Here is a 42,576-nt window from a genome sequence, read left to right as displayed (position 1 = left end):
TGAGACAATAAAAAACGCGGCCTCAGCCACGTAAGAAAATATCAACCCCAGCTGTCAACTAAACCTTCAGCAGTCCCGATCGAATGTGGCATGGTCGGCTACAACATCGGCGTTATCTCCAATGCAGTGGCACCTTTCGGCGGCGTCAAGCAATCCGGCCTCGGCCGCGAAGGCGGCACTGAAGGAATCGCCGAAACACCAGCACGATGTCGGTGAGGAAACTGAAGGCACCCCTACCAGTCCGGCCCTCAGCGATCAATGTCGAGACGCGGTCCAACCACCCGCCGGCGACCGTCAACGGGCCCGGAGGCTCGTACAGGGCAAGACGGCCGAAAGCAGCCGAGTGGGCAGCGCCCAAGGTGAAGGTTGCGCCGATACTATGCGCAAAGACATCGATGACGACACCGTGCTCCTGGCTCAGGGCAGCGGCCACGTTGGCAATGTCCTCGCATTCCTTGGCGCCCAGATACGGTTCGCTGTCCTCGCTGGTCCCCCGCCCGCGGCGGTCCATCGCCGTCACACCAACGCGACGCCAAGGATTCCCACATAGGCACCCACCGCTCAACGCTTCCCATCCCGCCATGAACAAGAAGCAACGGCGGACCCGCGCCACAGGTCAGAAGGCCGATGTCCACACCGTCGGCCCCCCGAACCCAACCCGGTTTGCCTTTCACTCAACTCCCCTTCTGCCCGCCATCACGCCCCAACCCCCGGGCAACCACCTCCAACCAAGGCGCACCGGCTTCCAGCAGCATGGAACCCAATGGTTCCATCATGAGGGTCCATTAACCTCCTGTCAGCAGACCCTCTCCCAGTTGTTCTCCCCGGGGCGCCTACAGGACCGCAGCATCCTCATCATGGCTGTTTTCGCATGCTCCGAACCTCGGCGCCTGGAAAGCGGCGAAACACGATGCCTGGAACAGCGGACGCACCTCTTGTCCGCTCCCTCACTGTCGCGGTCCCTGAACGGCAGCGTCGTTGGTGGTAGGGCACTGCTGATGGGTACGGGCACCCTGGTCTTTCCGGGACAACGGATGGCCCTTTCACGGCGTCCACGAAATATACTCAGTAGACTGATGATTTCGTGAGTGAACGGTTCGCTGTAAGCCCCCTACCCGGTGGAGCTGCACCGGGAACAGTCCGGTTGGAAACGGAGGACGGAATGGAGTCTTTTCCGCTCGTGTTGCTGGTGGTGATCTTCGCCGGGGCCGCGGCGGTGGTCTGGGTCGCCGGGATCCAGCTATCGAAATAAACCGATGTTCTTGATGATCGCCTGCATCTCGGATCCGCCTCGGGCTGATACTGCTGGCCATCGCCACGAATCTGCCTGAAATTGCCATCACCGTCACCGCGGCGGCCGCGTCAGGGAACGTGAACGTGGGCGTAGCGGTCGGGAACATCCTGGGCGGCATCGCCATCCAAACGGTCGTCCTCGTCGTCCTGGACATCTTTGGGACCAAAGGCAAAAAACCGCTCAGCACCAGGCCGGGTCCCTGACCTTGGTCATCGAAGCCATCATGGCCGTAGGTGTCCTCGGGGTAGTGATCGCCGGGAGCCAGATGCCCTCAGGAAGGCCACCGGCACGGGCAGGTCGTGCTGATCTTCCTTGTCGCTGCGGCCGCTACCCTGGGCGCAGGGGTCGTCCTTGAACGCAGCGGCGAAGCCATCGCCGGTCAGATCGGGCTCTCCGGTGTCCTCTTCGGGGCCACGTTCCTTGCGTTGGCGACCTCTTTACCGGAAATTTCCACTGGCCTGACCTCGGTGAAACACGGCGATTCCAAGCTGGCCTTCAGCGACATCTTCGGTGGCAACGCGTTCCTCCCTGTCCTCTTCCTCGCCGCCGTCCTCATCTCCGGCAAACCCGTGCTGCCCCTGGCGCAATCGACCGACATTTACCTCACCGCCCTCGCGATACTGCTAACCCTGATCTACATGCCGGGCCTGATCTTCCGCCCCTCGAACAAAATTCTTGGCATGGGCCTGGACTCACTCATCGTCTTGATCCTGTAGCTAACCGGGGTGGCAGGACTCTTCGCCGTCGCCTCAACGGGCTAGTCGGTGACCAGGGACCGAGCTACGTCAGCCCGAGCGCGGCGCGGACCGACCCCGGTTGTCCCTCCGCGAGGAGCGACGCCGTGGTCACGGCGAGGCAAAAAACCACTACGATCTGGCCTGAACGGAACACTATGGGTACCGCTCAGCCCGGGTGAATTCTAACCCCGTCCTACTGGGACCCGATCAAGTTGACACAATCAACAGCCAGGACCGGGACCGGAACGGCCGGCAGCAGCGGAAACGTTAGGAGCATCGTCCATAGGGTTGAGAATCCGATCTGTGCACCTGCTCGGGAGTACGAGGCGATGCCGGACGGATCATCGTCGGCCGCACCTGTCACCAGACCCGGACCAAGGACCCTTAACAGCCAGCCCAAACGCTGCGCGCTCGGTGCACCAGTGCCGGCACTGATCTCCGGGTCAGGGCTGTAGGCAGCCGGCCGTCACAGATTGCTCAGATCGGCTGCCGGTACCCGAAGAATTCGTGGTCGTTGTTGTAGCCGCCGAGGCCGTCACCGATGTCTGAGAAGTCTTCGACGAACTCGATCCCTTTGATCCATTTCACCATTTTGAAGCCGAGCTCCGTCTCGTTCCGCAGACGCAGGGGTGCCCCATGGCCGAACGACAAGGGTTCATCATTCATGTCGTAAGCGAGCATCGTGAGGCGGTAACTCATTTGCTCGATGGGCTGCGCCTCACAATACACGCCGCCCTCGGGGCCGAAGGCGAAGGAGTAAAAGATCACCCATTTCGCCGCAGGTTTCGGCCTGACAGTGTCGATGATTGTCTGCATGGGCACACCGCCCCATTTCGCGCCTCCGGACCAGCCCTGGATGCAGAAGTGCTGGGTGGTTTGATCATGATGCGCCAGGCCCCTGAGCTGACCAAGGCTGAGCTCCTTACGATTTTTTCGCGAGGTACCACCGGGCGCGAGCGACCAGCTGGGCCGTCAATGGCGAGGCGTCGTTCCGGAGCCAGACCAGTACGGTCGGCATGAGGAGAGACACGCCAACAAACGGGCGCCAGACGACGCCGGGAGGATCACCTGGCACCACCTGATGCGGCGTTTTGAACGACACGCCCAAGCCAGCGGCCACCAGGCTCATGGTGGTGGCTATGCTCGGCGACCAGCGGTGCGGGCCCGGAATCATCCCTTCATCCACCAGCAAACCCAGTACCCGCTCGCGAACGTCAGGGTCGCCGTCGCGCTGTAACCAGATCAACGCCTGCCCATTCAGATCCGTGGGGCTGATTGCTGGCAGCTGTGCCAGGCGGCTGCTGGATGGAAGAGCAACGCCCATCGGCTCCGATTCCAGGGTCAGCACACCGAGCCGTTCGTCGCGTGGGGGCACGGCATGAATGAAAACAGCGTCAAACTCGCCCTCAAGAAGCTTCAGAACCCCCTCCCTCGCGGCGGCAGGTTCCACGTCTACTTCCGGGGCGGCCTCGTCTAAGCCCAGCCCGCTGAGCAGCTCCGCCAGCAACGGGTACGCCACGCCCACGGCCACACCCAGTTTGAGTGTGCCTCGCGGAGGGCTGCGCAGTTCTTCCATGGCTGCCGCTGCGGCGTCGTGGGCCTGAATGACGTGCACAGCTTCCTCCCGGAGCCGGCGGCCCGCGTCAGTAAGTGCAACGTGATTGTGCGTCCGGTCCAGGAGGCGCAGGCCCAAGGCTCTTTCCAATGCTTTGAGCTCCTGGCTCAGTGCAGGCTGGGCGATGCGCAGCCGGGCGGCGGCTTTGCCAAAGTGCAGTTCCTCAGCCAGGACAAGGAATCGCCGGAGTTGGCGGATCTCCATTGGTTCATTATAAGAATTTGTGATCGCCCGAGTCCATACCGGTCTTGGACGGCGGGTCCCGCCCGGGCGTCCAATGAAGGGGAAGGTAAACCGCATTCGGAAAGGTGAAGGCAATGAGCGCAATCGACGGGGCCGCTCTAGTGGCAGCCAACGGCACCACGTTTCACGTTGAAGTGACAGGTCATGGGACGCCGGTGCTTCTGGTCCCCGGCGCCGGAGGCGACGCCCGGCAATACGTTGATCTGGCCCGGCTGTTGACCCAGAACCACACGGTCATCGCCTATGACCGTAGGAACAACGGACGAAGTTCGCAGCAACCGGACTGGGCGGAAACGTCAGTGGACCAGCATGCCAGCGACGTTGTTGCCCTCCTGGAACAGCTCGGGACCGTGCCATGTGTCGTGTTCGGCAACAGCACCGGGGCGTTGATAGCGCTGGCCGCCGTCCTGAAAGCTCCCGAGCGTTTTACCGGAGCCGTGCTGCACGAGCCGGCGCTGCTGGGCGTTCTGTCCAATCCCGACGACGCCATGGCCACCGTGCAGCCGGTGATTGCGGCAGGCGTGGAGGCCGGCGGACTTGCAGGCGGTGCCGAGGCCTTCGTCCAATTCGCGGCAGGAGATGCCGCCGCGTTGTTGCCGCCGGACTTTCTCGACGGACTCCGGACAAACGCCCGGGTCCTACTGGAAGCGGAGTTCGGAGCCTTTGCCTCCTGGCGGCCCAAGCTCGTGGCATTGGCAGGAATGAGCGTGCCGCTGGCCGTACTCAGTGCCGAGCAGACAGCGCCATTCTTCGTGGAGGCGGCCGAGTGGGTAGCTTCCCATGCGGGAGTCAGCCGCCGGACGGTAACGGGCGGCCACATGGGCTTCCTCGACCACGCCAGGGAACTGGCTACGGAAATCGACGCGATGTTGAGGCAGTCCGCAAATGCGGCCGGTTAAAGGGGGCCGGCGTACCGGCCTGAATCGGACTGCCATACTCCACAGAATCAGGATTTGACGTCTATAGGAGCATCGTCTAGACAAACAGGTGATGACGGGCAGGAGCTCTGCGACAGGTCGGCAACACCCAACGCCCGGCCACGGAGCGAAGCGGAGAGGAGCCCCGATAACTGGTTGGAGCGAAGCCGAGGCGAGGTTCCCTGAGAATTGTCAGAATGGGTCGGTAGCGTGCGGATGTCCCGCCTGGTTTCCCCTAATCCCAGGCGGGACACTAGTTTGAGAAGGAGAGGTAGGCAGTGGGATTACGGAACTTCCTGACCAGTCGCCGAACACCAGCTGAAGGTACGAGTCCGTATAAGACGATTTGGCCGCACCCGCCGTGCGTGAACCTCTGACGGCGGATCACACGAACGACCTGGACGCCGCCTGTCAACCGTTTAAGGGCAGGCGCATCGTAGGTATTCTCGGGGTGCTTGCAATCGGGCTATTCGCATACGCATTCATCGGTGTCCTGACTACGCCAAGGTAGTAGCAGCAGCAGCGACCTCAGTAGTGTTCTGCGGGCCTTTCCTCCCTCTAGAGGAATTAGCCCGCGTCCGGCAGCAAGCGCCCCCGGACTCGATCGCATGGTGGCGCGCCCGGCGATTCGTACCCCTTCGGTAGATCGTCGCACTTCCTTGGAACCGGGACACTGTCTCTGCGCCGCGCAGGCGATCTCTTGAACTGGATGCCGGGCCGGCGTCCACACTCCGGGAGGCTGGTCGTAGACTGTCCAGAAGGTGGCAGGGAAAACCATGAGTTCACGCCGTATTCGTCTCGTTATCGAGGATGACCTGGGCATCGGTGGTCTCCTCGAGGCAATCCTCCCCGGCATGGGCTTCCAGGGGGCATGGTGAATAGACCGGAACGGACGGCCTGCTCACCGCCGCTGGCTTGGAGCTGGCCCTGATCACTCCCGACGTGGGACTGCCAGGCAGGAACGGCCTCGAAACCGCGCCCAGACTGCCCGATCTCACGAACGCGCCAATACTGATGATCACCGCGTTCGCTCAACCAAGCGACGAACTGGAGGGCACTGCCGCCGGCGCCAGCGCCTACCAAACCGAACCCTTCAGGCTGGCCCAACTCAGAGCCATAGGGCTTGACCTATGCCCACTGGTCCGAACACCAGCCCTTCGCCTGGGCCCTGCCTGAGGTGATACGCCCGAAGCAGGATTAGGGGTGGGCTGTTCTTCGGTCGCGCAAACGGTCGGCGAGCAGGGCTTCAGCAGCTTCACGGCGCTTGCCCACCATCAGCATCTGCTCCGTGACGGGGTTGGCAACCAGTAGATGACTGGTCAACTCTCAAAAATCAAATTGTAGAAATCCACATTGGGGGAATGCTAACTGACCGGGGGCAGGTGGATGACGTCATGGATGACGGGTCCGTCCTTTGGCTTAAGCAGGAGGGATCAACAGAGCGGCGAATCATCGAAAACCAGCTGGGGACCTGGGTTCGGCTCAGCCTAACGTGACTAGTCGGCATCACAGTGTCGTCGAGACCCTCGATCATTTCTGCGCCGGGAAAGTAATTCCTCGTGACAGAACCTGTAAAGCCTAAACATCTGGACCTAAACTCCTACCAACCTGACGCCTGCGTCCTTGCCTGGTCTTCAGAGCAAAGAGCGGCTCCACGTGGGCTGCAGGCCCCATTGATGTCACCTGGGAGGCCGCTGGTGTGTTCCGGGTCCGACAGTCCCTGTCGACCGAACTACACCCCAACCTGACGTGGGGGCGCCTGACGTGGGAAGACTCGCTCGTCGGTAGAGCTCAAGTCTGGTTCTCAGACACCAGACGAACCGGAGGAGGTGATATCCCCACCCCTTCCCAAAGCGGCGTTCATTAAGACCCCATTCGTCGGAGTATTTTGAAAATTCTCGGGCTACCGCAGCCCGGTTTACTGCCCTCCAACTGTCAGGTTGGATCTTAGAACATCATGAGAGCCACCGTCAGCAATGCCGGACTTCGCGCTTTCTGACGCCAGATCGGCGCGCAAGTTCCCGCGCTCCCCCGCCGCCCTGTCAAGCGCTGCTCTAGGGCGAGGCGACCTCCGAGAAACCTTAAGGGCAAGGCGTGCGGGGAACCCTCACGTGGCTCCTGCTTCCTGGCATGACCCGATAACTACTTGACCGAATCTCCATTATCGGCGCGCCCTACAGGCAGGAGAGAGGCTCGAGAAGGGGCTCGGTCCTTGTATTCCCGCCGGGGCACCCAGGCTTCACGCAGGTGGGGACTTCCCGAAGCGTCACCTTCGGCCCCGGTCATGACTGCATCAGCGGGCTTCAGCTTCAGATCGAGCATCTCGGCCAGGACGTCCAGGGGCTGGGTGATATCGCCCAGCACATGGGCCTCGTCCGCCTCCAAGTCTTCCAGCGCGGTGAACTGGGAGTCCAGCAGTGCGCGCGGCGTGAATTCGTGGGAACGGGCGTCCATCCGTGCGCCGATTGTTGCCGCAGTGCCGGCGAGGTGGACGAAGACAACATCCGGTGCATAGCTGCGAAGGAGGTCCCGGTACCGGCGTTTCAGCGCGGAGCAGGCAACAATCGGCGGGACTCCCGCGCCGCCGTCGTCCTTCCCTGCAAGCAACTGCCCTAGCCGGGCTAGCCACGGCTCCCGGTCCGTGTCCGTCAGCGGATCCCCGGCGGCCATCTTTTGCTTGTTGGCTGCAGGGTGGAAATCATCCCCGTCAAAGAACAGCATGCCCAGCCGCTGCCCCAGGAGGGCGCCGACGGTGGACTTTCCGCAGCCGGACACACCCATCACTACCAAAGGAGGCAGATGCCCGCTCACTGGGCATGCCCCGGTTTGCCGAAGCTGAGGAGGACTTTGCTTGAGGTGGTGGAGTCTTTGGCGGTCTCGAAGGCGTGCAGGGCGTCGGATAGGGGGTACTCGTGGGTGATGACGGGCTCGATGTGCAGGGAGCCGTCTGCGAGGGCGGCGATCACCTGGTCTATTTCGTCGTTGAAGCGGAAGGAGCCTTTGAGGTCCAGTTCGCGGGTGATGGCCAGTGAGATGGGCACCGGCTGCATGCCGGTGGGCAGCAGGCCCACCATCACCACTGTTCCGCCGCGTACCGCGCCGTTGATGGCCGAAGCGAGGCCGTGGTGGTTTCCGGAGGACTCGATCACGACGTCGGCCTCGACGGCGGCGATCGCTGCAGTGTCGGCGGCGTTGATCACCTCATCCGCGCCGACGGCTGTGGCGATCTCCAGCGGCTTCGGGTGCAGGTCGACGGCGGTGATCCGGGCGGCGCCTGCGCGCTTGAGGACGGCGACGGTCAGGGCACCGATGGGTCCGGACCCGATCACCAGCGCAGTCTTCCCGCGGACGTCACCGGCCCGGGACACGGCATGCCAGGCCACGGACGTGGGTTCGATCAGAGCCGCCGTGCGCAGGTCAATGCTGTCGGGAAGGGGCCGCAGCATCCGCGCCGGGAGGGTGACGTACCGGCTGAACGCGCCGTCCGTGTGCGGGTAGCGGGCAGCGCTGCCAAGGTAGGTGCAGCCCGGGGAGAGGTTGGGCCGGTCCGCGGGATACTTGGCCGCGCCTGGGCCGGGTGTGGCGGGGTGGACTGCGATGGCGGTCCCGGCCTGCGGGCCGGTCCCGTCGGCAGCGGCACGCACCACTGTGCCGGAAATTTCGTGGCCCAGCACCAGTGGGGCCTTCAGGATGGACTCCCCGGCAGCACCGTGCAGCCAATAGTGCAGGTCAGAGCCACAGATCCCGCCGTACCGGACCTCCACCACCGCTTCATGGGCTGCCGGTTGGGGCAGCGGGACCTCCTCGATCCGCAGGTCGCCAGCGCCGTGAGCCACCAGCGCCGGGCGGGTGGCGGGCAGTTCTTCCAGCTCTACCGTCAGGTCAGCATTCAGGGCCATCAGACCACCACAGTCATTCCGCCATCGATGAAGATGGTCTGTCCGTTCACGAAGTTGGAGCCATCCGAGGCCAGCCACACCACCGGTCCGGCCAGGTCCTCCACGGTGCCCCAGCGGTGGGCAGGGGTCCTGCCGAGGATCCAGGAATTGAACTCCTCATCATCGACCAGGTTCTGCGTCATTTCGGTGTGGATGTAGCCCGGCGCGATCGCGTTGATCTGCAGCCCGGAGGCCGCCCATTCGGCGGTCATGGCGCGGGTGAGGTTCCGCAGCCCTCCCTTCGCCGCGATGTAGGGGGCGATGGTGGGTCGCGCCAGGTCGGTCTGGACAGAGCAGATGTTAATGATCTTGCCCCGGCCCCGTTCGATCATGTGCCGGGCGGCCTCCCGGCCCACCAGGAAGGCGCTGGTCAGGTCCGTGCTGAGGACGCGCTCCCAGTCAGCCACGTCCAGGTCCAGCATCGGGACGCGGTGCTGGATTCCGGCGTTGTTGACCAGGATCTCCAGCGGGCCGACGTTGTCCTCGATCCACGCGATGCTGCGGGCGGCAGCGCCGTCGTCGGTCACGTCGAAGGCAATGCTGTGGATCCGGCCAGGCGGGAAATCCGCTGCCATGGCAGCGGCTGCGTCCTTGAGACGTTCCTCGTTGATGCCGTTGAGCACTACCGTTGCTCCGGCGTCGGCCAGTGCCTTGGCAAGGGCCGAACCGATGCCCCTGCTCGAACCGGTGACCAGGGCTACGCGCCCCGTGAGATCAAAAAGCCCTGTCATGTCCTGGTTACTTCCTCTTCTTGTCGTTTCGTGTGGCGGCCTCCATCAGGTACCGGCCGCCCTTAGAACGGGCCCTGCTGGACAAGGTTGGCCGGGGTTTGGCTGGTGGCCAGCGCCTCGAGCTGCTGCTTCAGGAGTTTCAGGATCCGGGGCTCAAAGGCCGAGGCGTTGCCACCCACGTGCGGGGTGATGAGGGCGTTCTCCGCGGACCACAGCGGGTGGCCGGCGGGCAGCGGCTCGGGATCGACCACGTCGATGGCGCATTGCAGGCGGCCGGACACCACTTCCCGGGTCAATGCGTCCGTGTCCACCACGGCGCCGCGGCCCACGTTTACCACCAAGGCTCCGTCGGGCAGGGCGGCCAGGACTTCCCGGCCCACCAGGTGGTGGGTGTTGTCGTTCAGGGGCAGGACGGAGACCAGGATGTCGTGGTCCGCGGCCAGGGCTACCAGATCCTCTGGGCCGTGGACCTGTCCGTCCGCGTCCGTGCGGGCCGTGCTTCCCACCCGGGTGATGGTGACTTCGAAGGGTTCCAGCCGCCGGGCGAGTTCCTTGCCGATCCCGCCGATGCCCAGCAGCAGGACCTTGCGATCGGCCAGGGACTGGCGGCGCTGCGGCTTCCAGCTTTCAATCTGCTGGTCCTTGACGGCCTGGTCGATGCCCCGCAGCCTGGCAAGGATGAGGCCCACGGCCAGCTCCGCGGTGGCAGCTGCGTGGACGCCCGAGGCGTTTGCCACTGCGGCGCCCGGGCCGGCGGCCTCGCGGACGCCGTCGTACCCTGTTGACTGTGTTTGCACGAATTTAAGGTCCGGGACCTTGCCCAGCGAACCCAGCACTGCCCCTGCATCGATGTACGGGAGGATGACGCCGTCGATGCCACCCAACTCCTCCCCCGGCTCGTCCTTCATGTCCCACACGACGCCCCGTAGTCCTTCGGGAAGCGGGGAGAGATCGGCCAGGAGCCGGGAGTCCGGGAAACTGACGGTTCGTACTAATTGCATCGTGAGGGCCTATCGGTTGGCGGTGGGAAGGTAGTTCCCCGGGTTTGGGTGTCGGGGGCGGTTTTAGTCGGAGTTCCCCCGGCGGTCGAAGGTCAGGCCGCCAGGCACCTGGAACGTGGGCATGAGTTCAAGCATGCCGACATTGACGTGCCGCGGGGTCTCGATGGCGTAGTCCAAGGCGTTGACGATGTCGTCGGTGGTCAGCGACTCGTAGCCTTCGTAGTACGTTTGCCAGGCTTCTTCCATGGCTTCGGGGCTGCCGCCCATATTCCGGCCGAAGATCTCGGTTTCCACCCTGCCGGGGCAGATTTCGGTGACGCGGATGCGCTTGCCCACGGTGTCGTTCCGGAGCTGCCGGGAGATTTGGTGCACCGCGGCCTTGGTGGCGTGGTAGGCCGTGTGGCCGTAGAAGTTGTAGGTCCCGGCGATGGAGCTGATGTTCACCACGTGGCCGAGGTCCCGTTCCACCATGCCTGGCAGCACCAGCCGGGTGAGCTGCAGCAGGCCGCGCAGGTTCACGTCCACCAGTTCGTCGATGTCCTGCGCCGAGGAATCCAGGATGTTGCCCGGCCGGGAGACTCCCGCGCAGTTGATCAGGACATCCACTTTCAGGTCACGGACGACGGCGGCCAGCGCGGTGGTGTCGGTCAGGTCCACCACGTGCGGGACTGCTCCTGTCCGGTCGGCAAGCTCGGTGAGGCGTTCCTCGTTGCGGGCCACCGCGTGGACCGTGAGGCCGCGCTTGGCCAGTCGTTCGGCGATGGCAGCACCCATGCCGGTAGAAGCTCCGGTGACGAGGGCGGTGGTGTAGTCGGAAAAGGGCATTGGTACTCCAAAAGTGGTGGAAGTCGGGAGGGCTCGTGCGTCCGGCTATGGGGCTGGACGTAGTAGCGGGGGGTTGGCAGGGGTAGGGATCGCGTGGTGGTTCGTGTGGGCGCGGAGCTTGGCGGTGGGAGAAGCATTCATGTGGTTCAGGCTCCGGACGCTGGGCTGAGTTCGTACCAGCGCTGGCCAGCGCCGATGCCAAGGAGGCCGAAGACTGTGTTGATGGTGTTCCGGAGCCTGTCCAGTTCCAGGCAGGCTGTCCGGTGGGTAGCCGTTGCTTCCGCCACGGTTGTCTTTCTGAAGCTGACGGTGTGTCCTGGCCTGGCTTGGGCCAGGAGGTCCAGGGAGCGGCTCGTGACCACCGCCAGGACGGGGTAGCCCGCCGTTACGCCGCGTCCCCGATGCAGCACCAGCAGCTCCTCCCGGGACGGGACCTCGATGGCCCCAACAGGAACGCCGCGGGATAGGACTTCGGATGTGAGCTGGCGTTCGGGAAGGGCACCACCGAGCCGGAGACCGATGTGGTTGCTGCGGGGGCTCACGGTGTACTGGGTTGTGAACAGCAGGTCTGCCGTTTCTCCGAATTCCGCCACGTCCGGACCGTCGGTGACGTCGATGACCGGGTTGGTGGTGAAGGCGGGTTTGGTGAGGTCGAGCCGGAACAGCGGCAGGCCAAAGTGCGGTTGGGTGATGGGAGCTGTGGTCTTCCGTGTTTCGAGGGGGAAGCCTTCTGCGAGCTTCAGTCCGAAGCCCACTACGGTGTCAGGGGCGCAGCTGCCGAGCAGGCTGGGGACCGTGAAGGATCCATGGACGGCGATGTAGGCGCGGAGCCCGGTCCGGATTCCCCGTACGGCCACGACTTCGCCGGCCCGGACGGACACCGGTTCCCATTGCGGGCACTCGCGTCCACCCACCGTGAGGTCAAGGGGTGCACCGGTGACGGCGATCAGCACGTCCGTGGTGGCGCGCATCCGGAAGTCCAGCGCCGTGAGCTCGAGTAGGGCGTCGTTGTCGTCGTTGCCGGCGAGGATGTTCGCGGCCTTGGCGGAGTACTGGTCCAAGGCGCCGTTGACAGGGAGTCCGTAGGCGGGGCCCCTCGTCCGGCCCAGGTCCGTGACCACGGAATGCCCCGGCTGCAGGATGATCAGGGAACCGGTCATGGCTGCGCCTCCAAGAACTGCCCGGCGAAGCTTCCGAAGTCATCTGCCGGGATCCGGTAGAAGCGCAGTTCGTCGCCGGGGACGTAAGGCACCAGAGGTTCGCGTGCTGCGTCCAGCACTGTTAGAGGCGTCTGCCCGATGACGCACCAGCCGCCCGGTGCCACGGCCGGGGCGATCACGGCCTGGCGGCCTGCCACGGATACGGCACCGGCGGGAACCGACAACCGCGGGTCCTTGAGCCTGGGCACCGGGACCGGGAAGTCCGGTCCGTCCATCATGGGAGATCCTGCCGGCGCCCCGAGGCAGCGAATGACGTAGGTCTTGGCGGTGTGCCGGGCGATGACGTCCTCAACGCCCAGGCCCTGGTGTTCTGCAACGCGCTCCAGGTCGGGCCCATAGTCGCCGCCGTAAACCACGGGCACGTCGAAGCGGCGCGGCTCGCGCAGGGTGGTGCCGACAAAGTCCAATTGGCGCATTGCCAGGAGGACGAACGCCCGGACCTGACGCGCGGAGGTGAGGTAGGGGTCAAATTCGACCAGGACCGAGTCGTAGGTGGGAACGGCGCCACGTAGGCCATCGATGCCGGCGGTGGCCAGCCAGTCCGCCAACGAGTGGACGGTGGTCCAGTTGGTTTCTGCGTCACTGGACTGTGCCACCACGCGCAGGGCGGCGTCACCGGACTCATAGATGTCTAGTCTTGTCCGGCTGGTCGTCGTTGGGGTGGCCATGGTCAGGAAATCTTTTGCTTTGCGGCGAGGACCTGCGCCAGCGGTGCGATGGTGACGCCCGCGGCGATCAGTTCGCTGCGGATCAGGCGGGCGAGATCGACGGCGCCCGGGTTGTCGCCATGCAACAGCACCGTGTCTGCCTGGATGGCGATGTCGTTGCCGGAGACTGTTTCGATCAGTCCGTCACAGACCATCCGCACGGTGCGCTGGATGATGACGGAGGGGTTGTGGATCACAGCGCCGGGCCGGCTGCGCGGCACCAGTGTGCCGTCATCCTGGTAGGCCCGGTCCGCGATGCCGACGATGGCCACCCGCAGGCTGCGCTCTTTCGCGGCGGTGGCGAGTTCACCGTCCTGCGCGAGGATGATCAGGGCGGGATCCACCCGCACGGCAGCGTCCGCTACTGCCTCGGCGTAGTCAGTCCTGGTCGCCACCAGGTTTCCGAGACAGCCATGCGGGGCCAAGTGGGAGACGGAACCGCCGTGGTAGGTGGCAAACCCTGAGAGGGCTCCCAGCTGGTAGATGACGTCGTTGCGGACTTCATCAGCGGTGAGGTCCATGGCCCGGCGGCCGAAGCCGCGGAGATCCGGGAAGCTTGGATGGGCGCCTATGCTGACTCCCTTACTGACGCATTCAGCCACAGTGGAGTCCATGATGTCGGGGTCCCCTGCGTGGAAGCCGCACGCGATGTTGGCGCTGGACACGATCTCCAGCAGGGCTTTGTCGTCACCGATCGAGTAGGCACCAAAACCTTCACCAAGATCCGCTACGAGATCGACTGTGCGCATTAGGGGCCTTTCTATAGCGGGTACTGCGGGTCTAAATGAGCGTGGCATCGGAATTTGAACCACACAAAAACGAATGTTATATCCCCTATAGGGAACAGTTATGACGGTGACAAACGTTATTGGCACCGATCCCGAAAGATGTTTTCGGTTTTCGGTTTGTAACTGCGAAAAATCGTGCTGAACAATAAACCCTTCCCTCACTTATGCAAAAAACATATGTCGCCATCAAAATCGGCGATGGCTAGGCGGGGATAGAATGTCTTGGTCATTGGAAAGTCATCTGCAACTAACCTATGCCCGGGACTCGGATCACACAAAGACGTAATGCCTGTCCCGCCATAGCGCCAACGTATGACCCCGCATGCTGTGCCATCCCCGCTGGAAAAGAGGAGCGCTATGGACACCCGTAAGCTGGCGTACTTCGTCAAGATTGTCGACTCAGGAAGCATCACCAAAGCGGCCGCCGCCCTCCACGTGGCCCAACCCGCGCTAAGCCAGCAGGTGTCAGCCCTGGAAACGGAGCTGAAACAGCGGCTCCTGATCCGGAGCAAGCAGGGCGTGGAGCCTACGGCCGCCGGCCACACGCTGTACCGGCACGCGCAGACCATCCTGCGACTCGTGGAGCAAGCCAGGATGGATGTGGCAGCGTCAGGAGCTGCGCCTTCGGGCCGCGTCTCCATAGCGATCGCCCCGTACAGCATGGCCTCAAGCCTCACTCCCCGGATCATCAGTGAAGTGGGCCGCCGATACCCGGACATCGTGCTGCACCTGACGGAGATATATGGCGGCGTGCTCAGCGAGGCCATCAAGAACGGCCGGTTGGACATGGCACTCATCTATGAGCCTGGCCCCGTCCGAGGGGTGCAGTTCACCACCCTCATCGTCGAGGACCTGTACCTGATTGTTAACTCCCGCCGGGAGCTGCCCGTTACCGCCGACGCGGACACCATCACCCTGGACGAGGTGGCTGCCGTGGGCCTCTTCCTGCCGGAACAGATCCATACCCTTCGCCAGGTGGTCCAGGCGGGCATCGACAGCAAGGGCCTGAAACTGAAGCTGGTGGGCGAGGTGGAATCGGTCCCCTCCCTCACCCGGCTGCTGCGCACGGACCTCGGAGCGACCATCCTGCCCAAGTCAGCGGCGGATGCCCTGTTTCATGAGGAGGACTTCCGGGTCCTGAGGATCGTCGAGCCTGCACTGCAGTGCAGGATTGCCTTATGCACGCCCGACCATGAGCCCCTATCCGAAGCCGCGTCCGCCGTCCTGCTGGTCCTCAAGGAAATGCTGCAGGAGATACTCCGGAGTAAATATTCTCCGCTCCCCACCGCACCGTTCGAGGCATCATAAGCAGGGCTTATCAGGTCACTCCGCTTTAGTCTTATTCAGGGAATTGCGTAAGTTCTAGGATAAAGACCATAAAGGTTTCGCCAATGCGAAACCCCGGCAACAAAATTCCCTGGAGCCCCGCCATGAAAAAGATCACCAGCACGCAGTACCGGAAGGCAACTGAAGGAAGAATCCAGCTGAAAGCCAGCACCGGTTCGCATTGCCCAGCCAACGGATTCTGGCGTCCCGAAGACGGGCCCGCCACCGAGCACGTCTTCGTGTTCGAGGGAAGCATGATGCCCCCGGGCAGGCGCGGCTCCACCATGTGGTACCTCGACGACGCCCAAGCGGGACCGACGGCGCACCTGCTGCCCGGCATGAACTGATCGGCTCACCGACTTGAAAACGGCAAGAGGCAAGGCCCGGAGTTCCGAAAGGAACGCCGGGCCTCTTGGCGTAACCGCGTCAAATGCCGGGTACCTGCCGTTACAAGGAAGGGGTCAAAACGACCAGTACCGGCAATCGATGCGAGGGGTGACTACAGGGATGGCTCCAGTTCGGCGTCCTCCACCAGCAGGCCCTTGGCCTTCAGCACGTCCGTCAGTTTGCACAACTCGATGGTCGTGCCCCCATCCTTGTAGCGGCGAATGAGGTCGTCTTCCGCGTCCACGCGTGCCTGCGACAGCTTGATAACTTCCTCGATCTCGTCCTTGCGGACCACCACCACACCGTCGGCGTCCCCCAGGAGGACATCGCCCGGGTAGACAATCTCGCCGCCGAACACCAGGGGGTGGTTGACGGGGCCGATCGTTTCCTTCACGGTGCCCTTGATACAGACACTGCCTGAGAACACGGGCAATCCAAGTTCGATCAGGTCCTTGGTGTCACGGACACCGGAGTCCGTGACCATACCGGCCAGGCCTTTCGCCTTCATGGCGTTACCCAGAACGTCGCCGAACGTCCCGGCCTCCTCGTACTCGCCGGCTGCTACCAGGACAACGTCACCCTTCTGCGCATAGTGGATGGCCACTTGCAGCATCAGGTTGTCCCGCGGCGCACAGACCACGGTGACGGCGGGCCCGCAAAAGGTCATGCCGCGGTCGATGGGCTTGATCTTCGAGCTCAGGGCACCTTTGCGGCCCTGTGCTTCGTGCACTGTGGCGGAGGAGAATTTGGCCAGACGCTGGATGGCGTCCTCTGAGGGCCGGTCGAATTTCGTTTTGACGTGGATCATGGGTGCTCCTGTTGTTCAAAGGGGAAGGGAAATCAGGACAGTGCCTGGACGGCCTTTTCGATGGCGGCAATGGATTCCTCGATCACCGGCAACCCGGTGGCGTAGGAAATCCGGAAGTAGGGGCTCAGTCCATAGGCCGAACCTTGGATGACGGCAACAGACGCTGCTTCCAGAAGATAGAGGGTGAAGTCCTCGTCGTTGGTGATCTGCCGGCCCCCGGGAGTCGTTTTGCCGATGACCCCGGCGCAGTTGACGTAGGCGTAAAAGGCGCCCTCCGGCGTCGTGCATTGCAGGCCCTTGACGGCGTTGAGTCCCGCCACTGCACTATCGCGGCGTTCACGGTACACGTCCACGCTTTCACGGACGAATGCCTGATCCCCGGTCAGTGCCGCGGCGGCAGCGGCCTGGCTGATGGAGGACGGGCAGGACGACATCTGGGACTGCAGTTTGTTGATGGCCGCAACCAGCGGTGCAGGTCCCCCGGCATAGCCCAGCCGCCAGCCCGTCATGGCATAGGCCTTGGAAACGCCATTCGTGACCAGCACACGGTCCTTGAGCTCAGGGGCAACGGTCACCAGACTGGTGATGTGCTCTTCGCCGAAGTGGATCTCATCGTAGATCTCATCAGTGAGGACGTGGACAGCGGGGTGCTCCCTGAGGACGGCGGCCAGGCCGGCCAGTTCTTCCCCGGAGTACACCGCTCCCGTGGGGTTGGAGGGCGTGTTGAGGATGACCCACTTGGTGCGGTCCGTTAGTGCCCCGGCCAGTGCCTCAGGGGTGAGTTTGAAGTCAGTGTCCTCGCCGCAGGGAACAATGACTGGGGTGCCTTCGTTGGCGAGCACCATGTCCGGGTAGGAGACCCAGTACGGTGCCGGGATGACGACCTCGTCGCCCTGGCCCAGGGTGGCCATGAATGCGGTGAAAATAACCTGCTTCCCACCGCCTCCGATAGTGATCTCGGCCGGCGTGTACTGCTGGCCGGTCTTGCGCTTCAGGGTCTGCAGAATCGCCTTTTGCAGTTCGGGCGTGCCGGTAACCGATGTGTACTTGGTTTCACCGCGGCCGATGGCAGCGATGGCAGCGTCCTTGACGTGCTGCGGTGTATCAAAATCCGGCTCTCCGACGGTCAGGTCCAGGATCCGACGGCCCTCGGCCTTGAGCTCCCGAACACGTGCCGCCGCGGCAACGCTGGGTGAGGACTTGATACGGGTTACGCGTAATGCGGGCACGAATTCAGGCATGGTCTCTTCCAAGGTTCCGGAGCTATGAGGGTGGTTCATCCGAGCCTAGGGAAGGAGCGCCCCTCTTGGATAAGACCTAAAGTGCGTGGACAGATAAGCAGCTCTTATGACCGAGCAGCCAGAACTTTCGCGTATCGCCCCACGCACTTTCGGTATTGCCGTCCCGGCTCGCCATAGGCGTAACCTGCGGGATGGACAACGGACCCAAGAAGGCACGGACCCCCCGCGACGTTCCTCCCACGCCATCGGGGCGCACCGCGGAAAGATGCCCCCACTGTCCGGAAGCGCGCTGACACTGAAGCACCAACGAAAGGCAAGGAGCAGGGGTGCCCGGCAGAGAGACTCAGGAACGGATACTTCCGCGGACACCGGAGACCGGGACGGGCAGGACCGGTAGGGCCGCCTACCGGTACCGGGGCGCTCCGAAGCCAGATCCCGCCACTGTCCGCGCCCAACAAGCCCTGGCCACGCTGGCCCAGCTGCGGACGACCCTCGCCCTCCGCTCCAGCCGGGTCCGTGCCCTCAACGCCGAGCTCGGTGACTACGTTGCCCAGGCACTGTGCGACGGCGTGAAGGTCGCCGCCCTCGCGCAGGCCGCCGGCCTGCCTGCCGCCAGTATCCGGTCGGCCGCGGCGGCCCGAGGGGAGCTGTATCCGTCGGGCCAAAGCCGGAGCGGCCATCTTCACCTCATTGCAGGACTGGCTTCGGAGCGGGCAGCGGCAGAAGGCGCCCGGACGGCCGTAGAAGAGGAACGGAGGCAGGTACTGGCCCTGGCCAGGAAATCCGGGCTGCTGGACGACTACCAACTTGCCGGGGCAAGCGGCCTCAAGCCCGACGAAATCCGCAAAATGACAAGGGGCGTAAGATTGCGCGTGGCCTAGCCAGGATGATCCGTCCCGGCTGGTCCGCTGCCAGTCGTCTTCGCCCCTTGGGTAGAGGACTTATGCCGCGAACAACCGGAGCCCGCGGGTTGTGTATCAACTGGGTACACGCTCTTTTGCCAGTCCCGTAGACAGCGCAAGTCACAGATGCTGGTGGCGCACACCGTAGACCGGCTTACCGCAACCCGGATGAGCTGCGTGCCTGGCCACGCTGCCCTGCTGCCGCAGCCGGGTGAAGGCCACTTACTTACCCGGGTTGGAGGGACAGCTCCGCGGAGTCCCCGCTCCGCGTTGAACTTCCGGTGTGCAACGCCTCCCTACTCAACGAGATCCTCCATAGGAAATCGCTATGTAGGGACAAAAAAGCTGTCTTTGTGTGACCCGCGCCATAAACGTTAACGTGATGTCTGAGGCCAGCGCGCTAAGCCGTAGAAACACACGATGTCCCACCGGGGAGGCCGCAGCAGAACCAATAAGGCGCTCTCAATCGAGATCTTTTTCCAGCCCACGTGTAGGCGCAGGCCGCCGTTCACCCACCGCCACCGGAGACGAAATGACAGAAACCACACTTCCCAGGAAGACCCCGGTCAGGGCCGCAGTCGCGGCCTGGATCGGCACCACGCTGGAGTACTACGACTTCGCGGTGTATGGCACCTCGTCCGCGTTGATTCTGAACGTCCTCTTCTTCTCGCCCAAGCTTCCCCAAGGCATCAGCGTGCTGCTTGCCATGATCACCTTCGCGGTCGGCTACGCGGTACGCCCCCTCGGCTCTCTCATCCTCGGACCAATGGGTGACCGCCGTGGCCGCAAATTCGTCATGATGATCACACTATTCGGCATCGGCGGCTGCACCTTCCTTATCGGGTGCCTCCCCACGTACGCCCAAATCGGTCCTCTGGCTCCGATCCTGCTCGTACTGATCCGGGTCATCCAAGGACTGTGCCTTTCCGGCGAGCAGCCCAGTGCCATCACCATGAGCCTGGAGCATGCTTCCGAGGGCCGACGCGGTTTCCTCGCAAGCTTCACCACCTTAGGCTCCTCCTCGGGCACGCTGCTCACCCTGCTGGTCTTCATCCCTGTCGCGGCCATGCCCTCGGAGCAGTTGCTGAGCTGGGGTTGGCGGCTTCCGTTCTGGGCCTCCGCCGTCGTAGTCGTCGCTGCATACCTGATCCGCCGCCACATCCAAGAGCCGCCCGAGTTCGTAAAGGTCCAGGCCGCCAAGGTGAACGTCGCCCCCCTCAGGCACCTTCTGCGCTTCCACTGGCGCGCGGTGCTGCGGATCGTATTCTGTGCGCTCATCGCGGGCACAAGCTACATGATGCAAACCTTCTCGGTAGCATTCGGGACCGCCGGATACAAGCTCGATAAGCCGACCATGCTCCTGACGACCACAGTCTCGGCAGTGATCGCCCTCGGAATCACGCCCCTGGCAGGATTCCTTGTGGACAAGATCGGCCGCAAAACGATGTTCCTCATCGCAACGGGCGGCGCGGGCATCACAATGGTGCCCTACCTATGGTCAATCACGACCGGCAACTGGTCGCTGATCTTCCTGTTTGGCATCATCAACTACTCCCTCTTCTACTCAATGGTGAACGCGTCCTGGCCCTCGTTCTTCGCAGAGATGTTCCCCGGCCGGCTGCGCGTCTCCGGACTCGCCCTTGGCACCCAGATCGGCTTCGCCATCTCGGGCGTCATCGGCCCCGTTCTCTCGACAGCACTCGCTGGCCCCGATCTGAAAGATTGGGTTGGGCCGTCCATGGTCGCACTCGGGTTCATGGTCCTGGCAGGAATCTCAGCCCTCACCGCCAAGGAGACCAAAAATTACACACTCAAGGAACTCGACGAGGTCCAGCAGGGCGAGCAGGAGACCGCCGTCCTAACGGCCGTGTCCCCGAGCACAGCCACGCCCGGCCTCTCTGGTTAGCCTGAAATGCAGAAGTGACGGGTAATCGCCCCTGAACTGATGGCAAACTAGCTGTACGAGTCAGGACGTTCGTTACATCGTGAATACGTGAAGACCTCTTAGTTTGGTGGTTACCACACGCAGCCAACGACCAAGAGGTCTTCATGTCGCGCGTAATGCCCCGCCTAGCCGGTGGAGAACTCTACGTCACCAACTCGGCTCACTCTGCAGCCGCGAGTCCCTGGCGCATCCGTTCTCCAGCCCCAATGTTCTTTCTTGGCAGACTTGACGGGTGCAGCGCGACGCAGAAACGTTGCACACCGCTCTCTTCAAAAGAGGGCCAATTCCCCTGGAGTCGCTCTTTGTCCGTCGCCGACCGTACCCGACCAATCAGGCAACCCGTCACCGTCCTTACGGCCTTGCACTCCCCGCGGCAACTCAGCCGCGAGGTCCTGGCCGGAATGGTCACCACCCTCGCACTCGTACCGGAAGTCATCTCCTTCTCGATCGTCGCCGGGGTGGACCCCATGGTGAGCCTCGTCGCCTCCATCGTGCTGGCCCTGGCGATGTCCATCCTGGGCGGAAGGCCGGGCGTCGTTACTGCGGCAGCCGGTTCCGTGGCCCTGGTGATCGCCCCGCTGGTGCATGGGCACGGTGTCCGATATGTCCTACCGGCCGTGGTCCTCGCGGGCGTGATCCAGGTAGCTTTTGGCCTTGCCGGCCTGGCCCGCCTGATGAGGTTCATTCCGCGGTCGGTGATGATCGGGTTCGTCAACGCCCTGGGTGTGCTGATCTTCATGGCGCAGGTGCCCCACGTCTTCAATGTCCCGGGGCTCGCCTACGTCCTGTTCGCCCTGACCTTTGCGATCATTTTCATCCTGCCGCGCCTCACCAAGGTGCTCCCGTCGCCGCTGGTGGCCATCGTCGTCGTCACCGCAATCGTCATTCTCGCCGGACTCACCGTTCCGAATGTCGCGGACGAGGGCCCGCTCACGGGCAAGCTGCCCGGGCTCACCCATTTCCTTGTTCCGCTTGACCTTGCCACCTTCCAGCTGATTTTTCCCACCGCGCTGAGCGTGGCGTTCGTCGGCCTCATGGAAACCCTGCTCACGGCGAAACTCGTTGACGACATCACCGGCACCCCCTCGCACAAGGGCCGCGAATCCTGGGCCCTGGGTGTCTCAAACATCTTCGCCAGTTTCTACGGCGGCATTGCGGGTTGCGCCATGATCGGCCAGACGGTGCTCAACGTGAAGACCAGCCAGGCCCGCACCCGTATCTCGACCTTCGTGGCCGGGCTGTTCCTGCTGGCCCTGGTGACGGGGCTCAGCTCGATGATGGGACAGATCCCCATGGTGGCCCTCGCCGCGGTCATGATGGTGGTCGCCGTTACCACCGTGGACTGGCACAGCGTCAAACCATCCACCCTGAAGAGGATGCCCATCCCGGAGACGACGGTCATGGGTGTCACCGTCGCCGTCGTGGTCTTTACGGGAAACCTGGCCTACGGCGTCCTGATGGGCGTCATCCTGGCGATGGTGCTGTTCGCCCGCCGGGTGGCCCACGTCATCAGCGTTGAGCGGACCGTGGCCGGCGACGGCGAAAGCGTCCGCTATGCGGTGGTGGGACCACTGTTCTTCGGGAGCAGCAATGACCTGGTGGAGCACTTCGCCTATGCCGACGACCCCGCCTCGGTGACCATCGATCTCAGCAGCGCCCAGATCTGGGACGCCTCAACCGTCGCCGCCATTGACTCCATCGAAACCAAGTACGCCGACCACGGCGCCACGGTGGCAATCGAAGGCCTCGATGAACGCAGCACCGGCTTCCACCGCCGTCTCACCGGACACTTGGGTGCCTGACTTTCCAGCACACGCAAAGAAGCGGGACAACAATGCTGCGGCAGCGAGGCTCCGGACATCACGGAAGAGTCACCCCGCAATGATTTAGCAGGTTTCGATCGCCACACGCCGCGGACGCTCGCCGATAACGGATCGATTCCGCGTCGGCGCGCTGGCCTCCCCTGGTCCTCACCGAATTCGCGGTCGCATCTGTTTTCGCAGCCTGCGGCTGTACGTCGCTCTAAAGAGAGCAAAGGCATTCCGATGTCTCCATCCTCTGTAGTAGCGAACATCCGCAACAGTCCGCCATGAGGGCTTGAAGCTCATCGTCAGGCTCCCCGCATCCCAATCTGACAGGTTGCCGTGCTCGCCTTGACTTCTTTCTGAGACAGGCCTAGAACTCAACCTGACGGGCTCAAGTTGGAGGCGAACAGTGGCCGGACAGCGGATCGGGTACGTGCGTGTAAGCACGGTGGACCAGAACGAGAAACGCCAGCGAGATGGCCAGGTTCTGGACCGGGTCTTCATGGACAAGGCCTCAGGCAGGGATACTTCCAGGCCAGAACTGACCGAGCTGTTGCGTTTCGCCCGCGATGGCGACACCGTTGTGGTGCACAGCATGGACCGGCTCGCGCGCAACCTCGATGATTTGCGCGCCCTCGTCCAAGGCCTCACCCGCAAGGGCGTAAGGGTGGAGTTCGTCAAAGAGAGCCTGGTCTTCACCGGCGAGGACTCCCCCATGGCCAACCTCATGCTCTCCGTGATGGGTGCCTTCGCCGAATTCGAACGCTCCCTCATCAGGGAACGCCAAAAGGAAGGCATCGCCCTGGCAAAGCAGCGCGGCGCCTACAAAGGCCGCAAAAAGACCCTCACACCGGAACGGGCCGCTGAGCTGGTCCAGCGCGCGGGCAGTGGTGTCCCGAAAGCCTTACTTGCGCGCGACTACGGAATCAGCAGGGAAACCGTCTACCAGTACCTGCGTCAAACCAAACTGGAGTAAACCGCTCCCCCCACCGGCTCCGACGTGACCTGCGCAGGCTTCTGTTACCCGTCGACCCGTTGTGGGACAGCCTGGGCTTCTTTCACTGCGCCGACATAGGCCACCAGCTTCGTGCCAAGCATGTCCGGTAGGTCGCGAACCCAGTTCAGGCTCAGGAAGCCTAGTGGAATCTTGCTGGGCTGCTGATCACCTTGTCACGTCCGGCGAGCACCCCCGTCGCGGCAAGGACCGCCATAACGCCCGCCGTGAGGAGCAGCGGAAGTTCCCAGTCTCCGCTTAGGTCGCGAAGGCCACCGAAGATGACTGGGCCCGCTGCACCTAGTCCGTAACCCACGGATTGCGCCATGCCCGATAGCGACGCTGCCTGCGGGTAATTCACGGTTCGCAGGCTGAAGAGAGACAGGGCGATGACAATGAGGCTCCCGCACCCGATTGCCCCCAGTAGGACCCACAGCAATATGAGGTCCGGCGCGAGTGCGAGCCCGAGAAACGTTACGAACGTGAGCGCGGCACTGGTGAAGGATACGAGCCCCTGGTCCGAACCCCGGTGAAGGATTCCCCCTGTGGCAAGGCTGGCAAAGACGCTGATGAGCAGAAAAACGGAAAGGTGGATGCCAGCGGTGGCAGCGGGGACACCGCGGCTTTGTTCGATGGTCGGGAGCCATGCCATCAGGACGTAAAAGGCGACCGATTGCAGTCCCATGAAGATCGTCACCTGCCAGCCCAAGGCGGAGGCCCAGGGCGACCGGTAGGAGGCGGGGTCCCTCGCGGTGCCACGCGTGGTGCTTATCCCATGCCGGCGCAGCCACGGCATGAGCACGGCCAAGGCGATGAGGGCCAGACCCACCCAAACCCCGAGGGCAAGCCGCCACCCTTCCGGCGACGTCTGTGCAACCGGAACGACGACGGCGGCCCCCACAGCGGCAAAGGCGGCTTGCGTGGCCGTATAAAATCCAGTGACCCGGCTGACCCTCGTCGGAAAATCACGCTTCACCAGTGAGGGGACCAAGACATTGAGAAACGCGATAGCCAGGCCGATCAGTGCCGTGCCCGCCCAAATGAAGCCGGGCACTGGTAAGGAGCGGAGCACGATGCCCAAGGCGAGGATCAACAGTGACTTCCACAGCGCACGGTCCAGACCCAAGCGGGAAGCGAAACGGGGCGCCACGGGCGAGAAGACCGCGAAAGCAATGAGCGGAAGACCCGTGAGGAATCCCGCTGCCGCGCTGGACAGGCCCAGGTCACTACTGATATTCGCGAGGATCGGTCCCACGCTGACAAAAGACACCCGAAGGTTAACGGCAATGAGCAGAACCCCGATGAAGGCAAAACCGATCCCGGCGGTGCGGCGCGCCGGCGCGTTCCGAGTAGCAGCGGGCATCGTAGGTTCTTCCCTCCTTCGGGAGCTAAGGAGCCTTCGCCGCCCGCTCTTCTCCAATTGCGAACCAGAGCAGGCTCTGACTAAGCGTTTCACTTCGTCGACAACTTACTCTACGGACATGCCGCGTGAGAGCTAAGTAACTGAGCAAGTTTATGGCCCCACTTAATGGCCCCACGAGGGCCACTGGTGCAAGGCCCGGTCCATTCAACACTCGGGCACGCTTCGCAAATCCCGTCCCTTCCCAAGACAGACAGATCCAGGCGTTCCTGGCCCGGCGTGAGCGGCCGGGTGCTGGCCCCCCGGGAGGACTTACAGCTTCTAGCGCCGGAACGACCGACCGAGCTAGCTCAATGCGCCGGCAGCGGTGTACCGAAAGCCTTCCTTGCCCACGATCACAGGATCAGCAAAGAGGCGGTCCACCAGTACCTGCGCTACGCCAAGCTGGGGTTAGCCCAACCCCCTCCCCCATCAGCGCGGCCGTCAGACCCTGGCCGAAGCGGCCGTAACCTCACGGAAGGGTGCTTATCGGCTTTTCAAGCCGTGGCAGAGGCGGCCTTCAAGAAGAGTTTCACCGCACGTAGGGTGGACGAAGGCGCCGTTGAAGGGTTCAAACCAGTCTTGAACTTTCTCGGGCGCCAGGCCCTGTTGCATGTTCAGCTCGACGTCGCCTTCGAATGTGTTGTTCCGGCAGGTGCCGTCCATCCCGATCGTGATGGCAGGTGTTAAATAAGAGATCGTCGAAGCATTGTTGAGCATTGGTTGATCTATGTCGCGTGCGCCGTCCATGCCCGGCGGGCGGCTCGGGGTGAGGCGGAGCCATCGACGAATGCCCCTTGAGATAGGGCGCGCCCTGCCCGACCGACATGTCCTGTTTACGGTTTTGAGTGGGTGGTGAGGAGGTGCTTCCAGAACCAGGCTGTTTTGTGACGGGGTGGGGTGGTGTTCATCTGACAGGATGGCTGAATGTGCGTAACCCGAGTACCGGTATTGAGCCCTGGTGACATGAGATGTGTTGGGTCGTCCCGGCCGGTGCGCCAGTGGTGAGGGTAGGTGAGCTGGCCAGGGACGCGGTGCTGTCCCGGAAGGGTTTGCCTATTCCCGGGCCAGGGCTCCGGATCGCCGTTCCGGTGCCCTCGGAGCGCCTGCAGAACCTGGTGGAGTTGGCCCGCACGGTGAGCGGCCAGCCCGTGACAGCGATTAACATCATCACCGAAGATTTGCAGTATCAGGTGGCAAGTGCCGGGATGGAACCGTACGTGTGCAGCCGCGAGGATTCCATGTGCGCGGTCGGTTTCCTGAACGGAACCTCCACGGTCCTGGAGGATGCATCGCTTGACCCCCGGTACAGCTCCAACCCGTTCGTCGACGGCCGCCGCGGTGCGGTCAGGTTCTACGCTTCTGTGCCGCTGGTCAGTGATGATGGGTTTGTCCTTGGCACGCTTTGCGCCGGGGCACGGGAAACCGGCAGGCTCAGCGACCGGCAACGTCAGGGCTTGGAGATCCTGGCAGCAGAAGTCGTTGAAGCCCTTACTCTGCAGCACCGGGCGGGGGAACTGGCCAGCGCGCTGACCGAAGCGCAGCGCAGCAACACCTTGCTTGCCGAGTTTGCCGGCCGTATCAGCCACGACCTCCGCAATCCCCTGACATCGATCCTCGGCTACGTCGAGCTTAGTCAGGCGGAGGCCCAGAACACTCCTGATGCGAAGATAGCCCAGTACCTGGACGTGGTGGCCGGTTCCGGGCAAAGGATGCTCGACATGGTCGAAGACGTCCTTGCTTATGCCACCGTCGGCGGAGATGTCCGGCCGGTCCCGCTTTCCCTTACGGCCCTGGTCGGTGAGGTGATTCAGGATCTGGACGCGAGCCTTGAGGCGAGCAGCGCTGTGGTGGAAGTTGATGATTTGAGCTTCAGTGCCGATCCCGTTCAGATGAGGGTCTTGCTGCAGAACCTGATTCATAACTCCGTCGCCTACTGCCGGCCCGGCGTTCCCCCGGTCATCCGGGTCACAGGCGAACGCAGAGACGGGGGTGTGGTCGTGCGGGTGATCGACAACGGGAAGGGAATCAGCGAAGCCGACCGCGAGCGGGTCCTGGACCCGCTGGTCCGTTTGCACAGGGAAGACGACCCGCCAGGAACCGGTCTGGGCTTGGCAACCTGTGCACGGATAGCGGCGGCCGCCGGCGGCCGCCTGGGTATCGGTCCGGCGTCCGGGCCCGGGACCGTAGTAACCATTCACCTGGGCAGCGACAGCTGATCACCGAACCGTGGGCAGGAAGCGGCGGAACAGTGAGGTAGGCGGTCCGCCCTCCGCTGCACCTGCGGCATCGAATGTCGGACATGCAGATGGGTACCATCAGCGCACTAGGTGTACTAACCCGGTTGGTTGGTGACACGGCTGGCAGGGGAGGCGCCTTTGAGCGCGGTGTGGGGCCTGCGTTGATTATAGTGTTCGATGAAGTCCGGGTAGCAGCCCTGGCGTTCGGTTTCTGAGGTGTAGGCCTGGGCGGAGACCCATTCCTCCAGAAGGATGCGGTTGAATCGTTCTACTTTCCATTGGTCTGGGGCCGGTAGGGTCTGGTGCGTTTGTGTCGGATACCTGCCTCCGTCAGCGTCTGGGCAAAGAGGCGAGACCGGTAGCAGGAGCCGTTATCGGTCAGTACCCGCTGTATCTTCACACCGTGCGCGGCGAACGCGGAGATCGCGTTACACATGAAGGCTGCGGCGGTTTCCTTGGTCTCATCGGCGAGGATCTCTGAGCAGACGTAGCGGGAGTGGTCATCGACGGCATGGTGGATGAACGTAAAACCACGGAGCAGACCCCTGTTCTTACGGGCGCCTTCAGCCAGGTTTCGGGCACGCGCGTTGGCCTCTCCCGCCACGCGGCCCAGGCTCCGGTGGCCCCCGCCCTGGGGATCCTGCCGAGCTTCTTCACATCAACGTGGATCATCTCCCCGGGCCTGGCGTACTCATAGCGACGGGCGCGCTCCTGGCGGATTCTGATCCCGGCGGAACGGTCCGTATAGCGCAGCGACGGGCAGTGGTAGCGGCGCAGGATCCGATGAATCCGAGGAGATGTTCAAGTGCAGGTGGTAGGCGATCCTGGCCGGCCCCCAACGCTTGGACGTCCGAAGGCCCACGACTCGATGCTCTATACGCACTGAACTGCGGTGGCGACAGCTCAGAGGTCGGCTGGGACGATCCAACATGCCGGCTTCCCCGAGTTCGACGTAACGTCTCGCCCAGCGGGCAGCTGTCGGCACGGAGACATTGAAGCGTTCCGCGGCGCGGCGCAACGGCAAGTGACCATCCGCCACGCACCGGGCCAGTTTCAGGCGACCGGCAAGGGCAAGGATCGCGTTAGAGTGGGACACAAGGACCTCCTGGATTGCGTGTTTGCTCTCGACAAGCACCACACAACACCCGGAGGTCCTCTTTATTGCGTCAATTCCAGTCCCGTGTCACCAACCAGCCGGGACATTACAACTAGGGAGCCCCAATCCGGGAGGCGCCGCAAGGTTTCCGGGTCGCTTAGTCGTTCTCCCATTGGAGGCCCAGGAGGCCGAAGGCGGTGAGCAGTGCCGGGCTATCGTGCCGCAGATCCTCGACCTCCACGTCCTGAATGTTGGGGGTGACAGCGGGGTCTTCCGGGCGTTCGAACACGGCCCAGAGCTGCAGGTCATCTCCGTGCCGGGACATGAACGTCACGCCATCGAAGTTCGTCGTCTCATAGAGCCACGAGGCAACCGCCTGGGTCAGGCGCCGCGGCCGTGCGTCCTTCAGCGCCGCAGCGTCAAAATCATCGAGTCCCAGGCTCAGTGCCAGGCCAATGAAGCGCGGGTGCAGGGCAGCGATAGTGCTGGAGGCTGTCACCGCGCAATACTGCCCGGAGAGTTCCGCCGAAGCTGTCGTGCGTTCATCAAGCCATTCCTTAGGAACGGTGCGCGGTGCGATGGTGGGATGCAGGACATTGTCCTCAGCGTCCTCGACGATGTCATCAAGTTCCAGGTTGAGCCTGGCGTCCTTGCGGAAATGCGCCAAAACTTCCAGCAGGCAGGCCAGCAGACTCGAGCCGGCGTAGATGGTGCGGAAGTTTCCGTGGAGATCGTCCCAGCGGCCTGGGAACCGGCCGTCGGTGGCCCATTCCCAGCCGCTCCATGCCCATGGTTCCGGGCGGAACCCGACACGCCAAACCCGTCCCACGGCTACGGCCGCGGCTAATTCATCAGCAACCACCCGGTCAGCCCGCCGCGGCAAAGGCACGGGCGGCGGCGAGGACCAGCGGGCCTGCGTCCTCGAGTTGGCCTTCACGGAGCAACCGCGCCGGAGGGGTGTCGTCCAGCTGCGGGTTCATCCCCTGGAACCAGGCCTGAACGACAGCCCGTGAATCGCGCTCCGCGAGCAGGGCAGCCACATGGTAGGCCGTCCGAAGCCGCTGCATGACCTCCGCGGAGGGCTTCCGTTCCCCATCCGCCCACTGCCGGACCGCGCGCGTTTCCTTCACGGAACCGATATAGGCGACGAGCTTCGCCCCCAACAGATCCCGCAAATCGCGCACCAGCTCCGGCTCGGGTAGCCGGATCGAGTCCTGATGGGCCTTTAGCCCGCCCCGGGCTCCTGTCACTGCAGTCATACTTCATTCTCACGCGCGCAACACCAAATATCAATGCCGCAAACACGAGCGAGATCACATGCTGGATCACAAGGCCGTGGGCTTAGTTGTTTTCCACCTTGCCTGCCGTGGCGGAGGACAATGTTTCCCAGCGCTTCTGGGCCCCTTGTCGGCTAATGCCAAACGCGCGCCCGATTTTGTCCCAGGAGACGCCCGCCGCCCTCGCGGCTGCGACGGCGTCGTCGAGTTGGGCTTCGAGGTCCTTCAGGCTCCGACTCAGGGTCCCGATGGTGTGCAGCGCCAGATCCGGGGCGATATGCCGGCGCCACACGTCCAGGAACAGCGGCTCCAGGTCCTCCCTGTCGCCTATATCGGCGGCGTCGGCGCTGGCCGGCGGACCGGCGTAGATGCGTCCTGCGGCGACGTCCTCCTCGGCCGGATCCCAGACCCGCGTCCACAACGGGTCCAGGATGACATGTTGCCGGAACGGGACACAGCTGCAGGCGACCCTCCAGCCAACCACCTGCGACGGTGGCCGCCACGCGTCGGTGCTTGGATCAGTCTCGTGCCCGACCGGCCGGCCGTCGGGCGTCATCAGGTTGATCTCCATCCATCTACCACCGGACCCGTACATGCCATCGGCGAAGACGCAGACGACATAGCCTTCATGCTCGCTGCCCTCGGTAAACCAGCCCATCGCGCTTCCGTTCATCAGCCATCAATTGCTACAGTGACAGTATGAGCGATGACAACTGTTGTTGACAAGCAGATTGGCTATAGCAACTTTACTTGTCATAATCGCGGTTATCGGCTCTTAACCCACGGGAGTAGAAGTAGCTGCGAATACTCCCGTGCATAGACAAACCTGACGTTGCCGCGGGTCAGAGGCACTTTGTCTGGCTTGGAGTCTTCGCCGGTTACATCCGGATCTGCTGCGCCGAACCTTGGTGCCATGGGTTTCCTGCATCTAATGCATATTTCTACGGGTTGCTGTTACTGCCATCGAGCTTGGCGGGCGGATGCTCCAAAACTTTGTCAGCGACAAACTTTTGTCGGCGCTAAAAGGCCGCTCGTGAACGGTCCTCATAAACGGTGCAACCGCAAGCAACATCCGCGGCAGTTTCGACAGTGAATTCTCCTGGTCCGACTCGGGTCACTCTGATGCCATGGTTCAGCGCAAGGGCATCGGGGATCGTTCTGCCGACAGCCGAGTTTAGAAGATCGTCACTCCGGGAGGCGTCCGTTGTTGCGACGCGGTGGATCGTTCTAGGGGACTGAATCATTTTGCTCATTCTCATTTTTTGCCGAAGGTTGAGTGCCGTCATGCGGCAAGCCCAGGGTGCTATTCCCGGCTCCTGAACACCCGTTCATGCCAGTTCAGGTTAGTAATAAGGGGACCGGCGCAAAGAGGCTAATGAGCAAGAGTCGGGCTTGTTTAGCCTCTTGTGGACTTCGCCAATCCGGCTGCGCGAGCAGCAACTCCTGCATCATTGCAATAGCCAAGTCCGATTCGCTTACGGCAGAGCAGGCCCAGAAGCTTCCCCTCATCATCCACTACTGCAAGTCGGCGGCGGCCTGTTGACTGCAGAGCTGCGCTGGCAGCATCAAGAGATCGTTGCGGCTCTACTGTTCTGCCAAGGATCGTCCCAAAAAAACTTGCCTTTGCGCTACCCGCGGCCTCCGCAGGAATATCGGAACGCTCCAAAGTTGTTAGGAGCCGCCCGTTGAGATCCACGATGAGCGCCAAATGAACGTGGTCATCAGCGAAGAACCTACGGACTTCTTCGACGCTGCTGTCCTCCGATAGGGTCTTCGGGCAGGTAATCATGGCGTCTTTGACACAGCGCGGATCGAGGGTTTCAAGCATGTGGGCGTCCAACTAGTCGAATAGGTGCTTGGCCTGTCCCAGGCTGAAGGAACCGACTCATGAGCATGTTGCCCAAGGAATTGAGCTTCACTCGGGCCAAGTCCAGGAACTCGCAACGCCTTCGTCGTGTGAGCGGAGGAGCTCCGAGTACATCACCGGATCTACGACGGACTGGTCAGCCATGACCTCGAAGCCGTTGCCCTCAAAGAAGTCCACCTCGAAGGTGAGGCAGAAAACACGGGCAACACCGAACCCGCGGGCCTCGTCCAACAGACTCTCCATCAGCGCGTGCCCCACGCCCTGTCCGCGCCAGTCGTTGGAAGCAGCCAAGGTGCGGACCTCTGCCAGATCCTCCCACATGACATGCAGGGCTCCACAGCCGACTACCTCGTCCTGACTGGACTCCGCGATTGGGAAGTCCCGCAGGCTTTCATAGTAAGCCACCGTCTCCTTCGCCATCGAAATCCGTTGCTCCGCCAGTGGGGCAACTAACTTTTTGATGGCGGGCACGTCGCTGGTGCGGGCAGGCCGGAGGCGGAAGGACTCTGTCACAGGCCAATCCTATGGGCACCACCCTACTAGTTTCGGCGATCTGTACAGCCAGAAGCACCCCTTTTGACGAACTGTACGGTGACACGTCTAAGACGTCTCCCTAATATCGGAGCACAACTGTGCGTCTATTCTGCATGAGCTAATTCGCGCTGTTTAAGGCGTCCGCAGCGTCGGCGCGTACAGGTTCCTAGCCTTCTCGCTCTCTCCTTGAGAGACTTCTGGCCCGTTTACCGCAGGCGGACGCTACGTATCAAAAGCAATACCGGCCAGGGGTGTTGCGCATAGAAAGGTAGACAGTGAAGTTCGGTAAGCAGCCCGCCCCCGTCGCAGATATCAACGAAGACGACCTCGAAGTTCACAAGCCGAAAACCGAGGCGGCCGGGGTAAAGGCCGTGATGGTGGCGCTGGAACGCGCTGTGGCGCAGGCCGGCGTGGCCAGGACCGCGCAGTCGTTGCTGCGGTTGAACCAGCGGGGCGGCTTTGACTGCCCGGGCTGTGCGTGGCCGGAGTCGGACAAGAAACGCAAGGCGGCCGAGTTCTGCGAGAACGGCGCCAAGGCCGTGGCCGAGGAAAGCACCCTCCGCACGGTCGGTGCCGAGTTCTGGGCCAAGCACTCCATTACCGAACTGTCCACCAAGACCGAGTACTGGCTGGGGAACCAGGGCAGGCTCAGCGAACCCGTGGTGATCCGCGCAGGGGAAACCCACTACTCACCGATTTCCTGGTCCGACGCGTTCGAACTGATCGGCGAACACGTCCGGGCCACCACGGCTGACCGGTGCGTTTTCTACACCTCAGGGCGAACTGCGAACGAGACAGCCTTTATGTACCAGCTGTACGCCCGGGCACTGGGCACCAACAACCTGCCGGACTGCTCCAACATGTGCCACGAGTCCTCCGGCTCGGCGCTGAACCCAACCATCGGCATCGGCAAAGGCACCGTCTCCCTGGATGACATCCACGACGCCGAACTGATTTTTGTGGTGGGCCAGAACCCCGGCACCAACCACCCCCGCATGCTGTCCGCGCTGAAGGAATGCAAGGACAAGGGAGGCAAAGTTGTGGCCGTCAACCCGCTGCCTGAGGCCGGGCTGTTCAATTTCAAGGACCCGCAGACCGTCTCCGGCGTCGTCGGCGGCGGCACCCCCCTGGCCGATGAATACCTGCAGATCAAGGTCGGCGGGGACCTCGCCCTGTTCCAGGCCCTGGGCCACCTGCTCCTGGTCGAGGAGGAACGGAACCCGGGGACCGTCGTAGACCGTTCCTTCATCACCACCCAGACCGATGGGTTCGACGCCTACCGCCAAGCCCGCGCCACGCTGGACTGGGCCGAAACCGAGAAAGCCACCGGCCTGACCCGGGCCCAGATCGAAACAGTCGCCGGCATGCTCATAAGGTCCAAGGCATCCATCTTCTGCTGGGCCCTCGGCGTGACGCAGCAGCCGCACTCGGTGGACACCATCAAGGAAATGGTCAACGTCCTGCTCCTGCAGGGCAACTTCGGCAAGCCCGGCGCGGGCGCCTGCCCGGTCCGCGGGCACTCCAACGTCCAAGGCGACCGGACGATGGGCATCTGGGAAAAACCCAACGAATGGCTCCTGGAGGCCCTCGACACCGAGTTCGGGATCACCTCCCCGCGGCACCACGGCCACGACGCCGTCGAAGCCATGGAAGCGTTCGACAGCGACGAGGTGGACGTGTTCGTCTCAATGGGCGGCAACTTCTCACTGGCCTGCTCCGACACCGCAACCCTCGAAGCCGGGATGCAGCGGATCGGCTTGACCGTGCACATCAGCACCAAACCGAACCGCTCCCACATCGTCCACGGCCGCACGTCGCTGATCCTGCCCACCCTGGGCCGGACGGACAAGGACGACAAGCACCCCAAGGGCGCCCAGTTCCTCTCCGTGGAGGACTCCATGTCCGTGGTCCACTCAACCCAGGGCCGGCTCACCCCCGTGTCTGAGCACCTGCTAGCCGAGCCCGTCATCGTGGCTCGCATGGCCGAGGCCACCTTCGGCCCCGACCACCCGGTGGATTGGAAAGCCATGGCAGAGGACTACGACGTGATCCGGGACCACATCGAACGCGTCCTGCCAGGATTCGAGGACTTTAACACGCGGGTCCGGACCAAGAACGGGTTCGTACTGCCCAACCCGCCGCGCGACACCCGCTCCTTCAAGACGGACATTGGCCGCGGCCGTTTCACTGTCAGCCCGTTGGAATACCTCACGCCGCCCGACGGTCACCTGGTGCTCCAGACCATCCGCAGCCACGACCAGTACAACACCACCTACTACGGGCTGGATGACCGCTACCGTGGCATCTCCGGCGGTCGGCGTGTGATCCTCATCCACCCCGAAGATCTGGCCGAGCTCGGCTTCAAGGACCGCGACCTCGTGGACGTGGTCAGCACCTTCCGAGGGCACGACCGGACAGCGGACAAGTTCCGCCTGGTGGCCTACCCCACCGCGAAGGGCTGCGCCGCCGCATATTTCCCCGAAGCCAACGCTCTGGTCCACAAAGAAAACGTGGCCCGGGAGTCCAACACCCCCGGCTTCAAAGCCATGTTCGTCCGCTTCATCCCCCACAACGACGAATCCGCAGAGGCGACGGAACCGGCGCTCTCGGGTAGTTACATCTGACTCTTCCGAGGACAGAAAGTCGGGGAGCTCTGGCCGTGGTCGCCGTGTAACTGTCGCTGCGAGGGTGGTCTCTCTAGTTCGGGGCAAGGGGAGGTGGGCAAGGATCGCAAATCCGGTGCTGCGACAGTAGCTTTCCTTCCCTTAATTGGTGCTGCAGCTAGTGCGGTCCTGGATGTCCGCGGGCGGCACCGGACGCGTTTTTGGCCGCGGAAGCCTGGGGGTATACGCCGATTTGATGAAGTGTTCTCTTTCAGCGGGGGTTGTAGCCGCTCCAGCGATGGTCCACGCCAGTGCAGTAGCTGCCTCAAACATCACCCGGTATGCCTCAGGTGAATCGGCAAATGCTACGAACCCGTGTGAGTGGATGGGTACGTTCGCACCGGGAATGCTCAGCCAGGGGTGCAGGACGGGGATTACTTGGGAGACATTGCCCATATCAGTTGAGCCTCCGCTCATGCCGGCCGAGCTGGTTGTGTCTTTACCGAACGTGTGCATGGCGTCCGTCCAGTGCGCTGCCAGGGCGTTGTCTTGGAGTAACGGCTCGTATGCCGGTTCGGTCGGCTCAACAGCCAGCGTTGTTCCAGTTGCCAGGGCGGCGCCCTCGAAACAGGCGAGGACGCGCTCAAGCAGGGCTTCATATTCCCGGAGGGTGAACGCCCGGCACTCAAACTCAACTACCGCCCGTTCCGGGATGATATTCGTGGCGTGTCCGGCCTCGGCTACGTACAGAGCTATGCGGTGGTCGCCCGGGATTTGCTGGCGCAATAACCCCACTGCGACTTGGCTCAGTACAGCCGCATCTGCCGCATTCACGCCTAGATGGGGGGCTGCTGCTGCATGGGCGGCCTTCCCAATGAACGTCGCCCTGTACCTGCCCATCGCTTGGGCGCTGGTACCGGCCGGGTTGTAGGTCACTCCGTCTTGGACAGGGTGGACCATCAGGGCAAGGCAGATACCGTCAAACACTCCCCGTTCCAGCAGAAGCGCCTTGCCGCCACCGCTTTCCTCAGCAGGGGTTCCAATGGCTTTCAGCGTGATGCCCAGCTCATCTACATGCGGTTGCAAGGCAAGGGCGGCGGCGACCGAGGCACCAGCAATCAGGTTGTGCCCACATGCGTGTCCGATGTTTGGTAGCGCGTCGTATTCCACGCAGAGTGCCACCTTCAGCTCGCCGCTCCCAGCGGTGGCTGTAAAAGCTGTAGGAAGGCCACCAGTGCCTCGCTCAACCTCGAAACCGCCTTCAGCCAGGAGCGCCGCAGCGGCCTCTGAGGAACGGACCTCCTCGAACGCCACTTCGGGGTTGGAATGGATTTCGTGGGCCATGGCCTGGACAGGTAGCTTCCACTCCTTGACTCCCTCTGCAAGGGTGGTGTGCAGACTTGCCATAACGGTGCTTTGCCTTCCTGTTTTCCGTGAGTATCGTCCGCCTAGCAAGACATTTGAAGAGTTGGGCCGACCGCCTTTGAACGGTCCTAATCATCCGACCACTCATTAGATACCCTGAAGTGGCGGCCACCGTGGCGTATGCCCATAAGAGCAGTGCGGCGGTTCATGCGTTAGTGATGGAAGAGCTCCTTACGCAAAGCAAAGTCGCTGCTCCGTCGTTCAACTATCCCTCGGGGAAACCCGGACCTCTAGGAGGATCATCGGTAGCCGCCGCGCAAGAAGGGTCATTTCCGATCTGGCAGGAAGAAACCTTGAGGCTAATCAAGCCACCCCTCGGTTGCAGGCGTCAGGGAAAATTCAGTTAGGTGGTGCGGACCAGTGAGCGGCTCAATTCGGAGCCGAGAAAGTTTTAAGAATGAGATCCGCCATCCCTCGGCCGTCCGGACGTACTCCTCTTCATAGTGGCCGTAGCCCCTGATCCCCCACATACCCGGCACATGAAAGCCCTGCTCTTCGCGCGACTCGGGCTCCCAAGTCAGCTGGTCAAACATGCTCCAAATCCCCCGAATCGAGTTATTGGATCGAGCCTCAAGTTGGGGCATGAAACCCTGATGTATGGATACCACGCCCGACATGTAGGCGGTTACGGCATTGACGAAGGCGTCAGGGCCGGCTGGAGAGAAACTGAAGCCCAAAATTTCAGCCCTGTCGGAGAAAAGCGTCCGGAGGTCTGACCAACGCTTAAGGTCGATATAGCGAAAATACCGAGCCTTTAATCTGCGCACGTCCTCGTAGTCGTCAAAGGATATTTCGGGCCATCTAGTCGGTGCCATGAAGGGACTCTACCCGTGGCATGGAGAGCGAAAATCGACTGTTTCGGCGATCAGTACAGAAAAATGCAGAAGTCTTGACGAACCGTACGGTGCCTCGTGCTTATGACCTCCTTAAGATCATGGGACAGCCTGATTCTCCCCAGAAGAATTCGACGTTCAGGCAGTCACAGTCAGGGCCACGCTGAAAGAAGGGGCAATCATGCAGCTCCAGATCAACCGTTCAAACCGCTTGACCATCATTGCAAAGACTGGGCATCACGCCCCTTCCAGCGGTTGGTGGCGGTCTGAGAATGACCCCATGCCAATCCGTTACCTTCAGCAGGGAGAAATCATGCCGGCGCTCCGGGGTTCACAGACGGTATGGACGCTCCTCCGGGAATTGGCCCCATCCCTAAAAAATGCTTCCCGGAACACAGACTCCTGACGCGATAACGCACTTCCCATTTTGGACTATTCTATTTAGAGAAAAGAAAAGATCATGAAAAGCAGGACTCTTGTAAAGAGCAAGAACACCCCCCGGCGCCGCGGATCAACCGAAGAAGCACCCGGTACTTCCGCTTTGGTTGGCGGTGTGCAGCAGTCCGGGTGGGCAAGCTCCCCCGGGAAGCAAGAGCACGATCGGCGGAGTGAAACGACACACCGCGCTGCCGCACACGGCAGCCAGAGCCGCTAGCAGAGCTTCCTCGGGTTCTTCCGAGGCCTCACTTTGCGCCGTCGCTCCCGCGTCCGGCAAAGGACCTTGGGGGCCTGCCAACTCAGTTCCGTCGCCGTCGTCGTCGTCATCTACAGCGCTGACGGTGCGCCGCGCTCGTGCGGGCCCCACAGGACCAAGGCTCCCTGGTGAGTCCCACCATCGGTGCCGGGCTTAGTTAGGTACGACCCCCTGCTGGGCCTCAGCCAGGCGACTGCTGCTGGGGCCACTCTAAAGCGTGCGTGCAGGCAGGCTTTCATGACCGTCATGTCCGGAGAACGCGGACAATAATTCTACGATTGCACCAATCAGACGATCAGTTCATAGGGGTCCCGGAGGCGAGCTGGCTACCAGATGTATCACCGGTGCGCATGACCTCATGGCACCACCGTATTGGCACACTGGTCCGGTGCTGAACGGGAAGAAGGTACCGTTCATCACCACCGCGGGAAGTCGCCTCTTTATGCGCCGCGCTGCGAGGTATGGGGGCAGAAAGACCGCGGCTATGATAAATCGAAGGAACGATTCCACAAGCCTGCGGATCGCGCGGTAAGTCCGCGAGCCATATCTGCTGTGGCAGGTGGTGCCGCTGATGCCACAGCGAGAGCCAAAAGAAAGCCCGATGGGACGGCCGTGCTGGCCCGACGCATAGGCCCGCAAGGCGAGTCTTCCAAAGACGGGCCCCTCGGCCGGACGTTCTGCCTGTCCGCGACGAGCGACCCGAATCCAGCCAAGAGACTTTCGACGCCCAGGAGCCACCAGGAATGAGGAGCCAGCAACCGGGAACCCGGCCCTATCATCACGCCGGTGACAAGCATGCCGGCTGCGGGCAGCTGGTGTGAACAACTCGAAACCGTGAAGTGTTCGAATGTGATTTTTCACGTGAACCCTGCACCATTTCACCGGGAACGCTGTCCCTCGGCCAACTGCTGTTGGATCCCTCCGCCCTAGACCCAAAGTTCGTAGCCATCATCTTTATGGAAATACTCCCTGCGATCAGTGGCGTCTGCGCCCAACCACAGGCCTGAACCGTCCGGCATTTCTTCTTCCACTATCCCCCGGCGGACAACGCGGGTGTTGTCGCGGATTTCTACGATATCCCCTACATGGCTCTGCCAAACTACGGTCCGCCGGAGGTGTGTGTCGGTGTTCCATTGCTCGAACATCAGCGTTCCAGGAGCAGGGCGTCGCCTTGGCCCCCGCCTCCACATAGTGCAACCGCGGCCCTGCCCGTCTCCCGGCGGATGAGTTCGTGCACTGCCGTGACTACCAACCTGGCACCTGAAGCACCAATTGGGTGCCCAATGGCAATGGCGCCACCATGTATGTTGATCCGGTCATCGGGCAGACCAAGTAGTTCAGCGGAATGGGCTGCAACTGAAGCGAAGGCCTCGTTGATCTCAACTATGTCGAGTTCTTCGGCTGTCCAGCCTTCGCGCTCCAAGGCCGTTCGGATGGCTCTAGCGGGCTTATCGGGAAGGGACGTGTCAGGACCGGCGATTTGGCCGTGGGCCCGCAGCCCTGCGATGACGTCCCACCCATGCCTCTGAGCAGTGTCCCGGGTGGTCAGCACGACTGCCGCGGCGCCATCGGTCAAGGGGGAAGCGTTGCCCGCTGTGACCGTCCCATCCGGGGAGAAGGCGGGGCGCAGCCGGGCCAGGGACTCTTGTGAAGCGTCGGGACGGATGCCTTCGTCCAGGCTTACTTCGCGGACGCCCTTTCGGGTGGGAACCTTCACAGGGATGATTTCCTGGGCCCACACTCCTGATTCCTGCGCCGCCGCTGCCCGTAGATGGGAGTTAACGGCTACCGCGTCCTGTGATGCCCGTGAAATCCTCAGTGCCGAGTTCGCACGGTCAGTAGCCAAGCCCATGGCCTCGTGGTCGAACGCGTCGGCCAAGCCGTCGTGGGCGGCTGCATCCACCAGGGTGAGCGCCCCGTAGGCATTCCCCGTCCGGGTTCCTGCGACGAGGCGGGGGGCTTGGCTCATCGACTCTTGGCCGCCGGCGACGACTACGGTTGCGTCACCGAGGCGCAGCATTCGGGCGGCCTCGATGATGGCCGACAGTCCCGAGAGGCACACTTTGTTCACTGTGACCGCCGGTGCACTCAGAGGAATTCCCGCAGCGACTGCGCTTTGCCGGGCGGGATTTTGACCGGCCCCTGCCTGGAGTACTTGTCCCATGATGACGACATCGACAATGTCTGCCGGGACATCGGCCTGTGCAAGGGCACCAGCGATAGCTGCCCCGCCCAGTTCAACTGCGGAAAGTGGTGCCAGTTGGCCCAGCAGGCGTCCGTGGGCGGTGCGGGCTGCGCCCACAATAACGACGTCCATTGGATCGGCCGATCGGAAGGCAGTCTCTGTTTTCAATCGATGCTCCGGGTTTTGATGGTGGAGACGGCCGGAAGTAACTTCGGGTGGCCGTTCTTCGTTCTGATCGGTTGTGCAGGTCATGTTGCGAGGAGGCGGGTAAGGCCGCCGGGCGGGAAATTGGCACCGAGGGTCATGCAGCGGTCGATGTCCTCCCAGGTGGCGATGACTCCTTCGTCCAGCATCAATTGGGCTTCTTGGGCCAGAGCATCGCGGACGCGACGTCGCACCCGGTCCGGGTCCACTTCGTGCGGCTCCGGGGGCAGTATCAGGGCTGCCTGCGGTACCTTGCCGTTTTCATCGAAGAAGCCCGGCAGTCCGGCCTCGACTACCGCGGTGAGAGAAGCGGACCGGCTGAAACGATCGGGGTAGGCGCGGTGCAACGTGTCGCAGATGTGCCGTTGTACCGCAGGACCGATGTAGCCAATCAAATGCAGTGGGGTCATGGGCAAGCCCCATGTTTCCAGGGAACGGTCAACTGTGGCGGGGTCCCCGCCTTTATCGATTTCGGCGAGAATTTCGCTGAACAGCCGCGTGAGGAGCCGGTTGACGACAAAACCCGGCGTGTCAGCGACCGGTACAGCTGTTTTGCCTAGCCGTTTGGCGAGATCCCCCGCGGTCAAGAGAGCTGGGCTGGATGAGAACGGAGTTCGGACCAGTTCGACCAGCGGGAGGACAGCGACTGGATTGAAGAAATGGAAACCGAGAACCCTTTCGGGGTGCCTGAGGCCACGGGCCATGCCGGTGACCGAAAGTGAGGATGTGTTGGTGAGCAGGAGCGCATCGGGTGCGATGGATTCCTCCAACTGCCGGAATACGGTGCGTTTCGTCTTTTGGTCCTCGAAGACCGCCTCGATGGCTGCGTCACACCTCCTGAAACCCGAAGGATCCGTTGTGCCGCGGATCAGCCTGGCGATTTCTGCGGCCTCCCCCGGTTGGAGCCTGCCGCGATACTCCTGCTTTTCGAGGTGCCCGCGGATCCGGTGAAGGGCGGAAGATACCCGGTCGGGGGAAAGATCACTGATGAGGGTCGGGACGCGTAGCTTGTCCGCGACCAACAGGACGAGCTGAGTTGCCATGAGACCTGCGCCAACGACGCCGAAGGATTCAATGGTTTTCAACCCCCCAAGGTTATCGGCTGAGACGGGCATGGGGTCGGCCGTTTGTGAAAGTGCGTGAGACATGTGATCCTGCTCCCGTTCCTACCCGCGGAGGTAGACCGTTGTCGTGTGTGTGTAGAAGTCTTTTGCGGCGCCGCCTTGTTCCTTTGGCCCGATACTGCTCTTCTTTGAGCCGCCGAACGGCACGTGGGGATCTGAACCGGCAGATTCCGAGTTGATGTGGAGGATGCCCACATCGAGGGCTTCGGCTGCTTCCAGCGCTGTCGCGAGGTCACGGGTGAACAATGCCGCGGACAAGCCGAACTCGGTCTCTTCTGCCAGACGGAATGCCTCCTGGGTGGTCGCGGCCCGGCGGACCGCCAGGACGGGACCGAAAAGCTCTTCTCGCCAGGCGAGGTTGGTGGATCCGGTTTTGCCAGCAGGGAGTTCGAGCACGGTGGGGGCGATGAAGGCACCGGGAGTGCCGACGAAGGGGTTCTTCGCGGATGTCCCGGCGACGGCGACGGCACCGGCTTCTACGGCTGCGCCGATGGCGCTCGTGATGGACCGGCGCGCCGCTTCGTTGATCACGGGCCCCATCTGTACTTCCGGGTCAACGGGCTCCCCGGTTTGCCAGGTGCCGAGCCGGAGCGTGAGGCGCTCCAGGAATTCGTCGGCGATGGAGTCCGCGAGGATGAGTCGTGAGGTTGCGGTACATTTCTGCCCAGTGGAGCGGAACGCCCCGAAAAGCACCTGCTCCGAGGCGAGATCCAGATCAGCGTCGTCCAGCACCAGCGCCGCGTTCTTGCCTCCCATTTCTCCTTGCATGGGAATTCCCCGGACGGCCGCTTGGGCTGCCAGTGCGCGTCCGACCCCTGACGAGCCGGTAAAGGACATGGCGTCCACGCCTGGGCTCTGAACAAGGGCTGTCCCGAGAGGGCCGGGACCAACGATCAGGTTGAGTACCCCGGCGGGCAGCCCGGCGTTGACGAGAGCGTCGGCAAAGCGCGTGGCGAGAAGCGGGACGGTGGAAGCTGGTTTCCACACCACCGCGTTCCCGTGCACCAGGGCGGGAGCGATCTTCCATGCCGGGATGGCGATCGGAAAATTAAACGGGGTGACGATGCCGACGACGCCCAGCGGCTTACGCGTTACGAGGATACGTTCCCCGGGCCGGGGCGAAGCAAAGTGTTCCCCGGCGGCGCGATCACCCTCGGCGGCGAAGTAGCGCAGGATCTGGACTGCACGGAGTACCTCTGCCCTTCCCTCGGTCAGGGTCTTGCCTTCTTCGCGGGAAAGTTCGAGGCCGAGCAGGTCGGCTTGCGACTCCAGGGCTGCGGCCGCTCGAGAGAGGACCGCGCCCCGTTCGTGGATCGGGGTTCGGCTCCAGGCCCGCTGTGAGCCGCGCGCCGCCAGGACGGCTTTGTCGAGATCCTCAAGGACGGCAACACCGCCTTCGGCAACTACCTCCTCCGGGCGGCTGGGATTGACAGAGGTAAGGTGGCCGCCGTTGCCAGGTACCCAGTTTCCGTCGATGAGGAGCTTGAGCTGCACCGTCTGCGCCGCACCGGGGGCGGTGCCTGACGTGTCGTGTGCGTCAACGGTGGCACTCACCGAAAGGCTCCTATACCTGTTAGCTTCTGTCCGAGGATGAGGGTGTGGACCTCGTCAGTGCCTTCGTACGTACGAACGGACTCAAGGTTGTTCGCGTGGCGAAGGGGCGAGTGTTCG

40 protein-coding genes and 4 pseudogenes (1 of these 44 cut by a window edge) are annotated in these 42,576 nt (G+C 62.8%); 14 read left to right on the top strand and 30 right to left on the bottom strand.

Translation table 11 applies throughout. The features are described from left to right. Positions 1 to 69 precede the first annotated feature (69 nt). A pseudogene (locus tag SB659_RS17165) lies at positions 70 to 216 on the top strand (aldehyde dehydrogenase family protein); the annotation flags it as partial. Here SB659_RS17165 and SB659_RS17160 read toward each other — a convergent pair. After that, entirely contained in the window at positions 146 to 511 is a 366-nt protein-coding gene (locus SB659_RS17160) for a hypothetical protein (protein WP_410551198.1), read from the bottom strand. The pseudogene SB659_RS17165 and the gene SB659_RS17160 overlap by 71 nt on opposite strands. Before the next feature lie 573 nt (positions 512 to 1,084). Here SB659_RS17160 and SB659_RS17155 point away from each other — a divergent pair. The 3 genes from SB659_RS17155 (at position 1,085) to SB659_RS17145 (ending at position 2,010) form a co-directional block, all read left to right on the top strand. Further along, on the top strand, positions 1,085 to 1,252 hold the full coding sequence (locus SB659_RS17155; RefSeq protein WP_284980423.1) for a hypothetical protein: 168 nt from the start codon (positions 1,085 to 1,087) through the stop codon (positions 1,250 to 1,252). A 32-nt stretch (positions 1,253 to 1,284) separates the two neighbouring features. After that, positions 1,285 to 1,497, top strand: coding sequence for a hypothetical protein (locus SB659_RS17150; protein WP_410551205.1), 213 nt, complete (start codon positions 1,285 to 1,287; stop codon positions 1,495 to 1,497). A gap of 96 nt (positions 1,498 to 1,593) precedes the next feature. Further along, complete coding sequence (locus tag SB659_RS17145) at positions 1,594 to 2,010, top strand: hypothetical protein (protein WP_284980424.1); 417 nt, start codon at positions 1,594 to 1,596, stop codon at positions 2,008 to 2,010. 498 nt (positions 2,011 to 2,508) lie between these two features. Here the strand turns inward: SB659_RS17145 and SB659_RS17140 are convergent. Together SB659_RS17140 and SB659_RS17135 are read right to left on the bottom strand one after the other, a co-directional pair. Continuing rightward, positions 2,509 to 2,937 (bottom strand): annotated as a pseudogene (locus SB659_RS17140) (molybdopterin-dependent oxidoreductase); the annotation flags it as partial. Positions 2,938 to 2,953: 16 nt separating this feature from the next. Continuing rightward, on the bottom strand, positions 2,954 to 3,850 hold the full coding sequence (locus SB659_RS17135; RefSeq protein WP_284980425.1) for a LysR family transcriptional regulator: 897 nt from the start codon (positions 3,848 to 3,850) through the stop codon (positions 2,954 to 2,956). Positions 3,851 to 3,963: 113 nt separating this feature from the next. Between SB659_RS17135 and SB659_RS17130 the strand changes: the two genes are divergently transcribed. Together SB659_RS17130 and SB659_RS17125 are read left to right on the top strand one after the other, a co-directional pair. Continuing rightward, the gene (locus tag SB659_RS17130) at positions 3,964 to 4,788 is read left to right on the top strand and encodes an alpha/beta fold hydrolase (RefSeq protein ID WP_410551197.1); all 825 of its coding nucleotides are present in this window, start codon (positions 3,964 to 3,966) and stop codon (positions 4,786 to 4,788) included. A gap of 933 nt (positions 4,789 to 5,721) precedes the next feature. Next, on the top strand, positions 5,722 to 5,982 hold the full coding sequence (locus SB659_RS17125) for a response regulator (protein WP_350224898.1): 261 nt from the start codon (positions 5,722 to 5,724) through the stop codon (positions 5,980 to 5,982). A gap of 21 nt (positions 5,983 to 6,003) precedes the next feature. On the opposite strand, the gene SB659_RS17120 is transcribed toward SB659_RS17125, so the two are convergent. The 9 genes from SB659_RS17120 to SB659_RS17080 all read right to left on the bottom strand — a co-directional run bounded on the left by SB659_RS17120 (position 6,004) and on the right by SB659_RS17080 (position 13,977). After that, entirely contained in the window at positions 6,004 to 6,129 is a 126-nt protein-coding gene (locus SB659_RS17120; RefSeq protein ID WP_410551196.1) for a hypothetical protein, read from the bottom strand. An 819-nt stretch (positions 6,130 to 6,948) separates the two neighbouring features. Continuing rightward, positions 6,949 to 7,617: a gluconokinase gene (locus tag SB659_RS17115; protein ID WP_410551195.1), complete on the bottom strand. Its 669-nt coding sequence runs from the start codon at positions 7,615 to 7,617 to the stop codon at positions 6,949 to 6,951. Next, a complete protein-coding gene (locus tag SB659_RS17110; protein WP_410551194.1) occupies positions 7,614 to 8,705 on the bottom strand; it encodes an L-idonate 5-dehydrogenase in 1,092 nt (363 codons plus the stop codon). The genes SB659_RS17115 and SB659_RS17110 overlap by 4 nt, the downstream gene beginning before the upstream one ends. Then, positions 8,705 to 9,475: an SDR family oxidoreductase gene (locus tag SB659_RS17105; RefSeq protein ID WP_410551193.1), complete on the bottom strand. Its 771-nt coding sequence runs from the start codon at positions 9,473 to 9,475 to the stop codon at positions 8,705 to 8,707. The genes SB659_RS17110 and SB659_RS17105 overlap by 1 nt, the downstream gene beginning before the upstream one ends. Positions 9,476 to 9,537: 62 nt before the next feature. After that, positions 9,538 to 10,476, bottom strand: a complete 939-nt coding sequence (locus tag SB659_RS17100) for a 2-hydroxyacid dehydrogenase (RefSeq protein WP_410551192.1) — start codon at positions 10,474 to 10,476, stop codon at positions 9,538 to 9,540. 63 nt (positions 10,477 to 10,539) lie between these two features. Next, positions 10,540 to 11,301, bottom strand: coding sequence for an SDR family oxidoreductase (locus SB659_RS17095; RefSeq protein ID WP_410551191.1), 762 nt, complete (start codon positions 11,299 to 11,301; stop codon positions 10,540 to 10,542). 146 nt (positions 11,302 to 11,447) lie between these two features. Then, positions 11,448 to 12,461: a biotin-dependent carboxyltransferase family protein gene (locus tag SB659_RS17090; RefSeq protein WP_410551190.1), complete on the bottom strand. Its 1,014-nt coding sequence runs from the start codon at positions 12,459 to 12,461 to the stop codon at positions 11,448 to 11,450. After that, on the bottom strand, positions 12,458 to 13,189 hold the full coding sequence (locus tag SB659_RS17085; RefSeq protein WP_410551189.1) for a 5-oxoprolinase subunit B family protein: 732 nt from the start codon (positions 13,187 to 13,189) through the stop codon (positions 12,458 to 12,460). Before SB659_RS17085 ends, SB659_RS17090 begins: the two co-directional genes overlap by 4 nt. A gap of 2 nt (positions 13,190 to 13,191) precedes the next feature. Then, positions 13,192 to 13,977, bottom strand: coding sequence for a LamB/YcsF family protein (locus SB659_RS17080; RefSeq protein ID WP_410551188.1), 786 nt, complete (start codon positions 13,975 to 13,977; stop codon positions 13,192 to 13,194). A gap of 396 nt (positions 13,978 to 14,373) precedes the next feature. On the opposite strand from SB659_RS17080, the gene nac reads away from it, so the two are divergent. Together nac and SB659_RS17070 are read left to right on the top strand one after the other, a co-directional pair. Next, positions 14,374 to 15,324 carry a nitrogen assimilation transcriptional regulator NAC gene (nac, locus tag SB659_RS17075; protein ID WP_284976789.1) on the top strand — a complete coding sequence of 317 codons (951 nt, stop codon included), beginning with the start codon at positions 14,374 to 14,376 and terminating at the stop codon, positions 15,322 to 15,324. A 122-nt stretch (positions 15,325 to 15,446) separates the two neighbouring features. Then, positions 15,447 to 15,689 (top strand): hypothetical protein, encoded by a 243-nt coding sequence (locus SB659_RS17070; protein WP_410551187.1) that lies wholly within the window; start codon positions 15,447 to 15,449, stop codon positions 15,687 to 15,689. A gap of 152 nt (positions 15,690 to 15,841) precedes the next feature. Here the strand turns inward: SB659_RS17070 and SB659_RS17065 are convergent, their stop codons facing one another. Together SB659_RS17065 and SB659_RS17060 are read right to left on the bottom strand one after the other, a co-directional pair. Continuing rightward, complete coding sequence (locus SB659_RS17065) at positions 15,842 to 16,537, bottom strand: 4-carboxy-4-hydroxy-2-oxoadipate aldolase/oxaloacetate decarboxylase (protein ID WP_410551186.1); 696 nt, start codon at positions 16,535 to 16,537, stop codon at positions 15,842 to 15,844. Between the two features lie 32 nt (positions 16,538 to 16,569). Then, complete coding sequence (locus SB659_RS17060; protein ID WP_410551185.1) at positions 16,570 to 17,778, bottom strand: aspartate transaminase; 1,209 nt, start codon at positions 17,776 to 17,778, stop codon at positions 16,570 to 16,572. Between the two features lie 326 nt (positions 17,779 to 18,104). Between SB659_RS17060 and SB659_RS17055 the strand changes: the two genes are divergently transcribed. From SB659_RS17055 to SB659_RS17040, 4 genes are all read left to right on the top strand, one after another. Next, positions 18,105 to 18,659, top strand: coding sequence for a hypothetical protein (locus tag SB659_RS17055; protein ID WP_410551184.1), 555 nt, complete (start codon positions 18,105 to 18,107; stop codon positions 18,657 to 18,659). A 553-nt stretch (positions 18,660 to 19,212) separates the two neighbouring features. Beyond that, positions 19,213 to 20,586: an MFS transporter gene (locus SB659_RS17050; RefSeq protein WP_284980443.1), complete on the top strand. Its 1,374-nt coding sequence runs from the start codon at positions 19,213 to 19,215 to the stop codon at positions 20,584 to 20,586. Between the two features lie 341 nt (positions 20,587 to 20,927). Further along, a complete protein-coding gene (locus SB659_RS17045) occupies positions 20,928 to 22,427 on the top strand; it encodes a SulP family inorganic anion transporter (protein ID WP_410551183.1) in 1,500 nt (499 codons plus the stop codon). A 412-nt stretch (positions 22,428 to 22,839) separates the two neighbouring features. Then, positions 22,840 to 23,406 carry a recombinase family protein gene (locus tag SB659_RS17040; RefSeq protein ID WP_410551182.1) on the top strand — a complete coding sequence of 189 codons (567 nt, stop codon included), beginning with the start codon at positions 22,840 to 22,842 and terminating at the stop codon, positions 23,404 to 23,406. Positions 23,407 to 23,566: 160 nt separating this feature from the next. Here the strand turns inward: SB659_RS17040 and SB659_RS17035 are convergent, their stop codons facing one another. Both SB659_RS17035 and SB659_RS17030 read right to left on the bottom strand, forming a co-directional pair. Then, positions 23,567 to 24,787 (bottom strand): MFS transporter, encoded by a 1,221-nt coding sequence (locus SB659_RS17035; RefSeq protein ID WP_410551181.1) that lies wholly within the window; start codon positions 24,785 to 24,787, stop codon positions 23,567 to 23,569. Positions 24,788 to 25,309: 522 nt separating this feature from the next. Next, complete coding sequence (locus SB659_RS17030) at positions 25,310 to 25,543, bottom strand: hypothetical protein (RefSeq protein ID WP_284976780.1); 234 nt, start codon at positions 25,541 to 25,543, stop codon at positions 25,310 to 25,312. A gap of 284 nt (positions 25,544 to 25,827) precedes the next feature. On the opposite strand from SB659_RS17030, the gene SB659_RS17025 reads away from it, so the two are divergent. Then, a complete protein-coding gene (locus tag SB659_RS17025; protein ID WP_410551180.1) occupies positions 25,828 to 27,042 on the top strand; it encodes a sensor histidine kinase in 1,215 nt (404 codons plus the stop codon). Positions 27,043 to 27,158: 116 nt separating this feature from the next. Here SB659_RS17025 and SB659_RS17020 read toward each other — a convergent pair. From SB659_RS17020 to SB659_RS16995, 6 genes and pseudogenes are all read right to left on the bottom strand, one after another. Further along, positions 27,159 to 28,159 (bottom strand): annotated as a pseudogene (locus SB659_RS17020) (IS481 family transposase). 157 nt (positions 28,160 to 28,316) lie between these two features. Next, entirely contained in the window at positions 28,317 to 29,021 is a 705-nt protein-coding gene (locus tag SB659_RS17015) for an RES domain-containing protein (protein ID WP_410551179.1), read from the bottom strand. A gap of 4 nt (positions 29,022 to 29,025) precedes the next feature. Continuing rightward, positions 29,026 to 29,418 carry a hypothetical protein gene (locus SB659_RS17010; RefSeq protein ID WP_410551178.1) on the bottom strand — a complete coding sequence of 131 codons (393 nt, stop codon included), beginning with the start codon at positions 29,416 to 29,418 and terminating at the stop codon, positions 29,026 to 29,028. An 82-nt stretch (positions 29,419 to 29,500) separates the two neighbouring features. After that, positions 29,501 to 30,109, bottom strand: a complete 609-nt coding sequence (locus SB659_RS17005) for a hypothetical protein (protein ID WP_410551177.1) — start codon at positions 30,107 to 30,109, stop codon at positions 29,501 to 29,503. A 723-nt stretch (positions 30,110 to 30,832) separates the two neighbouring features. Next, entirely contained in the window at positions 30,833 to 31,264 is a 432-nt protein-coding gene (locus SB659_RS17000) for an HPP family protein (RefSeq protein WP_410551176.1), read from the bottom strand. Next, a pseudogene (locus SB659_RS16995) lies at positions 31,257 to 31,816 on the bottom strand (amino-acid N-acetyltransferase). The gene SB659_RS17000 and the pseudogene SB659_RS16995 overlap by 8 nt, the downstream one beginning before the upstream one ends. Positions 31,817 to 32,112: 296 nt before the next feature. Here SB659_RS16995 and SB659_RS16990 point away from each other — a divergent pair. Beyond that, positions 32,113 to 34,461 carry an FdhF/YdeP family oxidoreductase gene (locus SB659_RS16990; RefSeq protein WP_410551175.1) on the top strand — a complete coding sequence of 783 codons (2,349 nt, stop codon included), beginning with the start codon at positions 32,113 to 32,115 and terminating at the stop codon, positions 34,459 to 34,461. A 141-nt stretch (positions 34,462 to 34,602) separates the two neighbouring features. Here the strand turns inward: SB659_RS16990 and SB659_RS16985 are convergent, their stop codons facing one another. The 8 genes from SB659_RS16985 to SB659_RS16950 all read right to left on the bottom strand — a co-directional run. Next, positions 34,603 to 35,847, bottom strand: coding sequence for an amidohydrolase (locus SB659_RS16985; protein ID WP_410551174.1), 1,245 nt, complete (start codon positions 35,845 to 35,847; stop codon positions 34,603 to 34,605). Positions 35,848 to 36,164: 317 nt separating this feature from the next. Then, positions 36,165 to 36,680, bottom strand: coding sequence for a nuclear transport factor 2 family protein (locus tag SB659_RS16980; protein WP_410551173.1), 516 nt, complete (start codon positions 36,678 to 36,680; stop codon positions 36,165 to 36,167). A gap of 529 nt (positions 36,681 to 37,209) precedes the next feature. Beyond that, positions 37,210 to 37,503, bottom strand: a complete 294-nt coding sequence (locus SB659_RS16975; RefSeq protein WP_410551172.1) for a hypothetical protein — start codon at positions 37,501 to 37,503, stop codon at positions 37,210 to 37,212. Positions 37,504 to 38,318: 815 nt separating this feature from the next. Continuing rightward, positions 38,319 to 38,537, bottom strand: coding sequence for a hypothetical protein (locus SB659_RS16970; RefSeq protein ID WP_410551171.1), 219 nt, complete (start codon positions 38,535 to 38,537; stop codon positions 38,319 to 38,321). Beyond that, positions 38,537 to 39,709: an acetyl-CoA C-acyltransferase gene (locus SB659_RS16965; RefSeq protein WP_410551204.1), complete on the bottom strand. Its 1,173-nt coding sequence runs from the start codon at positions 39,707 to 39,709 to the stop codon at positions 38,537 to 38,539. The genes SB659_RS16970 and SB659_RS16965 overlap by 1 nt, the downstream gene beginning before the upstream one ends. A gap of 116 nt (positions 39,710 to 39,825) precedes the next feature. Beyond that, positions 39,826 to 40,866 carry a 3-hydroxyacyl-CoA dehydrogenase NAD-binding domain-containing protein gene (locus SB659_RS16960; RefSeq protein WP_410551170.1) on the bottom strand — a complete coding sequence of 347 codons (1,041 nt, stop codon included), beginning with the start codon at positions 40,864 to 40,866 and terminating at the stop codon, positions 39,826 to 39,828. A gap of 81 nt (positions 40,867 to 40,947) precedes the next feature. Next, a complete protein-coding gene (locus SB659_RS16955) occupies positions 40,948 to 42,459 on the bottom strand; it encodes an aldehyde dehydrogenase family protein (RefSeq protein ID WP_410551169.1) in 1,512 nt (503 codons plus the stop codon). Further along, on the bottom strand, positions 42,456 to 42,576 hold the 3' end of the coding sequence (locus tag SB659_RS16950; RefSeq protein ID WP_410551168.1) for an acyl-CoA dehydrogenase family protein. It continues 1,082 nt past the right edge of the window; 121 of the gene's 1,203 nt are visible here — the last part of the coding sequence; the start codon falls outside the window, past its right edge; the stop codon is at positions 42,456 to 42,458. The genes SB659_RS16955 and SB659_RS16950 overlap by 4 nt, the downstream gene beginning before the upstream one ends.

The sequence above is a fragment of the Arthrobacter sp. SIMBA_036 genome (genome assembly GCF_046535135.1).
Taxonomy (GTDB): domain Bacteria; phylum Actinomycetota; class Actinomycetes; order Actinomycetales; family Micrococcaceae; genus Arthrobacter.
The sequence above is the reverse complement of the archived record's forward strand: the minus strand, read 5'-3'. Positions and strand labels throughout refer to the sequence as shown.

What these genes read in the sequence shown, in the direction of transcription:
- SB659_RS17160 (WP_410551198.1), bottom strand. Translation starts at nt 511, where the DNA reads ATGGACCGCCGCGGGCGGGGGACCAGCGAGGACAGCGAACCGTATCTG.
- SB659_RS17135 (WP_284980425.1), bottom strand. Translation starts at nt 3,850, where the DNA reads ATGGAGATCCGCCAACTCCGGCGATTCCTTGTCCTGGCTGAGGAACTG.
- SB659_RS17130 (WP_410551197.1), top strand. Translation starts at nt 3,964, where the DNA reads ATGAGCGCAATCGACGGGGCCGCTCTAGTGGCAGCCAACGGCACCACG.
- SB659_RS17110 (WP_410551194.1), bottom strand. Translation starts at nt 8,705, where the DNA reads ATGGCCCTGAATGCTGACCTGACGGTAGAGCTGGAAGAACTGCCCGCC.
- SB659_RS17105 (WP_410551193.1), bottom strand. Translation starts at nt 9,475, where the DNA reads ATGACAGGGCTTTTTGATCTCACGGGGCGCGTAGCCCTGGTCACCGGT.
- SB659_RS17100 (WP_410551192.1), bottom strand. Translation starts at nt 10,476, where the DNA reads ATGCAATTAGTACGAACCGTCAGTTTCCCGGACTCCCGGCTCCTGGCC.
- SB659_RS17095 (WP_410551191.1), bottom strand. Translation starts at nt 11,301, where the DNA reads ATGCCCTTTTCCGACTACACCACCGCCCTCGTCACCGGAGCTTCTACC.
- SB659_RS17090 (WP_410551190.1), bottom strand. Translation starts at nt 12,461, where the DNA reads ATGACCGGTTCCCTGATCATCCTGCAGCCGGGGCATTCCGTGGTCACG.
- SB659_RS17085 (WP_410551189.1), bottom strand. Translation starts at nt 13,189, where the DNA reads ATGGCCACCCCAACGACGACCAGCCGGACAAGACTAGACATCTATGAG.
- SB659_RS17080 (WP_410551188.1), bottom strand. Translation starts at nt 13,977, where the DNA reads ATGCGCACAGTCGATCTCGTAGCGGATCTTGGTGAAGGTTTTGGTGCC.
- nac (WP_284976789.1), top strand. Translation starts at nt 14,374, where the DNA reads ATGGACACCCGTAAGCTGGCGTACTTCGTCAAGATTGTCGACTCAGGA.
- SB659_RS17070 (WP_410551187.1), top strand. Translation starts at nt 15,447, where the DNA reads ATGAAAAAGATCACCAGCACGCAGTACCGGAAGGCAACTGAAGGAAGA.
- SB659_RS17065 (WP_410551186.1), bottom strand. Translation starts at nt 16,537, where the DNA reads ATGATCCACGTCAAAACGAAATTCGACCGGCCCTCAGAGGACGCCATC.
- SB659_RS17060 (WP_410551185.1), bottom strand. Translation starts at nt 17,778, where the DNA reads ATGCCTGAATTCGTGCCCGCATTACGCGTAACCCGTATCAAGTCCTCA.
- SB659_RS17050 (WP_284980443.1), top strand. Translation starts at nt 19,213, where the DNA reads ATGACAGAAACCACACTTCCCAGGAAGACCCCGGTCAGGGCCGCAGTC.
- SB659_RS17035 (WP_410551181.1), bottom strand. Translation starts at nt 24,787, where the DNA reads ATGCCCGCTGCTACTCGGAACGCGCCGGCGCGCCGCACCGCCGGGATC.
- SB659_RS17030 (WP_284976780.1), bottom strand. Translation starts at nt 25,543, where the DNA reads ATGCTCAACAATGCTTCGACGATCTCTTATTTAACACCTGCCATCACG.
- SB659_RS17010 (WP_410551178.1), bottom strand. Translation starts at nt 29,418, where the DNA reads ATGACTGCAGTGACAGGAGCCCGGGGCGGGCTAAAGGCCCATCAGGAC.
- SB659_RS17005 (WP_410551177.1), bottom strand. Translation starts at nt 30,109, where the DNA reads ATGAACGGAAGCGCGATGGGCTGGTTTACCGAGGGCAGCGAGCATGAA.
- SB659_RS17000 (WP_410551176.1), bottom strand. Translation starts at nt 31,264, where the DNA reads ATGCTTGAAACCCTCGATCCGCGCTGTGTCAAAGACGCCATGATTACC.
- SB659_RS16985 (WP_410551174.1), bottom strand. Translation starts at nt 35,847, where the DNA reads ATGGCAAGTCTGCACACCACCCTTGCAGAGGGAGTCAAGGAGTGGAAG.
- SB659_RS16980 (WP_410551173.1), bottom strand. Translation starts at nt 36,680, where the DNA reads ATGGCACCGACTAGATGGCCCGAAATATCCTTTGACGACTACGAGGAC.
- SB659_RS16970 (WP_410551171.1), bottom strand. Translation starts at nt 38,537, where the DNA reads ATGTTCGAGCAATGGAACACCGACACACACCTCCGGCGGACCGTAGTT.
- SB659_RS16965 (WP_410551204.1), bottom strand. Translation starts at nt 39,709, where the DNA reads ATGGACGTCGTTATTGTGGGCGCAGCCCGCACCGCCCACGGACGCCTG.